Consider the following 55,261-nt stretch of genomic DNA (forward strand, 5'->3'; position numbering starts at 1 on the left):
GGCGGGTGCGCCGGGTGCCGGGCGACGGCGGGTGCGCCGGGTGCCGGGCGACGGCGGGTGCGCCGGGTGCCGGGCGACGGCGGGTGCGCCGGGTGCCGGGCGACGGCGGGTGCGCCGGGTGGCCGGGCGACGGCGGGTGCGCCGGGTGGCCGGGTGGGGCGGGGGCTGAGTGGTCCGGGGGTGCGTCTCGGTGGGCCGGGCGGGGCGGGTGGGCTGAGTGGTCCGGCGGGTGCGGCTGGGTGGGGGCCGGGCGGGGCAGGTGGGCGGGCTGCCCGGCAGGGCGGGTGCGTCTCGGTGGGCCGGGCGGGGCAGGTGGGCGGGCTGCCCGGCAGGGCGAGTGCGGCTCGGTGGGCCCGGCGGCACAGCCCGGCAGGGCGGGTGCGGCTCGGTGGGCCCGGCGGCACAGCCCGGCAGGGCGGGTGCGGCTCGGTGGGCCCGGCGGCGGTGCGTGGTCAGTCGTCGTTGCGGTGGCGCCAGTACCAGCACACGCCGATGACCAGGGCCAGCAGGAAGACGGCGGGCAGGAGCAGGCCCGGGATGCGGGAGCCGATCATCGGCGTGGCCTTCGGTCGTGGTGCGGTCCGACACGCGGCCGACGGCCGCGGGGGCTGCCCATGATGAGGTCCGCCCACCACCCGACCCCGGGCACTTTTGCAAGGCATTGCCCGACGTTCGAATCAGCTCACTCCACGGGGTGGCCCGCGTCGATGGGCAGCGCGTCGGACAGCCGCAGCAGGGGGCCGTCCCGCCCTTCTCCCCACTGGACCGGCTCCAGGACGAAGCCGACGTGATCGCCGCCGTCGGTGCGGTGGAGGATGGTGCCGACGAACCAGGCCGCCGCGTCGCGCAGCACGATCGCACCGCCGTACTCCTCGGACCAGTCCACCCCGACGAACTTGTCCACGTCGTCGCCCGTCTCCCCGCCGAAGAGTTCGGCGAGGTCGCGCCGGTCACGGGTGAGCAGGTGGACGGCGAGGCAGTGGGCGGCCCGGGCGACGCGGTAGGTGTGGTTGACCTTGGACAGCCAGACGGTGAACCGGGGCGGCCGGAGGGAGCACTGCGAGGCGAAGCCGACCAGGCAGCCGGCCCGCTCCCCGTCGGCCACGGCCGTGACCACGCACATGTCGGGGTTCAGCCGCTCGAAGAAGCGGCCGGGCTCCGGCGCGTCACGCGCGCCGGGGTTGCCGCTCGTGCCGGACCCGGCACCGGGGCCTGTCCCTTCGCCCGTGCCGGTCTTGTCGCTCTTGTCGCTCGCGTCCGCCGCGCCGTCCACGTCCGTCACCCCGCTCGCTGCCGTCGCGCCACTCCTGTCCCGTCGACCACCGTTCCCCGCACGCCCTTCATGAATCGTCGCCGAGAGCGGTCCGCGACTCCAGTGCACGGCGCGTGTCGTCGCCGTACACGCCGGTCTCGTCGCCGCTGATGCCGTACCAGAGCTGGAAGCGGGCCACGGCGGCCGTGAGAGTCGCGTCGTAGGTGCCGCCGGCCGATCCGCCACGGTAGACGTCCGGGATCCGCAGCAGGCGTTCCTGCAGTTCGGTGACGGCGGGACCGGTGTCGCCCTGGCGGAGGGTGCCCGGACCGTCGGGGTCGGTGACGGCGGTGGGGGTGGAGACCGGGGTAGGCGTGGTCGGGGCGGGTGTGGCCGAGGCGGCCGGCGGTGCGGTCGTCGCCGGCGGGGTGGGCCGCACGGTCGCGGTCGCCTGCTGGCGACCGGACAGCAGCAGGGCGCAGCCGAAGCCGACGAGCGCGGCCGCCGCGACGGCCACGGCGACGGCGGCCCGGCGCAGCCCGCGGCCGGAGCCGAGGCCGGCGGGGGCCGCCGGTACGGGGGGCAGCTCCTGCGTCTCCTCCTCGGCCGCCGCGCCGCCGGGCCGGTACGTCACCGGGTCGGGCCGTACCTCCCGCATCAGCTCGGCGAGGGCGTCGAAGCGGCGGAGGCGCAGGACCCGGACGGGTTCCAGGACCGGTCCGGGATGCGGTCGTTCCGGGTCGGGCGGTGTCGGCACCTGGGCTCTCCTTCCGTCCCGTGCACAGGGGCCGGGACTTGGGCGGTCCCCGGACTGAGATACGGCGGCCATGACGACCCCGTTCAGGGGCACCCCCACCCGCACGAGCCCGCACGTGAGCCGCATTCGAGCCGCATCGAACGATCGAAATGCTCAATTCGGCAAGAGTCATTGAGTGTTTGAGCAAGCGCGTGCTAGAAAGCGCCGTCAAGGCGACTCCTTGGTCACGCCGTGGCTCTCTGACCCTCTGTACAGGCAGCGCTTTCTGCAGTCGACGCTCGTGGCGAAGAAGTCGTGGTTCTTCCCGGACGACACGGTCGTCTGCCTCGGCGCGGGCCTCACCTGCACGGACGGCACCGCCGTCGAGACGACGGCCGAGAACCGCAACCTCGGGCCCACCGGCGACGTACCCGTGGTCCGGGACGCTCACGGGCACCCGCTGGGCGCACATCGGCGGGCACGGCGGCTACGTCTTCCCGGGCGGGGCGACGGTACGGGCGCTGCGCGACGCCCGCGACGGCAGCTGGAGCACGATCAACAAGGGCGGCTCGACGACCCTGCTGAACCGCAAGTACCTGACGATGTACGTCGCTCACGGCACCGACCCGGTGAACGCCTCGTACGCCTATCTGCTGCTGCCGGGCGCGACCGCCGCCCGGACGAAGGCGCGGGCTGCCGCCACCGGCCGGCTGACCGTTCTCGCCAACACCGACAGCCAGCGGGGCGTTTCGGTGCGCTCGCTCGGTTTCACCGGCGTCAACTTCTGGTTCGGTGGAACGGTCGGAACGCTCACCGCGAGCGATCCGTGCTCCGTGATGATCAGCGAGAGGGACGACGGCACCGCCGTGATCGCCGTGAGCGATCCGATGCGCATGCGGACCGGTCTCACCCTGACCTGGCGGCGCGCGGTCGCCGCGGTCACGTCCGCGCCGGCCACGCTCACCTCGTCTTCCACCGGCTCCGCGCTCACGCTGTCCTTCGGCGACCTGACGGGCACGGCCGGGGCCACGCAGCGGGTCACGGTCGGGCTGGGCTGAGCGCTCCCTGCACGAACCGGCTCAGCGAGGCCGTGAACGCGCCTACGAACGCGTCCGCGTCCTCATCCGGCAGGGCGTCCAGGGACAGGTAGGGGTTGAGGTCCTCCAGTTCGACCAGCAGGAGGCCGCCGTCGCGGGTGCGGCAGGCGTCCACGCGCTGGATGCCGTGGCCGAGGTCGTTCCAGTCGATGAAACGCCGGGCGAACTCGAGGTCGGCGGCGGTCGCCGGGTACGGCCTCAGCTCCCAGCGGCGCTCCGGGTCGGGGGCGTACAGGGCGTACTCGAAGTCGTCGTCTACGAAGTAGAAGGACACCTCGTGGACGAAGTCGACGCAGGGCTGGACCAGGACGTCGCCCGTCGCGCGTACGACGGCCGCGGCGACCTCGCCGGCCGGGACGATCCGCAGGCCGAGGGAGTCCGCGCCGGTCTTCGGCTTGACCACGTACCGCGCGGCGGCCGGCAGCCGGTCCAGGTCTTCCGCGCGGCCGACCGTCGGGATCACCGGGTACCCCTCGGCGCTGAGATCGAGCAGGTACTGCTTGCCGGCCATGTCCGCCTTGCCGGTGAGCGGGTTGTACACCCGGGCGCCGGTGGCCAGCGCCCGCGCGCGGAAGGCGTCGTACTCCTTCTGGTAACCGAGGACGGGCCCGCTGTTGCGGACGACGACGGCGTCGTGGCCGTCCATCAGGGCCGCCGCGTCCAGCGGATGGCACAGGGCCAGGTCGAAGTGCGCGCGGAGCCGGGAGGCGAGGTGGATGTCCTCGTCACAGTAGCGGCGCCCCCGGGCCTGGTACGCCAGGTCGGTGACGTAGAGCAGGCGGGGGCGGGCGGCGGGCATGCGGGATCTCCTCGGGCGGGACCGGTGTCGGGGGCGGCCGGTGCGGTGGGGCCCGAGGGGGGCGGCGCCGGCGCGGTGGAGAAAGGTTACGTCGCTGGGCGCGGGGGGTTCCGGGCGGGGGCCGTACGCCGCGGGGCGCCCCTCGGCTCCGGGTCGTCCCGGAGGCCGGGCCGTCTCATGGACCGGGTGAAGAGCACTTCGGCGTGGGCGAGCGGGCGGTGTCCGCGGGGCTCGCTTCGGTGATCGTCGTGATCGTGTCGAATAATCAAAACGATCGCTTGACGATCGCTTCGTTCGCCGGGACCGTCCGGCCCGTTCAGGAGCCGTCGTCGGGGGCCCGGCCGCCGCAGGAGGCGCGGATCCGCAACTCCGGGAGGAGTTCGATGTGTTGCCGGGGCCCGGGCCGCCGGCCCGCGGTCTGCTCGGCGAGGCGGCGCAGCAGGAGCCCCGCGGCGAGTTCGCCCACGGCACGGGTGGGCGGGGCGACGGCGGTCAGGGGTACGTCGGCGAGGCCGGCCACCTCGTCGCCGTAGGCGATGAGCGCGAGGTCGTCGGGGACCCGTACGCCGTGCGCCCGGAGCCGGGGCACGAGCACGATGGCGTCCTCGTCGCTGTGCACCAGGGCCGCGGTGACGCCGCGTTCGCGGACCGCCCGGACGAGGTAGTCGACGGAGGCGTCGTAGTCGCCGTGTTCGCGGACGCTCGGGGCGCCTTCGTCGACGTCGATGCCGCGCGCGCGGACGGCGGCCTGGAAGCCGGCGCCGATCGGGACGGCGTGCGGGCCCTCCTGCAGCACGGCGACGACCCTGCGATGGCCGAGGGCGGCCAGGTGGCCGACGGCGAGGGCGGCGCCGTGGGCGCGGTCGGTGCGCACCCGGTCGAGGTCGGCGGCGGGGTTGCCGGGCGGTGCGGAGCGCTCGACCAGGACGGCGGGCACCCCGCACTCCGTGAGCCACTTCTCCTGCCCGTGCTCGGGGACGCCGTCCGGTCTTCGATCATCCCCCTCACAGCACTCAGTTCCCCTGTCGTGGCACTTGGACTGCACTGAGTGTCATGTGGTGCGCCCGGGTGCTACGTTCCCGTCCATGAGCTCCAGCAGCGCGGTGCCGGCCGCGAAGCCGCCGATGCGGGACGCCCTCGTCGCGGCGGCCTTCCGGCTCTTCCTGGAACGCGGGTACGAGCAGACCACCGTGGACGACATCGTGGCCCTGGCCGGGGTCGGCCGGCGCTCGTTCTTCCGTTACTTCCCCTCCAAGGAGGACGTGGTCTTCCCCGACCACGAGGGCTGCCTGGCCGACATGCACGCCTTCCTCGCGGCGAGCGGCGAGGAGCACGAGCCGGTGCGCCGGGTGTGCGACGCGGCCCGGACGGTGCTGCGGATGTACGCGGAGAACCCGACCTTCTCGGTGCAGCGCTACCGGCTCACCAGGAAGGTGCCGGGCCTGCGCGCCTACGAGCTGTCGGTGGTGTGGCGCTACGAGCGGGCGCTCGCCGAGTACCTGCGCGGCCGGTTCGCCGGGCGGCCGGACGGGACGCTGCGGGCGGACGTGGTGGCGGCTGCGGTCGTCGCCGCGCACAACAACGCCCTGCGCTCCTGGCTGCGGTCGGACGGCGAGGGCGACGCGGGCGCGGCGGTGGACCACGCGCTGGGGTATGTGCAGCGGACGTTCGGGGAGAGCGTGCGGGCGTCGGCGGCGCACGCGTGGAGCGGCCCGGTGCGGGCGGGCGAGGAGGCGGAGAGTCCCGACGACGTGGTGGTGCTGGTCGCCCGCCGGGACGCGCCGCTGTGGCGGGTGGTGCAGGCGCTGGAGGCGGGGCTCGACCGATCCTGAGGGGGCACCCTGCCGGAAATTCGGGGTACGGAGTGCCTTTACGAGTGACACTGAGTGCCATACTCTACTCGGCGTGCGCGGTGGCACAGCGACCGCGCACACGTGTGCCGGTGCGCCGGGCACGTGGGATTCCGGCCGAGCGCAGGGAGTTGACCAGCGTGTACCACCACTCAGCAAGCGCCTCGCAGCTGGCGGCGGGTTCCGCGGCGGGGGTGCTCGACCCCGTTGCCGCGGACTCCAAGGACGCCATCCACTTCCAGCGCTGCACCTGGTGCGGCACCGCGATGTACCAGCGGCTGCTGTGTCCGGTGTGCCAGGGCAGCGAGCTGCGCACCGAGCGCAGCGAGGGCGTGGGCACGGTTCGGCACTCGACCGTGGTGCACCGCAACACGCCGGCGGCGCGCAACGTGTCGCTGATCGAACTGGCCGAGGGGTTCGTCGTACGGGGCCGGGTCATGGGCCCGCCGGTCGGCATCCACAGCGGTGACCGGGTCCGGCTGTCCACGGCCAAGGACCCGGTGCGGGGCGAGCCGGTCTTCCAACTGATGGACGAGCCCTTCCGGGCCTGGACCTGACGGTCCGCACCGGTGGGCCCGCATGCCGGGGTGTCGGCTGTGCGCGGCCGGGTCCCCGTGGACTCGGCCCGGGTGATCGGCCGGGCGAAGTCCATGAGCTCCTGGACGGCGTGACCGTGTCCCTGGCCGACGAGCTCCTCGGCACGATCGACGAGATCGTGCCGCTCGGCACCGACGTCGGTGCCTCGGCATGGCCTGAACCCCTTCCCTCACCGACACCTCCCTGAGCGGCCATCCGCCGGTCGCACTCCGCGCCGCCCGACAGTGCACCGCCGCCCCCGCGCTTGCGGGCCCTCATACACGGGCAGCCTCGACTTCGAATTCCGCGAAGTGGCGCCGGGGCGGCTCCTGACGGCCCCGCCGAATCCGGCCCCGGCCTCCCCCGGCGGCCCAGTGCATCCGAGCCCGCCCGAACAACACGCGCCCCCGACTTCCCTCGCGGAAGCGGCACTTGACCGCCTCCCCGCCACCTTCACCGGAGCCGGCGGCTGTCGGGTCGCCGGCGCCCGCACAGCCGGCCGCCCGGTGCCCGCGGGCGGTCCGCTGATCGGCGGGCGGGCCGCGAACGGGTCGGCGTAGGTTCGCCGTCGCGCACTCAGCCGTGTGCCCGGCCCCGGTGGCGGGCCGGCTGGTGGCCGCCGAGATCGCCACCGGACGTCCACCCGGTCCCCGAACTCCCCGCCTGTCGGCGGCTGTCGCGCCGGCCCGCGCGGTGTGATCCATCACCTCGCGTTCACAGGCAACCCACAGACTCCACCGTCCGTCCTCCGGGATCGAGGGGCTCCCGGGTACGGCCGGGACGCCCGAGATCGGGCTTCGAGGAGGAACAGTGGTCCGTGCCCGGCGCATATGGGTGACCGCCGCCGCGTTACTCGCGGTGGCGGGAGCATCCCCAGGGGCGGCAGTCGCCCAGTCACAACCCCCGGCACAGGCAAGGACGTCGAGCGCCTCGGACGGCGGGACGCTGCCGCCCGGCTGGCGGCTCGCCGGCGGGCGCAGCACGCCGCAACTGGAGTGGCGGTCGGACCGGCCGCTGCCGATGGGGGACGCCCGGGTCGAATTCCGCTCCGGTGACCAGCTGTTGGGGGTGCCACGGCCGGGTCGGGACGGGCACACGTTCCGGCTGCCGCTCGACGGGCAGCGGGCCGGCGAGCTGCGGGGGCTGCAGGTCTGGTCCGGCGGGCGACGGCTGGACGCCCGCGGCACCGCCGGGGCCGGACCGGCGGTCAAGCCGCCGGCACCGCTGCCCGCGAACGGCGTGGACCCCGGCAGGCCCGGTGCCTATCGCACCCGGACGGGTGAGTACGGCCTGAAGCCGGTCCGGCTGCCGGGCTTCCGGGCACCGGTGGAGATGCGGGCGGTGGTCGTCGCCCCCGTCGGCGCGAAGGGCAAGCGGCCGCTCGCACTGTTCCTGCACGGCCGTCACTTCACCTGCTACAAGGGACACAAGGACGCCACCGGTGACTGGCCCTGCCCGGCCGGCATGAAGCCGGTGCCGAGCCACCGCGGCTATCTGCGCGACCAGAGGCTTCTGGCGTCGCAGGGCTATGTGACCGTGTCGATCTCCGCCAACGGCATCAACGGCCAGGACTTCGCGGCCGAGGACGGCGGCGCGCAGGCGCGCTCCTCGCTGGTGCGGCTGCACCTGGCCCACTGGGCCGACTGGGCCGACCGTCCCGGCACCGCGCCGGCGATCGTACGCCAGGCGCCGCGCGCCGACCTGTCCCGCGTGCTGCTGATCGGGCACTCGCGCGGCGGGGAGGGCGTCAACCGGGCCGCACTGGACAGCCTCTACCCGCCGCCCGCCGACCAGGACGGCTACCACGGCCCGGTCCGCTGGACCGTCCGCGGCATGGTGCTGATCGGCCCCACCGTCTTCGGCCAGAACCCGGTGCCCGACGTGCCGTCGGTGACCGTCCTGCCCGGTTGCGACGGTGACGTCTCCGACCTGCAGGGCGAGGTGTACGTCGACGGCACGCGCACGGTCGGCGACGGCGCCGCCCTGCACAGTGCCGTGTACGTCATCGGCGCCGACCACAACTTCTTCAACTCCGAGTGGACGCCGGGCCAGGCCGCGGCGCCCGCCGAGGACGACTTCTACGACGACCCGCAGCACCCGGACCCGGTGTGCGGCAAGCACGCCGCGACGCGCCTGACCGCCGACCAGCAGCACCGGGCAGGTTCGACGTACATCGCCGCCGCCGCACGGCTGTTCCTGGCCGGTGACGACCGCGTACGGCCGCTGCTGGACGGCTCCGGGAAGCGGGCGCCGTCGGCGGACCCGGCGCGGGTGCTCAGCCACGCGGTGGGCGGGCGCCGGGGCGCCGGGTTCCTGCCGGACGGCGGGGTGTCGGTGACCGGCGGCCGGCTGTGCGACGCCGTGGACCCCAGCCCGGCCAAGGCCTGCCTGGGGCAGGGCGCGAAGGGCGCGTCGCCGCACTTCGCGCAGTGGGAGACCGACCGGGAGTCGGGCCGGCACGCGATCGCGCTGCACTGGACGCACGCCGGCGCCCCCGCGCGGGTGACCGCCGAGCGGCCGCTGTCGCTGGCCGGTGCCAAGGCGCTGGCGCTGCGGCTGTTCGTGCCGCCGAACACGAAGGGCACCCAGCTGGACGTGTCCCTGACGGACGCCTCCGGCCACCGGGCGAAGCTGGGCCGGGTCGGCGTCGACGGGCTGCCCGGCAGTGAGCGGACCACGTCCTACTGGGCGCGCGAGATCCGGGTGCCGCTGACGGCGGCCGGCCGCGCCGGACTCGACCTGCGCAAGGTCAAAACCCTGGAGCTGACACCGCGTTCGCGGTCCGGGCGGGCCTGGCTGATGGACGCCTGGGGCTGGCGTCCGGGGACGCCCGCGGTGCGGGCGGCGGCGCTGCCGCGCGTGGACGTCGGACGGGCGACCGTGGACGAGGGCGACTCGGGCGTGCGCACCTACCACGTGCCGGTGCGGGTCAGCGGCCACGGCAGCGGCCAGGTCCGGGTGTACGTCCTCGACCCGGAGACCGGGCGGGCGACGGACCGGCTGGTGACGGTGCGTCCGGGCGGCCACGACATCGACGTGCCGGTCGAGGTGCGGGGCAACACTCGGTACGGCACCGACGTGTCGCACGACATCCTCGTCAAGGCGGTGCACCGAGCCGTGGTCGGCTCCTACCGGGGCGGGATCACCGTCCACGACGACGATCCGGCGCCCACCATGACCGTCACGCCGGTCGCCGGCCGGGTCACCGAGGGGCAGCCGCTGACGTGGCGGGTGTCCCTGTCCCAGGCCGTCGATGTGGACATGACCGCGACGTTCGCGGTCACGCCGGTGACCGGGCCGGAGCTGTCCACCAAGGACGTCCCGGCGTCCTGGCTGCGGGACACCGCCGGGGCGAAGGCCGACCCGGAGCGCCCGCTGTCGAAGGTGGACAACCTCTGGCTGTGGGCGGACGTCCCGGCGGGCCGCGCGAGTGCCGACGTCACCGTGCCCACGGCGAAGGACCGGGTCCTGGAACCCGAGGAGTCGGTGCGGTTCCAGCAGATCGACATGGACACCGGCAAGCCGCGGGCCGGCGGGCTGGTGCTGTCCGGCTCGGTGCTGAACGCGTCGTAGGACGCCGTTCCGGGTGGCCCTCAGTCGGTGAGGGTCACCCGGATCCCGACCGTGCCGTCCAGGCCGCGGCGCAGCCGGCTGCCCAGCAGGGTGAGGCGGCCCAGGATGCCGTACTTGCGGGCGATGAGGTCGCGGTAGCGGGCGGTGGTGGCCGGGTCGGCGATCTCGGCGGTGGCCGGGAGCTGATCGCCGGTGGGGGTGCCGCGTACGTCGCAGGGGCCCACCAGGATGTCGGAGCTGCGCCGGATCCGTTTGACCTTGCCGCTGTCGGCGGCCGTCCACACGCCGAGGGTGTCGCCGTCGCGGACCACCCACACCGGGGTTGCGACGGAGGTGCCGTTCCTGCGGTGGCTGGTCACCAGCAGGTACTTTCCGGAGCCGAGCAGGTCGAGCCGCGTGCCGTCCATGCCCGGCAGTCTAGGAGCCCCCGCCGTCCGGGCGGCGCCGGCCACGGCGGACGCACCGCGCCCCCGGCACGGTCGCCCGGTCGGTCAGTTCAGGGCCGCCGTCATCCGCCGTACCCCTTCGGTGAGGATCTCGGGGGAGGTCGCCAGATTCAGGCGCGCGTGGCCCGCGCCGCCGGTGCCGAAGGGGACACCGGAGCTGAGGGCGATGCGTCCACGGTCGAGGAAGACCTCGGCGGGGTCGTCGCCGAGGCCGAGGGCGCGGCAGTCGAGCCAGGCCAGGTAGGTGGCCTCGGCGGGGCAGGGGCGGATCGCGGGCAGGTGCTCGGCGAGCAGGGCGGTGAGCAGGCGCCGGTTGTTGCGCAGCCCGGCCAGCAGGGCGTCGAGCCAGCCGGTGGCGTCCCGCAGGGCGGCGGTGTGCGCGATGACGCCGAGGTGGCTGGGTCCGTGGCCGACCTCTTCGGGCAGACGCGCGAGGTCGGCTGCGGCTGCGGGTCCGGCGAGGGCGAGGGCGGCCTTGAGGCCGGCCAGGTTCCAGCCCTTGGAGGCGGACATCAGGGACAGGCCGCGTTCGGCGCCGGGCACGGCCAGGTACGGCACGTAGGTGACGCCGGGGGCGACGAGCGGGGCGTGGATCTCGTCCGCGACGACCCGGACGCCGTGGCGCTCGGCGAGCTCGGCGACGGCCGCCAGCTCGGTGGCGGTGTGCACCGTGCCGGTGGGGTTGTGCGGGCTGCACAGCAGGAACGCGGCACGGCCGGAACCCGCCGCGTTCGCGTCCCGGAACGTCTCCTCCAGGCAGGCCAGGTCGATGCGCAGATCGGTGCCGAGGGGGGCTTCCACCACGCGGCGGCCCATGTGCTCGATGAACTGGAAGAACGGCGGGTACACCGGTGAGTTGACGACGACCGGATCGCCGGGTCCGGTGACCAGCTTGAGCATCTCGACCACTCCCAGCATCACGTCCGGGACGACCGCGGTGCGCTCGACGGCGATCCCGTCCCAGTTCCACCGCTTGGCGGCGAAGGCGGCGAGAGCCTCGGCGTAGGCGGTGCCGGCCGGGTATCCGGTGTCGCCGAGGGTGAGGGCGTCGGTGACGGCGCGGACGACGGGCTCGGCGAGCGGGACGTCCATCTCGGCCACCCACAGCGGCAGCACGTCCTCGGGGTAGGTGCGCCATTTCATGCTCGTACGACATCGCAGCTGCTCCAGGCCGAGCGCGCGCAGCGGATCCGGTTCGCCGGGGGTGACGTGCGGGATGCTGGTCATGGGGCTCAAGATAGGCGGTCGCGGCGCGGGCGGGGAACGGCGTCGCCGGGAGTCGCGGACGGCGCGGGACGGTGGCAGCGGGCCGCTTCCGTCGGCCGCCCTGCCGACCGGACAGGCCGGGCGGCAGGGTTCGGCGGTGCCCCGGCCGGCCGGCTCGGGACGGCATGCGGGGGGCCGGACCGCCGACGCACGGGTGCAGACCGGCGCCGCACAGGTGCAGACCGGCGCCGCACGGGTGCAGACCGGCGCCGCGCGGGTGCAGACCGCGAGGCCGGGCAGCGGCCGGTCGCGGACGGCGCGGGACGGTGGCAGCGGGCCGCTTCCGTCGGCCGCCCTGCCGCCCGGACGGGCCGGGCCGGGTTCGGCGGTGCCCCGGCCGGCCTGCTCGGGACGACGTGCGGGGCCGGACCGCCGACACGCGGGCGCGGACCGGCGCCGCACGGGTGCAGACGGCGCCGCACGGGTGCAGACCGCGAGGCCGGGCAGCGGCCGGTCGCGGACGGCGCGGGGCGGTGGCAGCGGGCCGCTTCCGTCGGCCGCCCTGCCGCCCGGACGGGCCGGACGGCAGGGTTCGGCGGTGCCCCGGCCGGCCGGCTCGGAACGGCATGCGAGGCCGGACCGGCGCCGCACGGGCGCGGACCGGCGCCGCACGGGTGCAGACCGCGAGGCCGGGCAGCGGACGGTCGCGGACGGCGCGGGCGGAAAACCCCGGACGCGCGGCTGAGATCAACTCGGGCGTCTAGATTGCCTCTTGGACCCGGTATCTCTCTCATCAGGCATCCAGGGGAGCTGACCCACGTGACCGAAAACCCGGCAGCCACCGACGACGTGGCCGTGTCGCTGCGCGCCCGTATCAACACCAGTCAGCCGCACACCGCCCGCATCTGGAACTACTGGCTCGGCGGCAAGGACAACTACGAGGTCGACCGTGCGGCCGGTGACCAGATACGCCGACTGCACCCGGGCATCGGGGAGTACGCCCGCGCCGACCGGCTCTTCCTCGGCCGGGCCGTACGGCACCTGGTCGGCGAGGTGGGCATCCGGCAGTTCCTGGACATCGGCACCGGGCTGCCGACCGCCGACAACACGCACGAGGTCGCCCAGCGTCTGGCGCCGGAGTCCCGGATCGTGTACGTCGACAACGACCCGCTCGTCCTGGCGCACGCGCGTGCGCTGCTGACGAGCACGCCCGAGGGCCGTACCGACTACCTGGACGAGGACCTGCGCAACGTCGACGCGATCCTCGAACACGCGGCGAAGACGCTGGACTTCAGCGAGCCGGTGGCGCTGATGCTGCTGGGCGTGGTCATCTTCGTCGGCGACGACGAGGACCCGTACGGTCTGGTACGGCAGTTGACGGACCGGCTGCCGTCGGGCAGTCACCTGGTGCTGTCGCACACCGTCACCAGCCCGTCGATGCCGGACGTGGACGAGGCGGTCAGGTTCTGGAACGAGCACGGCACCCCGCGGCTGACCCAGCGCACCCCCGAGGACGTGACCCGGTTCTTCGACGGTCTGGAGCTGCTGGAGCCGGGCGTGGTGTCCTGCTCGCGCTGGCGCCCGGAGCACGACCACGGTGCCGAGCCGGAGGAGGTCGCCATGTTCGGCGGGGTGGCCCGCAAGAGCTGAGCGCGCCTGTCGGTGAACACGGCCGCCCCGGGCGCCGTATGGAGGAGCGGGCCCTCGATCACGCGAGGGTCCCGCGCTGCCGGCAAGGGGCATCGCGCGGTTCGGGTTCGGCTTCGGGAGCCATGCATGCGGCACGCACGACGACGGGTCGTCCGGCGAGTGACACGGCTGGCGGCGGTCGGCGGACTCCTCCTGGGCGGCGCGATGGTCGCCCAGGCGGCCATGGCGAGCGAGACACCGCCGGCCGCCGCCAGACCGCTCAGCACCGCCGGGGGCGCCGGGGGCACGGGTGCCGCGCTGGTGGAGCGGCTCGGCACGGCGCGGACGGCGGGCAACTGGATCGGGGCCGACGGGCGGCCGGTGGTGGCGGTGACCGACGACGCGGCGGCGCGGGAGGTGCGGCGCGCGGGGGCCGAGGCGAAGGTCGTCGGGCACAGCATGAACGACCTGAAGGCGGCCACCGCGACGCTGCGTTCGGCACCCCGGGTGGCGGGCACGGCGTGGCTGGTGGACTACCGGACCAACCGGGTGGTGGTGGAGGCGGACAGCACGGTGTCCGCCGGCGACTGGTCCCGGATGAGTCGTGTCGCCACGCGGATCGGTGGTTTCGTGCACATGGAGCGCACGAAGGGCGCGTTCACGACGCGGCTGAACGGCGCCCAGCCGATCCTGTCGACGGGGGGCCGTTGCTCGGCGGGCTTCAATGTGTCGAACGGGCAGAGCGACTTCATCCTCACGGCCGGCCACTGCGGCCCGGCCGGATCCACCTGGTTCGCCGGTACCCAGGGCGACCAGCAGCTGGGCAGGACGGTGAGCAGCACCTTCCCCGGCAACGACTTCTCGCTGGTGCAGTACGCCTCCGGCAAGGCCGGTGACGGCGCCGACGTCGTCGCGATCGGCGGCGGGAAGGGGGTGCGGATCACGGGGGCGGCCGATGCGGCGGTGGGTCAGCGGGTGTTCCGCAGCGGCAGCACGAGCGGTCTGCACGACGGGCAGGTCACGGGGCTGAACGCGACCGTCAACTATCCGGAGGGCACGGTCACCGGGCTCATCCAGACCACGGTGTGCGCGGAGCCGGGCGACAGCGGCGGCCCGTTGTTCTCGGAGGGGATCGCGCTCGGTGTCACCTCGGGCGGCAGCGGCGACTGCACGACGGGCGGGACGACGTTCTTCCAGCCGGTGACCAAGGCGATGGCGGCGCTCGGTGTGCGGCTGATCGTGTCCGCGCAGAACGGGGGTGCCGCGCCGGGCGGTTCGCCCTCGGCGGCGCCGTCGGCGCCGGCCCGGGGAGGGGTCGCTCCCAGCGCGGCCTCACCGGGCTCCTCGGCGCCGGTCACGGGCACCTCGCAGGGCAGGACGCTGCTGGCGCAGCTGACGGACACCCGGAACGTCGGTCCCGGGCTGCTGGTGATCGCGGGCAGTCTGATCGCGCTGGTCGCGACCCGGTACATCCGAGCCGAGCAGGACCGCAAGGCGTACCGGCGGTACTACTCGGCCACGTGGGGATGACGGTCGGCGGACGTCACGGCTGACGGTCCGGGAGGTGCTACGAGAGGGGCACCCGTGCGCTCACGGGTGCCCGGGACGGTGCGGCGGCGGTGCGCGCCGATCGGTCAGGCAGCCCGGGACGGCTGCGGGGCCGCGGCGGCCCACTCCAACACGAGGCGCTGGTACTCCGCGCGCTGCTCGGTGGTCAGTGTCCCGCCCGACCGGAGCCACAGGGCCCGGATCTCCTCGTTGACCTCCGCGGCCGATCGCTCGGAGGCGGCTTCAACAGTGGTGGACATGCTGTGAAGCATATGCCGATCGAAGTGAAGGCGCTGTGAGTAAGTACACGTGATACGGACATATCGGACCGTGTTGCTCATCACGTCAATGGGTCGAGCGGCGGCGGGAGTTCAGCCTCCGGTCCCGCCCAGCACGAGCACCTGGATGGCCAGGACGGCGGCGCCGCGGGCCCAGTCGTGGAAGTCGGAGACCTTCGTCTCCAGGCCGACGGGAGCTGCCAGCGGATGCCGGCGGGCGCGGATCGTCTCCCGGACCGTGTTCCCGGCCACATCCATCAGACCGACGCCCTCGCCGGCGAGCAGGATCTTCTGCGGCATCGCGAGGTTGGCGATCTGGGCGACCAGGGTGCCGAGCGCCCGGGCCGCCTCACCGATCACCCGGGACGCCATGGACTCCCCCGCGGCGGCGCGGGCGAGGATCTCCTCGTAGGGGACGTCACGTCCGGTGGCGGCGTGGATCTGGTAGCGGATGCTGGGGATGGTGAGCAGCGACACGGCGCTGCCGCGCTCACCGTCCGGGGTGAGCGGCCCGTACGGGTCGATGATCCAGTGCCGGCCGAAGCCGTGGTCCTCGCCGTCGCAGGGGACCCGCCGGCCGCCGAGCACCAGCCCGTAGCCGATGCCGGCGCCGATGGTCAGGACGACGAAGCGGTCCATTCCCCGGCCCGCGCCGAACCAGCTCTCGGCCTCGACCAGGGCGGCCACGTCGTTCTCCACGACGACCGGCAGTGCGGTGCGCTCCTCGACGAGGGCGGCGAGCGGCACGTCCCGCCACCCCAGGAAGGCGGACTCGACGACCACCGCCCGCTCGCGCACCGGGCCGCCCACACCGATGCCGATGCCCGTCGGCGTGGGGCGCCCGACCCCGAGTTCGGCGGCCATCCGCGCGATCAGGCCGGCCACGGCGACCGGGTCGTGCGTGGTGAGGGGCCGGTCGAGGCGGCCGGTGACGTCGCTGCGCAGGGTGGTCACGACGCCGTGGACCGCGTCTGCGGTGATCTTGAAACCGAGGAAGGAGCGGGAGTCGGCGACGACGTCGAGCGGCCGGGACGGACGGCCCTGCCGTGTCTGCGGCGCGACGCCCGACTCGGGGGCCTCGGCCAGCAGCCCGGACTCCACTGGAGTCGCCCGCGGTCGACGCAGTCGCGATCTTCACCCAGCGCTGGACGCACGGTCCGCTCGTGGTGCAGGGACTGAGCGCGGGCAAGCACGTGTACTCCGCCGTCCCCATGGCGATCACCGTCGACGAGATATCCGCGATCATCGACGCGGTCCGGGCGACCGGGCTGACGTACATGATGGGCGAGACCAGCCACTACCACCCGGCGACCGTGCACGCCCGCGACCGGATCGCCCGGGGCGCGTTCGGCCGGCTGTTCTACGCCGAGGGCGACTACGTCCACGACATGGACCTGGGTTTCTACGACGCCTACCGGTACAGCGGCGGCGAGCAGTGGAAGGCCACCGCCAGCTATCCCCCGCTGCTGTACCCGACGCACTCGGTGGGCGGGGTGCTCGGCGCCTGGCGGACGCACGCGGTGAGTGTGTCGGCGATCGGTGTGCGTGACGATCGCGGCGACGGCGTGTTCGACCGTTCGGTCAGCCGGTTCGACAACGACATCTCCAACGCGACCGCTCTGTTCGAGGTGGCGGGCGGCGGATCGTTCCGTACGAACGAGTTCCGGCGGGTCGGCTACCCCTCGCACATCCGCGAGTCCCGGTTCCGGTTCTTCGGCACGGAGGCCAGCATGGAGCAGCTGGCGACGGTGGCGCTGTGGCAGGACAAGAAGGGGGTGGAGGACATCAGTGAACTGCTGGAGCCCAAGCCGACCCTCTCCCCCGGCGACCCCTCGCTCCGGCATGTCGCGCCGGACCTGCGGGCGGCGTTCACCTCCGGTTCGGCGCCGGTGCACGACCGGGCGCGGCTGCCGCGGGAGTTCGACGGTCTGCACAACGGGCACGAGGGCAGCCACCACTTCCTGGCGGACGACTTCGTCACCGCGGTCGACACGCGCACGCTGCCGCCGGTCGACGCGTGGGTGGCCGCCCGCTACACCCTGCCGGGCATCGTCGCGCACGAGTCCGCGCGGCAGGGCGGGGTCCGGCTGGAGATCCCCGACTTCGGGGACGCGCCCGGGACGTGAGAACTCAGGTGCCGGGCTTGCGGCCGTAGACGAAGACGTCGTCGCCGTTCTTCAGCAGCGACCAGTACTTCTTGGCGTCCGTCTTGGTCATGTTGACGCAGCCGTGCGAGCCGGGCGGGTTCCACATGCTCAGGCCCACCGAGTGGAAGGCCTGGCCGCCGTCGAAGAACTGGCTGTAGGGCATCGGCACGTCGTAGATGTTCGAGACGTGGTCGATGTCCCGCCAGTAGATCTTCTTCAGGCCGGTGCGGGTGGTGTAGCCCTTGCGGCCGGTGCGCACGGGGACCGGCCCGTACACGAGCTTCTTGCCGTCCTGGACCCAGCTGAGCTGGAGCGTGAGGTTCACGCAGGCGATCCGGCCCTTGTTCACCGGGCACCTGCCGTCCTCGTTCGGGTTCTTCCCGACGGCCTTCTGCTTGTTCATCAGGTCCATCACGCCCCAGGTGACGGGTCCGGCGTAGCCGATGTCGGGCGTGATGCCGTGCTTGTCCTGGAAGGCCTTGACGGCCTTGCAGTCGGCGGCGGACTGCTTGCCGTCGACCGGCCGGCCGAGGAACTTCTCCACCTGCTTCTGGTACGGACCCGCCTGCGTGGTGCAGCTCGCGGCCTGCGCCGGTGCCGCGGTGAAGGCGAGTGTGAGCGGCGCCACCAGTCCCGTGACCCCCAGTACGACGGCGCCTCGTCTGCGTATGTCCCCCATGCGGACTCTTCCCCTCTCCCCTGGCGTCCGGGGCCTGCCCGGGCGTCTTCCTGCGCGATTCCCACGAACTCGGACTACTAGACCTGTCCGGGGGTGAGAGGGTTGTGGTTCCGGCCGCCCTGTGACGAAACGGTGAACTTGCGCCGACCGCACGGTCCACATTCCGGGAATTGGACCGGGATCGCGCCGGTGCCGTCGCTCTAGGCTGCGAGGCATGCACCCCGCACTCGCCGGCGATCTCTCCCGGCTCCCAGAACTGCTGCAGTCCGCCCGTGACTTCGCCGCGCGTGCGACGGCCGAACTGGCCGAGCGGCCGGTCGCGGCGCCCGGCCGGGCGCCCGCGCGGGCGCCCCTGCCGGACGAGGGGGCGGGCGGCGAGGCCGCTCTCGCGCGGTTCGCCGAGCGGTGGGCGGGGGGCTTCTCCGGCTCGGCCGGGCCACGGTACCTGGGCTTCGTCACCGGTGGCGCGACTCCGGCGTCGGTCGCCGGGGACTGGCTGACGTCCGCGTTCGACCAGAACCTGTCGGGGGCGGGCGGCTCGTGGGCGCAGGCGCTGGAGCGGGAGACGGTGGGCTGGCTGCGCGAGCTGTTCGGGCTGAGCGCGGCGCACAGCGGGGCGTTCGTGACGGGCGCGACCGCGTCCAACACGGTCGGCCTGGCGATCGGCCGGGAGTGGATCGGCGAGCGGCTGGGCGTGGACGTGTCCCGGCAGGGGGCCGCCGCGCTGGGCCCGGTCGACGTCCTCTCGGGCAGCCCGCACTCCAGCATCACCAAGGCGATGTCGGTGCTGGGCATGGGCCGGGACCGGCTGCGGCAGGTGCCGCTGCTGCCGGGGAACCGCGAGGCGGTCGACGTCACCGCCCTGGAGGCGGCGCTCGCCGAGCGGGCGGGACGGCCGGCGATCGTGGTCGCGAACGCGGGCACCGTGAACACCGTCGACTTCGACGATCTGCGGGCGATCGCCGCCCTGAAGGAGCGGTACGGCTTCTGGCTGCACGTCGACGCCGCGTTCGGCGGCTTCGCCGCGCTCAGTCCCGCGTACGCCGCTCTGGTCGACGGTCTCGACACGGCCGACTCGGTCTGTGTGGACCTGCACAAGTGGCTCAACGTCCCCTACGACGCGGCCGTGCAGTTCACCCGCCGGCGCGATCTGCAGGTGGCGGTGTTCCACAACGCCTCCCCCTATCTGGGTCTTCCGGCCGCCGAGCCCGACTTCCTGCATCTGACCCCGGAGAACTCCCGGCGGCTGCGCGCGCTGCCCGCGTGGTTCTCGCTGGTGGCCTACGGGCGCGCCGGGCACCGGGAGATCGTGGAGCGGAACGTGGCGCTGGCCCGCCGGCTCGGCGCGGGTGTCGACGCGCTGCCGGGGCTGCGGCTGCTGGCGCCGGTCCGGCTGAACGTCGTCTGCTTCACCCTCGCCGAGGATCCGACGCCGGAGCGGGTGGAGGCGCTGGCACGGGCGGTGGCCGAGTCCGGGGAGGCGTATGTGACGCCGACGGTGTACGGCGGGGTGCCGGGGCTGCGGGCCGCGTTCAGCAACTGGCGCACCACCGGAGCCGACACCGAGCGGGTGCTGGACGCGCTGGCGGCGGCCTCGGGCGGACGCCGTCAGGGGTGATGCACGGCCGTGTGGAAACCGGTGTTCACGGCGGTGAGGCCGCCGTCGACCACGAGGGTGGTGCCGGTGATCCACGCGGCGTCGCGGGAGGCGAGGAAGGCGACCGCGGCGGCGATGTCCTCGGGCTCCCCGACCCGGCCGAGCGGATACAGCGGGCGCAGCGCGTCGAGGTCGTCGTCGCGCCCCTGCCAGGCGGAGGTGCGGACCGTGCCCGGTGCCACGAGGTTCACCCGGACGCCCCGGGCCGCCGCGTGCCCGGCGAGGGTGCGGCTCAGCGAGCCGAGGCCGGCCTTCGCCGCGCTGTAGGCGTGGTTGCCGAAGTCCTGCAGGCCGTTGACTGAGCCGATGCTCACGATCGCCCCGCGTCCGCAGGCGGCGAGGTGCGGCAGGGCGGCGCGGCAGCAGCGGTGGACGCCGGTGAGGGTGATGTCGAGGTCGAGCGCCCATGCCTCGTCGGTGCCGTCCTCGAAGCGGGGGGTGTCCGGGGTGCAGTGGGCGGCGCAGTTGACCAGCACGTCGAGCGAGCCGAACGCGGCGACGGCCCGCTCGACGGCCGCCTCGACCGAGGCGCGGTCGGCGACGTCGCACGCCGCCGCCTCGGCGGCGAGGCCCTCGTCGCGTAGTGCGGCGGCGGTCCGCTCGGCCTCGGGCAGGTCCCGGTCGGTGACCAGGACCTGCCCGCCCTCCTCGGCGAGCCGCCGGGCGACGGCGGCGCCGATGCCGCGGGCCGCGCCGGTGACGAGAACTCCGTGTCCTGCGAAGCGGGTGTGATCGGTCATGGGGTGACCGTACGGCCCCGCGGGCGCCGTTTCACCGGTATCCGGTGACGTCCGCCGGCCTGCCCGCGTCCTGCACCTCGACCAGGTAGCGCCAGGCGTCGGGCCGGCTGCCGTCGAGGTCGGTGAAGCCGTAGACCTGGGCGAGCCCGCCGCTGGAGAGCGACCGTCCGTTGAACCGGGCCACGTCGGGGTCGGCGGCCAGCGCGGCCACGGCTCGGCCGGCGAAGCGCGGGGTCTCGGAGATGGCGAAGTGCGGTTCCTTCCCGCAGGCCTCGCGCCAGTTGTCCTCGCGGACGCCGTACGCGTCGAGCATCAGTTCCGAGCGCAGCCATCCCGGGGTGAGGGCGACGGCGGTGGCGCCGCGCGGGCCGAGTTCGTGGCCGAGCGCGAAGGCCATGCGCAGCACGGAGGCCTTGGCGAGGTCGTAGAAGAAGTTCACGCGGTAGGTGTCGCGGTTGTAGTCGGCGGTGCCGTCGGTGATCTCCACGACCAGGCCGCCGGGTCGGCGCAGCAGCAGCGGCAGCGCGTGGTGGCTGGTGACGGCGTGCGTCTCCACGGCGAGCCGGAGCATCCTGAGTCCGTTGTCGAGGTCGTGCTCCCACACCGGGGTGTCCCACTCGAAGAGCTTCTCCGCGCCCCAGATGTCGTTGACCAGGACGTCCAGCCGGCCCTGCTCGTCCGCGACGCGGTCCACCAGGGCGCGGACCGCGGCCCGGTCCAGGTGGTCGACCGGTACCGCGATGCCGTGTCCGCCGGCCGCGGTGACCAGGTCGGCGGTGTCCTCGATGGTCTCGGGCCGGTCGTACTCGGAACGGTGGGCGCGGGTGCTGCGGCCGGTGACGTAGACGGTGGCGCCGGCCGCGCCGAGTTCGACGGCGATGCCGCGCCCGGCGCCCCGGGTCGCCCCGGCGACCAGCGCCACCTTGCCCCTGAGCGGTTCCGACATGTCCGGCCTCCCGTGCGGTTCGACTGCTGTGGTCCTCCACTGTCACGGGAAAGCCGGACATCCTCTGTCGGTGTTGCACGCGGGTTTCAGTGTCCGCGCGCGATCCATTCCTCCAGGTGGGGCGCTTCGGCGCCGATGGTGGTGGGGTCGCCGTGGCCGGTGAGGACCTTGGTCTCCGGGGGGAGGGTGAGCAGACGGTCGCGGATGGAGTCGATGATCGTCGGGAAGTGGGAGAAGGAGCGTCCGGTGGCGCCGGGGCCGCCCTGGAAGAGGGTGTCGCCGGTGAAGACGGTGCCGAGTGCGGGGTCGTACAGGCAGACGGCGCCGGGCGCGTGTCCGGGGGTGTGCAGGACGGTGAGGTCGGCGCCGGCGGCCTCGATGACCTGACCGTCGAGGAGGTGGCGGTCGGGGTCGCGGTGGGGGTGGGTCTGCTTCCACAGCGGCAGGTCGTCGGGGTGCAGCCAGATGGTGGCGCCGGTGCGGTCGGCCAGTTCCGTCGCCGCGTTGATGTGGTCGTTGTGCGCGTGGGTGCAGACGATGGCGATCAGGCGCCGGTCGTCGACGGCCCGGGCGATGGCCTCGGCGTCGTGGGCGGCGTCGATGACGATCACCTCCCGCTCGTCGCCGACGATCCACACGTTGTTGTCCACGTCCCAGGTGCCGCCGTCCAGCGTGAACTGTCCGGAGGTGACGAGGCGTTCGATGCGCGTGGTCATCACAGCATCACCACCGAGCGCAGCACGTCGCCGTGGTGCATCCGCTCGAACGCCTGCTCCACCTCGTCGAGCCGGACCGTCTCGGTGACGAACGCGTCCAGCGGCAGGCGGCCCTGCAGGTGCAGGTCGATCAGCATGGGGAAGTCGCGGGAGGGCAGGCAGTCGCCGTACCAGGAGGACTTCAGGGCGCCGCCGCGGCCGAAGACGTCCAGCAGGGGCAGTTCCAGTTTCATCTCGGGGGTGGGGACGCCGACGAGGACGACGGTGCCGGCGAGGTCGCGGGCGTAGAAGGCCTGCTGGTACGTCTCGGGGCGGCCGACCGCCTCGATCACGACGTCGGCGCCGAAGCCGCCGGTCAGCTCACGGATGGCCTCGACCGGGTCGGTCTCCTTGGAGTTGACGGTGTGGGTGGCGCCGAGCGTGCGGGCCTTGTCGAGCTTGCGGGCGTCGATGTCCACGGCGATGATCTTCGCCGCGCCGGCGAGGTTGGCCCCGGCGACGGCCGCGTCGCCGACGCCGCCGCAGCCGATGACGGCGACGGAGTCGCCCCGGCCGACCCCTCCGGTGTTGATCGCGGCGCCGATGCCGGCCATCACCCCGCAGCCCAGCAGTCCGGCGACCGCCGGGGAGACGGCCGGGTCGACCTTGGTGCACTGTCCGGCCGCGACGAGCGTCTTCTCGGCGAACGCGCCGATGCCGAGCGCCGGGGAGAGTTCCTGGCCGGTGGCGGCGAGGGTCATCTTCTGCCGGGCATTGTGGGTGTTGAAGCAGTACCAGGGCCGGCCGCGCAAACAGGCACGGCAATTACCGCACACGGCACGCCAGTTGAGGATGACGAAGTCGCCGGGTGCCACGTCGGTGACGCCGTCGCCGACCGACTCGACGACGCCGGCGGCCTCATGGCCGAGGAGGAAGGGGAAGTCGTCGGAGATGCCGCCCTGCTTGTAGTGCAGATCGGTGTGACAGACCCCGCAGGCCTGGACGCGTACGACGGCTTCGCCGGGGCCCGGGTCCGGCACCACGATCGTCTCGACCCGTACGGGCTCGTCCTTCCCCGGTGCGATCACGCCGCGTACTTCCTGCGCCATGGCCTGGCCCCTTCCATCGAATGCCTACGCCGCCGACCCTACGCGCGACCGGCCGGTATCGGGACGGACCACGGCGGAGTCGGTGGATCTTTCCGGCCGTCGGAGACGCCGGCACCGGTTGTCCCGCAGCAACCGACCGAGCGAAGGGACCGAAAGAATCACGTAAGAATTTGACCGAATAATGTCATTCCATGATGGTAATTTTTTTGCAGGGTGCGGAACTTGGCCTGGTTTCCGTATCACGTCCGATCGTGCCTCCATAGGAGCATGCCTTCTGACGGCCGCAAGGGACGTACCGCATTCCTGTTCTCGGCCGGCGCCTCGTCACGGCCCGGGACGGGGCACGAGCTCCGGTCGGAATTCCCGGTGTTCGCCCAGACGCTGGACGACATCTGCGCGCGCCTCGATCCGTATCTCGAACTACCGCTGAAATGCGTGATGTTCGCGGCCGACGGCAGCCGCACGGCCGCACTGCTGGACCGGGCGCCGTTCGCCGGGCCGGCGGTGTTCGCGCTCCACGTGGCGCAGTACCGGCTGCTGCGCAGCTGGGGGTTGCGGCCGGACGTGGTGTTCGGCCACGCGGCCGGGCGGATGGCCGCCGCGTACGCCGCGGGTGTCTTCTCCCTCGCGGACGCCTGCCACGCGGTGGGCACCCTGGCCCGGCTGCTGGACGGCCTCGCCGGCACGACGGCGCGCTCCCCCCGTCCGGACGGGATCCTCGCCGCCTACGGCCGCACGCTCGCCACTCTCCACCCGCGTGCGCCGCGCCTCCCGCTCGTCTGCGACGTGACCGCCCGTCCGGTGGGCGCCGAGACCGCCGAGCCGGAGTTCTGGGTGCGGCACGCACCGCTGCGGCTCGCGGACGCCGTCGGCCCGCTGCATCACGACGGAGTCCGCACCTGGCTGGAGCTGGGTCCGTCGGACGTGCTCACCCGGCTGCTCCCGGACGTTCTCCCCGGCGGCACGGCCTCGGCCTTCGCGTTGTCGCGCGACTGGCCGGTGCTGCGCTCGGGAACGAACGCCGGCTGAGGGGCCGGGCAGCGGTGAGGGCCGCCCCGGCGGACGGCCCTCGTACGTGCCCCTGCCCAGGCCCCCGAACCCCCGGGCGGTTCAGGCCTGGACGGCCGGCAGCAGTCCCGTCACGGGTGCCGCGAGGTCGGTGACCTGGTGCAGCTCGTTCAGCCGGTTCAGCTCACCGAGCTGGTTCAGCCCGCGCAGCTGCTCGGAGACCCGCGGCATCCGGGCCTGCTGATCGGCGGGGATGTCACCGGCGGTGAGCGAGTCGAGCACGGTCATGGGGTTGATCTGGCCGGTGTGCGCCGTGCTCGCGTCGGCCGCGTTCGCCAGCGGGGCGGCAAGGCCCGTGACCCCGGCGGCCAGGCCGAGGGCGGCGACGATACGTCGTGTTGAGATCATGCCCTCAGCAACGGCGGCCGGCCCCGCGCGGACACGGCCGACGAGCGGCGCTCACCCGTGAGGCGGAGCACGGGGCCTGCGCTTGCCGAGGCCGCCGGGCCGGAGGAGCCTCGAAGGGTGGAGGCCCGTGCGGCTCGCTCCTCGTCGGGCCGCGGGCGTCCGAAGGAGGTCACCATGGGCACCGCGACAGGTTCCGCCTTCGACACCGAGACACTGCGCCGGGGCATAGAAGGGACCACCGGGAACACCCTTCTGTCGCTCTACGCCGACGACGCGGAGATCCGTATCGTCGACCGCAACAGCCAGCCCAGCCATCCCACCGTCCTGCGCGGCCGGGGTCAGATCGCCGAGATGCTGGACGACGTCTACCGGCGCGACATGACGCACAAGCTCGACCTGTGTGTCGTGCAGGGCGATCACGCCGCGTTCAGCGAGACCTGTCAGTACGGGGACGGCACCCGTGTCCTCGCCGAGTCGATGATCACCCTGCGCGACGGCAAGATCGCCAACCAGTTGATCATCCAGGCCTGGGACGAGTAGGCCCACCCCGGCATGACGGGCGGCGCCGGAAGGAGATACGCACGGGTCCAGGTCACCTCCCGGCTGACCTGGACCTTCTCGGCCCGGGCGGCCCTGGGACGGCTCCCTGTGGCACGCCCGCGGCGGCAGGCGCCGACTTCCCCGGCACATCTGCTCGTGCCCGCCGTTCTGCTCCGCTCGGCCCTGCGAGCAGCCCGCCGGCGCCCGCGTCCCGCGCTGCCGCGCGTACGCCGGACGCGGCACGGCCGGCTCCGGTGAGCCGGACATCCGTTGCAGCAGGGGAATCGAGCGCCGATGCGCCACGTCCGGCGGCACCGGACCCGGCCGTCCGCCGGACTCCGTGGTGCCCGTCCCGGCGGACGCGCCCCCAGGGGTGGCCGCCTGCTCCGTTACGCTGTACCCGGGCCGTGACTGGCGCTGAGGTGGAGTACCACCGGGGAGCGGCCCGTCGGGGATGCCGCGCGCCTGGGCGAGGAGAATCGATCCAGCTCAGGAGTGTGACGCATGACCCAGGCCCGCCTCATGGACGGCACCGCGCTCGCCCGGCGCATCGTCGAGGTCACCGCGGAGAAGGCCGCCGACCTCACCGCGCGCACCGGCACCGCCCCGTGCCTGGCCACCGTGCTGGTGGGCGAGGACCCGGCGTCCGTGACGTACGTCCGGATGAAGCAGAACCGCTGCCGCAAGGCCGGCATCGAGTCCCGGCGCGTAGCCCTGCCCGCCGCCACGACGACCGCCGAACTCGTCGGCACCCTGCGTGAGTTGTCCGCCGACCCGGGCGTGCACGGGATCCTGCTGCAGCACCCCGTGGGCGAGCACGTCGACGAGCGGGCCGCGTTCGAGGCGATCGCGCCGCAGAAGGACGTCGACGGGGTCACGTTCACCTCGTTCGCCGCGATGAGCTTCGGCCTGCCGGGCTTCGTCTCCTGCACGCCCGGCGGCATCCTGCGGCTGCTGGACGAGTTCGGCGTCGACCCGGCCGGGAAGCGGGCCGTGGTGGTGGGCCGCAGCGCGATCCTCGGCAAGCCCGTGGGCATGCTGCTCCTGGCCCGGGACGCCACCGTGACGTACTGCCACTCGCGGACCGCGGACCTGTCGGCGGCGGTCCGCGAGGCGGACATCGTCGTCGCCGCCGTCGGCCGGCCGCGGTTGATCCGCGGGCAGGACATCAAGCCCGGCGCGGTCGTGATCGACGCCGGCTACAACGCGGGCAACGTCGGTGACGTCGACTTCGACTCGGCCGTGGAGCGTGCCTCGCTGATCACGCCGGTGCCGGGCGGTGTCGGCCCGATGACGATCGCCACGCTGCTGGAGCAGACCGTCGAGGCCGCCGCCCGGCAGCTCGGGGCATAGCGGTCAACGCATCCAGGCGCTGTATCCCATCACGTCCCCGGCCTTCACGCCGTACTCCGGGTCGTCCTTGGTGAAGGTGTTCTCCATGCCGAGGACGGCACCGGTACGCGGTTCCAGGATCAGCATGTGCCGGATGCCGTCGGTGTCGTACAGGTACGCCTGGCCGGGGCGGCCGAGGCGGTCGGTCACCTCACCGGCCGCCCGCATCCCCCCGGCCTGGGCGAACAGCCGGACGACGGCCGCCGATTCACGGGCCCCGAGGGTCCAGTGGTCGAGGAGTTCCGCGACGGCGTCGAGGAGTTCGGCGGTGCTCAGCGCGGCCGTGCCGCGGTCGGTCGAGGGGCGGGCGATCTCGGTGAGGTAGGCGCGCAGCGCCCCCGCGGTGTGCGGCGGGGTCGCCTCGGGCGGGGCGTCGCTCCACATCGGCGGGTACGTGGTCCGGCTGACCACATGGCCGTCCGCCACCTCGTGCGGGGTGTCGCCCTCGTCGGTGAGAACCGGCCGGCCGGGCGTGCGCGGGTCGGTCGCCACGACCAGCTCGGTGTGGGTGTGGTCCGCACGCCAGCGCACGACACGCTCCTCGGGCAGGGTGACGGGCGGTTTCCCGTCGCTCATGCCGAGGCTCCACGACTGCACGTGGGTGCCCTTGCGCAGGGCGGGCGAGCCGCCCGACGCGGCCGCGTCGGCGAGGGCTGCCATCTCCTTCAGGGGTACGGGCCTGGAGTGGGCGTGGACGGTCAGCGGGCGGGGCGCGGCGACGGCCCGGGGTGTGCCCGGACCGCCGAGCACGGCGTCGGTGGCGATCACCAGGACGACGGCGGTGGCGGCGAGGCCCCAGAGCAGCCGGCCGCGCGGGGTACGGCCGGGCAGCGGCGCAAGCGGCCGGAAACGGCGCCGCGGGCGGGCTTCGTGCAGCAGTCGTTCCAGCTGCCGTTCGGCGCGGTGGTCCAGCGGGCCGTCGCCGAAGTGGGGGCCGTCGACGGGCACGGGGTTGGCGCGGCGGAGGAGGTCGAGTTCGTCAGCCATGGCGGTGGTCCTCACAGACTGTCGCGTCGGTGCTGGGCGCGGGATGCGGGACAAGGGCGCGCATCCGGTCGATCTCGGCTCGCAGGCGGCCCCGTGCCCGGTGCAGGCGCATCGCCGCGGCCCGGCTGCCGCAGCCCAGGGCCACCGCGATCTCGTCGGCGCCGAGCTCCTCCCAGGCCGCGAGGCGCAGCACCTCCCGGTCCGCCGGGGAGAGCCGGTCCAACGCCTCGTGCACCCAGGCGCCCGGGGCCTCAGCCTCCGGGCTCGCCACGATGTGCCGGCCGTGCGCGGTGTCGTCGTTGCCGATGCGGTCCACCAGCCGGCGCCGGCGCCCGTAGCCGCGTACCGCGTTCGCCAGGCAGTTGCGGGCGACCCCGTACAGCCAGGGCAGCGGGGTGGCCGGCAGGTCGGCCCGGCGGCGCCAGGCGACCGTGAACACCTCCGCCACCACTTCCTCCACCTCGTCGGGCCGCCCCTGCAGTCGCCTCGCCACATAGCGGCTGACCGCCCAGTAGTGCTCGCGATAGGCAGCGGCGAAGATCTCGTCGTTGCTCATGTTCGGTTCGTGTCCGGCACCCCCCGGATCGTCACACCCTTTCTCCGTGATGCTCCTCGCGTCGTCCGAGTGTGACCGGTGGGCCGGGCGCGGACACAGGCGGGGCGTGAAGAGGATCAGAGACATCAGGGGCATCAGGGCCGTGCGGTGGCTGACGAGCACCGACCACAAGACGATCGGGACGCTCTATTTGGTCACCGCGTTCGCGTTCTTCCTGATCGGTGGCGTGATGGCGCTGCTCATGCGCGCCGAGCTGGCCCGTCCGGGCCTGCAGTTCATGTCGAACGAGCAGTTCAACCAGGCGTTCACGATGCACGGCACGATCATGCTGCTGATGTTCGCGACGCCGCTGTTCGCCGGCTTCACCAACTGGATCATGCCGCTGCAGATCGGCGCGCCCGACGTGGCGTTCCCGCGGCTGAACATGTTCGCCTACTGGCTCTACCTGTTCGGCTCGACCATCGCGGTGGGCGGCTTCCTCACCCCGCAGGGTGCGGCCGACTTCGGCTGGTTCGCCTACTCCCCGCTGTCGGACGCGGTCCGCAGCCCGGGCATCGGCGCCGACATGTGGATCATGGGTCTGGCCTTCTCCGGCTTCGGCACCATCCTCGGCGCGGTCAACTTCATCACCACGATCATCTGCATGCGCGCCCCGGGCATGACGATGTTCCGCATGCCGATCTTCGTGTGGAACGTGCTGCTGACCGCCGTGCTGGTCCTGCTCGCCTTCCCCGTCCTGGCCGCCGCGCTGTTCGCCCTGGAGGCGGACCGTAAGTTCGGAGCGCACGTCTTCGACGCCGCCAACGGCGGAGCACTGCTGTGGCAACACCTCTTCTGGTTCTTCGGCCATCCGGAGGTGTACATCATCGCGCTGCCGTTCTTCGGCATCATCTCCGAGGTCATCCCGGTCTTCTCGCGCAAGCCGATGTTCGGCTACATGGGCCTGATCGCCGCGACCATCGCCATCGCCGGCCTGTCCGTGACGGTGTGGGCCCACCACATGTACGTCACCGGCGGTGTGCTGCTGCCGTTCTTCTCCTTCATGACGTTCCTGATCGCGGTGCCGACCGGTGTGAAGTTCTTCAACTGGATCGGCACCATGTGGAAGGGCTCGCTGTCCTTCGAGACGCCGATGCTCTGGGTGATGGGATTCCTCATCACGTTCGTGTTCGGCGGGCTGACGGGCGTGATGCTCGCCTCGCCGCCGATCGACTTCCACATCTCGGACTCGTACTTCGTGGTGGCGCACTTCCACTACGTGGTGTTCGGCACCGTCGTCTTCGCGATGTTCTCCGGCTTCCACTACTGGTGGCCGAAGTTCACGGGCAAGATGCTGGACGAGCGCCTCGGCAAGATCACGTTCTGGACGCTGTTCGTCGGCTTCCACGGCACCTTCCTGGTCCAGCACTGGCTGGGCGCCGAGGGCATGCAGCGCCGTATCCCGGATTATCTGGCGGCCGAAGGGTTCACCACGCTCAACACGGTCTCCTCCATCTTCTCGTTCCTGCTCGGTTCGTCCCTCCTCCCCTTCTTCTACAACGTGTGGAAGACGGCCAGGTACGGCAAGCCGGTCGGCGTGGACGACCCGTGGGGCTACGGCCGTTCGCTGGAGTGGGCGACCTCGTGCCCGCCGCCGCGGCACAACTTCGTCGCCCTGCCCCGCATCCGCAGCGAGTCCCCGGCGTTCGACCTGCACCACCCCGAGGTGACGGAGCGGGAGCGGGAGTTGACCGCGCCGTGACGGCCGGGGAACCGTGCGAGCAGGAGGCAAGGGCTCTCGTCCAGGAGATCGAGGGCCATCTGCTGCTCGCCGCCGTACGACAGGAGGGCCGTGACGCCGCGGCACGGCTCGCGTCCCGGCTGGGCCGGCTCACCGACAGCCAACAGGCGGAGGTCGAGCGGTGCTTCGAGACCGAGTACCTGGCGCTGGCCCGCTCCTCGTGGCGCCGTACCGCCGAACGCGCCGAGGAACTGCGGCAGGCGTACGAATCGCGCTACCGCACGCTGCGGCAGCGGCTGCTGGCCTGCTGTGTACTCGGGTGTGCCCTGCTGGCGACGGCCGTCCTGGTGATCGTCTCCGCCGCTCCCGGCTGACCCGGCCGGGGAAGCACGCGCATCTCATGCGTCCGCACGAGAAGCAATCCCCGCTCCCTCCTGCTTCGTACCCAGGGACATGACGGTCGCCGAGGAGTGATCGATCGATGGCAGGGATGGTGGGAGCAACAGCATGCTTACGCGGCGCATTCTGTACCGTTCCGCACATGCCGAGGACGCACGGGGCCCCCGGACCGCCGTGCCGGAGTCCTACGCCGCGGATGCGGGCATTCTGCTTCTCAGACTCACCTTCGGACTGCTGATGGCCGCGCACGGCGCTCAGAAGCTGTTCGGGATCTTCGGTGGCCACGGTCTGACGGCGACCGGAAAAGGATTCGCGGCCCTCGGTTACCACCCGGGAAAGGTCTTCGCCGCGATCTGCGGCGGATCCGAATTCCTCGGGGGCCTCGGGCTGGCTGCCGGGCTGCTCACCCCGCTGGCGGCCGCCGCCGTGATCGGGGTGATGATCAATGCGATGGTGACGGTGACCGCTGCCCATGGTCTGTGGGAGACGAACGGCGGGGTCGAGTACAGCGTGTGCATCAGCGTGGTCGCCCTGGTCATCGCCGCTCTGGGCCCGGGGCGGCTGGCCCTGGACCGGTTCTTCCTGTGGGGCCGGGGCGGCTGGGGCGAGGCCGCCTTCGCTCTCGGCCTGGGAGGTGCGTCGGCGGCGATCGCGCTCGGTCTGTGACCCGAATCGGCCGTACTGACCGCGTCGTCGATCCCGCGTGGGTCGCGGTGCGGCCGCACTGGCCGTCGTGCGCGTTGCGATCATGACGGCGGGTTCCCGGGGCGACGTCGCCCCCTGCACCGGACCGGGCCACCGGCTCGCGCCGGCGGGACACGAGGTCCGGGACACGAGGTCACCGTGGTGACGCACGAGCGTTTCGCGCCGCTCGTGGCTGGCTCGGTCGTCCGCTCGTGGCGGGCTCGGTCGTACGGTTCCACGCGCTGCCGGTGGATCCTCCGGCCGAGCCGGAGTCACCGCGGGGGCGGGGGCTGCACCGCGGCGCCGACGGCGCCGGGAAGCAGCTGCGGGTGGTGGATCTGGCCCGGCGGCTGGTCGGGCGGATGACCGAGGACCTGCTCCGGGCGGCCCATGACCGTCGACGGTCCGGCCGGCGCCCCGGTGCGGGCCACCCGGGACACCGCCCACCGGGAGCGGGCGCGCACTCTGGGCGTCCGCATCCACGGCGAGGACGGCGCCGCACCGGCGCTGGAGGCGGTGCGGCGGCCGGCCCGACCCGGGTCAACCGGTGGTGAGCACCATCCGGAAGCGGGCCTTGCCGGCGAGCATCTTCTGGTACGCCGCGTCCGCGTCGTCCAACGGCACCGTCTCGGTCATCGGGCGGATGCCGTGCAGGGCGCTGAAGGCCATCGTGTCCTCCACGTCCTGCGAGGTGCCGGACGGGTGGCCGCGCACGACACGGCCTGCCATGAGCAGCTGGGCCGGGTTCATGCCGAGCGGTGCCGTGTCCGCGCCGATGACGACCAGCTCGCCGCGGTGGGCGAGGCCGTCCACGGTGGCCGTGATGGCCTCGGAGTTCCCGGCGGTGGCCAGGACGGCCTTGGCGCCACCCAGGGACTGCAGCGCCTCGGCCACCGGGGTGCCGGAGGTGCTGTCGATGTAGTGGTGGGCGCCGAGCTGCTTGGCGAAGTCGGCCTTCTCCGCCCCCCGGGCGATGCCCACCGTCTCGAAGCCCATGGCCACCGCGTACTGCACCCCGAGGTGCCCCAGGCCGCCGAGGCCGAGCACCGCGACCAGATCTCCGGGCCGGGCGGAGCTGCGTCGCAACCCGTTGAACGTGGTCACGCCGGCGCAGGCCATCGGTCCGGCATCACCGGCCGCCACACCCTCGGGGATACGGGCCAGGGCGTCGGCGGGTGCGATCACCTTCTCGCCGAAGCCCCCGTCGTAGGCCCATCCCGGCACCTTCAGGTTCTCGCACACGATGAAGTCGCCCTCACGGCAGGGCCTGCAGCGCCCGCAGCTGCCGCCGAACCAGCCGACGGCCACCCGGTCGCCGGCCTGCCACCCACGCTCCCGCACACCCTCGCCCAGCTCCTCGATGCGTCCGGCGATCTCGTGCCCGGGCACCTCCGGGAACGTCACGCCCGGCAGTCCACCGCTGACGAAGAGCGCGTCGCTGTGGCAGATGCCGCACGCCTCCACCGCGATCCTGACGTGGCCTGGCCCCGGCTGCGGCACCTCGCGCTCGACCAGCTCGAAGGTGCCGTTCGCGGCGGTCACCTGTGCGACTCGATAGGTACTCATGGGTCTCTCCCGAGTGCGGGTGGGACGGCTTCCCTCCCAGCAGACCAGCTCCGGGCCCATCACGCGCGCCGAACGGCCGGACCCTCGCGGTCCCGGTCCGACCCGGCCCCGCCCCCGCGGCCGCCCGTGTCACCCGCCCGGGACGGGTGCGCATCACCCGGCCCCGGGACGCCAGCCCTCGGGCCGGAGCATCCCCAGCAGGAGCCGGACCAGTTCGTCCACCACCTCGTCCAGCGTGGCGTCCACCCAGCCCGCGCTCCAGTCGTGCAGCAGGCCGTTGACGCTGCCGATGAAGGCAGCCGCCGCGAGCCGGTAGTCGCGGCGTGCCGCCTCCCCGCGCGCCACCGCCGCGTCCGCCTCGGCGCGGATGAGGTCGATCCAGCGGGCCCGGCGGGCGAGCCGCTGCTCCTCCAGGCGGGCGCTGACGCCGATGATCTCCACGAAGGCGATCCGGATGCGGCGCGGGTCGACGGTGACGTCGCGGGCGTAGGCGTGGAAGAGCACGGCGACCCGCTCGGCCAGGGGCAGCCCCTGCGCCGAGGCGAGCGCGTCCAGGACCGCCTGCTCGGCCCAGTCGTTGACCTGGAGATGGAGGGCGGCGAGCACGTCCTCCAGGGTGCGGAACTCCTCGTAGAACTGCCGGGTGGACAGTCCCGCGGCCCGGCTGAGCGCGGCGACGGTCGTGCCCCGGTAGCCCGGGTCGTCGCCGAACAGCCGCAGCGCCGCGTCCAGGAAGCGGCGGCGCCGCTCGGCCTGGCGTTCCTCGGCGGATCTGCCGCCGTAGCGGCCCGTCGGCGCCCTGAGCCTCCCCGTCACGCGTCCCCCTCCGTCGTACCACCGGCCCCAATCTTGTCGTGCACACATCTTGTCGAGAAGCCCGACCTCTCCTTACTTTTCAGTAAGTACACAGTGAATGCGCGCGTGTTCAGACTTCCCCCCGCAGACCTCCTTGAGGAAAGAGAGCAGTCATGCCTGCCACCAGAACCAGGCACCTGTGCTCCGTGGCCGCCGCCCTCGTCCTGACCGCCGCCGCACCGGCGACCGCCGCCTCCGCCGCCACGGCCGCGTCCGACGGCCTGCGCGAGGTGCTGTTCGTCGGCGACAACTGGGACGGCACCGCCGATGTCGTCGCGTCCTCCGGCGACTTCGCGAAGGTCGGCCGGATCGATGTCGTCCCCGACAAGCAGCAGCGGCTGGCGGAGATCAACGCCGACCCGATCAAGTGGATCTACTACACGTCCATCCGTAACGAGGTCGGCGAGGGGCACGACCAGTACGTGGACGACATGTACTCCACCCCGGACGGGAAGTCCGTGGTCGTCTCGCGCCCGAGCTTCGCCGACGTGGTCTCCATCGACCTGGTGACCGGCAAGGTCAACTGGCGTTTTCCCGTGGCCGGTTACCGCGCCGACCACATGGCCGTCTCCCCCGACGGCACCCGTGTCGCGGTCTCGGCCTCCACCGCGAACAAGGTGCAGGTCCTGGACATCGGCACGGGCAAGGAACTCGGCGAGTTCGGCACCGGCGACAAGCCGCACGAGAACTTCTTCACAGACGGCGGGAAGTACATCTGGAACATGTCGATCGGCGAGGTCACCACCTCCCTCGACACTCCGGGGTGGGACTGGACCAAGGGCGACCGTCACCTCACGATCGTCGACGCGACCACGTTCAAGCAGGTCAGGACCATCGACATGCGACAGCGACTGGACGCGGCCGGACTGAGGGACTTCTCCGACGCGGTCCGGCCCGCCGCCTTCACGCCCGACTGGTCCAAGCTGTACTTCCAGGTGTCGTTCTTCAACGGCTTCCTCGAGTACGACGTGGCCACGGACAAGATCACCCGGGTGAAGACGCTCCCGGAGAACCCGGCGACGAACCCTGACCGCACCACCTGGCTGCTGGACTCCCGCCACCACGGCATCTCCATGAACCCCGAGGGCACCAAGCTGTGCGTGGCCGGGACGATGGACAACTACGCGACCGTCGTGGACCGGGCGTCCTTCGACGTGGGCCCGCTCGTCACTGCATCGACGCCGTACTGGGCGACCGTCAGCGGCGACGGCAAGGACTGCGTCGTCTCCGAGGCCGGCGCAGACCGGATCACGGCCATCGACTTCGCCACCGGGCGGAAAGTGCTGTCCGTGCCGGTCGGCGACCATCCGCAGCGCGTCCGGCTCGGACACGTGCCGGCCGGCTGGACGGGTGCGAGCGGGGGCTGAGCGTCGAGTCGAGCAGGGGTCGAACGGGGGGTTGAGCCCGTACGGCCTCCGGGACGCCCCACTCGCCCGGAGGCCGTACGGCCACGCGTCAGAAGTGCGCCGTCGCCCAGGTGGCCAGCTCGGACCTCGCCGCGTTCAGCAGATCCGCCGAGGGTGCCGTCGCACCGTCGGTCACCAGCGCGTAGTGCAGCACTCCGGAGTCGGTGTCGCCGAGCAGCAGCCGGCGGCTGCCCGTGCCGCCCGGCTCCGGGGCCACCCCGACCGGAGTGGCGGCGGTGTACGCGGGCGGGGCGTACACGGTGCCCAGGTCGGAGACGACCGTGGTGGACGCGGTGGGGAAGGACGCCGGCAGGTGCAGTTCGGTGGGCGCGGAGCCGCTGCCGGAGCGCCACACCAGCAGCCCGTACCGACCGGAGCCGACCAGCCGGGCCACGTGCGGCAGGGTGCCCGGGACCGGGTTCCAGGTGAGGGTGTCGGAGCCGTCGCGCGAGCGGTCCTCGTAGGTGAAGGCGAGGGTCGTACCGGCCGTGGCGCTCGGGTAGAGGCGGTCCAGCAGGCGGGCGTCCTGGCGCAGGGCGACCTGCCCGGAGTCGTCCAGCCGCACGGCGGAGAGGTCCTCGTCGTTCCAGGCGTCACCGGAGGTGCGTACCTTGCCGGGGTTGCCGTTCATCAACTCGTGGTGGCGGCCGTCGTAGAGGTCCCACTGCCACTGGGTGCCGGACAGCACCGGCCCGGAGGCGGCGGGGTCGGACCACCAACGGGCGCCGGGAAGACGGGAGTCCAAGGCCTGGTACATGGCCTTCAGGACGGTCGGCGCCTTGTCGGACACAGTGCCGGACAGGGGGTGCCCGAACTCGCCGACCACGGCCGCGGTGCCGGCCGCGGCGGCACGGTCCCGGACGGCGCCGAAGTCGGTGGCGTACCGGCCGTCTGCCGCCTTGCCCCACATCAGGATGCCGGAGATGGCCTTCTGGTCGTAGAAGTGGGTGTTGAAGACGTAGCGCGGGCCCAGTGTGCCCGCGTCGAGCAGGCCGCCCTCCTGCTTCTGGGCGGCGATGTCGGCGTTCCAGAAGAGGTTGGGCTCCACGAAGGCGGGCTTGTCCTGCCAGCCGGCCGCGTCCATGCGCGCGCGGAACCTCTCGTAGAACGGCCAGAGCAGGTCGCGTTCCCAGGTGCGGGAGGTCTGCCCGGGGTCGTAGCCGCCCGCGTACGGCTCGTTGTACGGGTCGAAGCCGGCGATGCCCGCGAACTCGGCTGCGGACAGGTGCTGTCGCAAGTAGGCCATGGTCGTCCGGGCGGTGGCGAGGAAGGCGTCCTGCAGGCCGTGGTCGTTGTGCCAGAAGTCGTACTGCGCCTGCCGCACTGCGGCGTTCTGGGTGATGTTCTGGCCCCAGAAGAGGCAGATGCCGCAGGACTCGGCGGGGTACCTCCCGGCGTCCACGGCCCACTCGGGGGCGCCGTCGCCGGTGTACCAGCTGCCGGCGGTGAACAGGTGGCGGGAGTACAGGTCCTGATGGAAGTCGGGGTAGACCCGGACGCCCGCGTCGAGGAAGGCCCGCACCTGTGCGGTGACGGCGGCCAGATAGGCGGTGTCGACCTGGCCGCGCACCGGTTCGGCGTGCGCCCAGGAGAGCAGGAAGCGGACCGCGTTGCCGCCGCCGAGTGCGCGCAGGGCGGTCGCGGACTTCTCGGCATCGGCGACCGAGGCGAAGGGCAGGCCGGCGTTCTCCTCCAGTTTGGCCTCGCCGGAGACGTTGTAGCCGCGCAGTACGATCTCGCGGCCCTGGCCGTCGGCGAGACGGCCGCCCTGCACGGTCAGGGGGGCGCCGTCGAACCACAGGGAGTCGGCGGGGGAAGGGGTGGGGTCGGCGGCGGTGGCGGACGGGGGACCCGTCACCGCCAGGAAGCCGCAGGGGAGGGCCAGAACGGCCATCAGACGCACCCGGATAGTCGGCATGTCCACCACAGTCCGGCGGCGCCCCGGCACCGTCAATACCTTCTGACCGACCGGTAAGTTGACTGTCGGTCAGTTCATGTGGTGCGCTCCCCCACCCGGCGCATCACGTTCAACAGGTACTCCTTCCTGTTCAGCGGGTTGTGGTCGGTGCGCGGCCGGGCCGGGATCGTGCCGCGGGTGACCGGCGCGTAGTGGTCGAAGGCCGTCTCCAGCTCGCCCTCGCCCCGGGTCAGCCCCGGCAGCCACTGCTCCAGCTCGTGGACGCGGGCGACGGGGACCGTGCCCTCCAGCGCGGAGTGTGTCGCGTGGGTGCCGGTGGTCTCCGGGACGGCGCCCAGCCGGGCCAGCACCGGCAGCAGTGCGCCGAGCGTGTCCGCCGGCGCCTGGAGCCGGAACCGGTGCATCGGCTCGTGCACCAGCGTGCCGGCGCGGCGCAGCGCCTCGACCAGGACCAGCGGGGTCAGGCCCCGGAAGTCGTAGCCGGTGCTCGACATGCTCTTGTCGAAGCCCTGGTGGGCGTGGCTCTGCCGGGGCGAGTAGCCGGAGTGCGTCATGGTGACCGTGCAGTCGGTGACCTGCCAGCCGTGCAGCCCCTGGCCGAGCGTGTCGCGGACGGTGTCCTCGACGGCCTTGAAGAAGGCGTACGGCATCGAGCCGAGCTCCACCTCCCGCCGGAACGCCACGCCCGAGCCGGGCGGTGCGGGGTCGACGCGCAGTCCGACCGTGGCGAGGAACGGGTTAGGGTCCTTCTTGTTGAACTCCACGGCGTGGCCGGTGCCGAGCGGCCGCTCGATGCACAGCGTCGTCGTCTCGCGGAAGGTGACGGTGAGGCCGTATTCGTCGGCGAGGGTCGCCTGGACGACCTCCTTCTGCACCTCGCCGTAGAGGGAGACGGAGGTCTCGCCGCGCAGTTCGTCGTGGCGGACGCCGATGAGCGGGTCCTGTTCGGCGAGCTGGGTGAGCGCGAGGTGCAGGGACCGCCGGTCGGTCCCCGGGCCGGGGACGACGACGGTCTCCAGGGTGGGCGGCGCGAAGTGGTGCTCCTGCGCCCGCCCGGGCAGACCGAGCGCGTCCCCGATGCGGACGTCCCCGAGCCCCCACACCTTGACGATCAGCCCGGCGCCGGCACGCTCCCGCCGGACGTCCGCGCCCCGCTCGAACACACTGAGCGCGGTGACCCGCCCCTCAGCCCGAGGCCGGGCCCCACGCCCGCCCTCCACCCGACCCTCGCGGGCGTGATCCACGGGCCCGCGGTCACGGGTCCGCCCTTCCGGCCGACCGTGGGCGCCCCGGTCGCCGCCGCGGGCACCGAAGGGCTGCCCCGCCGCCCGACCGGTACCGGCCCGATCCACCGACCGGCGGTCACCGACTCGCCCCTCGGGCCGACGGTCCCCGGCACGGTCCTCGGACCGGCCGTGAACGCCCCGAGCCTCCTCGCCGCGGACGGGCGCCTGCCCCTGCGCCCGGCCGTCGCGGGCCCCGTCCGCCGGCCGGCGTCCGGTGGCCCGGCCGTCAGCGTGGCCGGCCGGCGCCCCGCTGTCCGCACGGTCGTCGGGTGTACGGCCCGCGGGGCGGCCGTCGCCGTCCCGGCCACCCGCCCGGCCGGCCATGGCCCCTCCACCCACCCGCGTATCGATGACCTGACTCTCCGGGCTGCCGCCGACCCGACCCGGCGCCTGCCCGCCGGCGGCTCGCCCCGGCACACGGCCGTCGGCGCCCCCTCCCGGCGCGCGACCGTCGACTGCCCCACCGCCCGCGCGGCCGTCGGCCCCCCGGCCCGCCGCACGACCGTCGGCCGCCCACCCGCCCGGTGCGCCCTCCGCCCCGCCGTCCCCGAACGGGACCCTCTGCCGGACCCGCAGCGTGCCGGAGAAGAGGCGGGCGTAGGCCACCTTCTCGCCCGCCGGGCCCCGTTCGACCTTGAAGACCGTGGCCGACAACGGGCCGTCCGGGTCGCCCGTGGCCGGGGGCAGGAGGTGTTCGAGGCCGGTGATCAGCTCGGGTACGCCCGCGCCGGTCACGGCGGAGCCGAAGTACACCGGATGGACCAGGGCCCGCCGGCTCTGCACGGCGAGGGCGGCACGCAGCCGGTCCGTGCCGACGTCGCCGTCCAGGTAGGCGGCGAGCAGGGCGTCGTCGTGGTCGGCGAGCGTGTCCAGCGCGGCGGGGCCGAGGCCGGGCACGAAGCGGGCGGCGCGGGTGCCGAGCGCGGCGGCCGTCCCCATCGGGACCAGCGGTACCGCCAGCCTGCGCGCCATCTGGTGGAGCACGGCCGTTCCCCGGGCGCCGCGCCGGTCGATCTTGTTGACGAAGACCAGGGTGGGGATGCGCAGCCGGCGCAGGGTCCGCATCAGGATCCGCGTCTGCGCCTGGACGCCCTCCGCGGCCGAGACGACCAGGACCGCGCCGTCGAGCACACCGAGCACCCGCTCGACCTCGGCGATGAAGTCGGGGTGACCGGGGGTGTCGATGAGGTTGACGGTGACGCCGTCGAGCGGGAACGACACCACGGCGGACTTGATGGTGATGCCGCGCCGCCGCTCCAGCGCGAGGGTGTCGGTGGTGGTGCTGCCGGCGTCGACGCTGCCGAGCTCGTCGATCACTCCGGCCGTGTGCAGCAGCCGTTCCGTCAGGCTGGTCTTACCGGCGTCGACATGCGCGAGAATTCCGAGATTGAGCAGGTGCACTGAGCGTGATGTCCTTCGGCACGGGATGGGTTCCTTCCTGGGTGGACATGCACGCAGCGCGCATCTGAGGGCCTCTTTCGTGTGACGTCGGGTCCCGAGCAGTGCAGCAGGGCCGCTCCCCCGACGGCAATGGATTAATGCTCAACAAATCCGGGGCCGCAGCGCTCGCCGCCTCCAAGGGGTGGTCATAGAGTGACCTACATCACGCCGGACCGGCTGATCCCCTCACTCCTGCCCGCACGGTCTGGAGGGCGCATGACCCACATCACGGTGAACGTGGACGGCACGACGTACGAGGACGACGTGGAACCCCGTCTCCTCCTGGCCCACTACCTGCGCGACCGTCTCGGTCTGACCGGCACCCCGATCGGCTGCGACACCTCGAACTGCGGGGCGTGCACCGTCGACCTGGACGGGGCGACCGTCAAGAGCTGCTCGGTGCTGGCCGTGCAGGCGGACGGCGGCGACGTGACGACGATCCAGGGACTGGCGAAGGACGGCGAGTGGACGGCCTTGCAGCACGCCTTCCACGAGCGGCACGGACTGCAGTGCGGCTACTGCACCCCCGGGATGATCATGGCGGCACGGGATCTCCTGCGCGAGAACCCGCACCCCACCTCCGAGGAGGTCCGGCAGGCCCTGGAGGGCAATCTGTGCCGGTGCACCGGCTACCAGAACATCGTCCGCGCGGTGCTCGCCGCCGCCGAAGGGGACGTCGCCGCCGGGCAGCAGGTCACCGAGGAGGCCACGGCATGACCGATCAGGCAGTGGAACACGAGGTCGGCCGCTCCCGGCTGCGCAAGGAGGACGCCCGGCTGATCACCGGCCAGACCAACTGGACCGACAACATCCAGGTGGCCGGACTGCTGCACCTGGCCGTCCTGCGCAGCCCGATGGCCCACGCCCGCATCACCCGCATCGACGTCGCCCCCGCCCGCGAACGCCCCGGCGTCATCGCCGCGTTCAGCGGCGCCGACCTCACCGAGGGGCTGGGCTCGCTGCCCTGCGCCTGGCCGGTGACCGAGGACATCGTGCTGCCCGACCACCCGCCGATCGCCGTGGACGAGGTCCGCCACGCCGGGGACCCGGTGGCGGTCGTGGTGGCCCGCGACCGGTACGCGGCGGCCGACGCGCTGGAGGCGATCGAGGTCGACTACGACCCGCTGCCCCCGGTCCTCGACCTGGAGGCCGCGCTCGCCGACGACGCCCCGCTGGTCCACGCCGACAAGGGCACCAACCGCTGCTACACCTGGCCGCTCGCCACCGGCGAGAGCTTCGAGAGCGTGCGGGAGCGCGCCGAGGTCGTCCTCAGGCGCCGCTACCACCAGCAGCGGCTGATCCCCAACGCCATGGAACCGCGCGCGGTGGTCGTCACCCCGATCGCCGCCTCCGGCGAGTACACGGTCTACTCGGCGACCCAGATCCCGCACATCCTGCGGATCATGCTGGCCACCGTCACCGGCGTCCCCGAGCACAAGCTGCGGGTGATCGCCCCGGACGTGGGCGGCGGCTTCGGCTCCAAGCTCCAGGTGTACGGCGAGGAGGCCCTCGCCCTCGCGGTGGCCCGCAGACTGGGCCGCCCGGTGAAGTGGACCGAGTCCCGCTCCGAGGGCTACCTCGCCACCCACCACGGCCGCGGCATGATCCAGGACGTCGAGGTCGCCGCCACCCGCGACGGCAGGCTGCTCGGCCTGAAGGTGGACCTGCTCGCCGACATGGGCGCGTACCTGATGCTCGTCACCCCGGGCATCCCGATCCTCGGCGCCTTCATGTACCCGGGCATCTACAAGATGGACGCCTACGACTTCACCTGCACCGGCGTCTTCACCACCCGCACCCCCACCGACGCCTACCGCGGCGCCGGACGCCCCGAGGCGACGTTCGCCATCGAGCGGACCATGGACGAGCTCGCGCACGAACTGGGCCTGGACCCGATCGAGGTGCGGCGCCGGAACTGGATCCGGCACGAGGAGTTCCCGTACACCACGATCGCCGGGCTCACCTACGACAGCGGCAACTACGAGGCGGCGACCGAGAAGGCGCTCGCCCTGTTCCGCTACGACGAGCTGCGGGCCGAGCAGCGCGAGCGCAACGAGCGCGGCGACACGGTACGCCTGGGCATCGGCGTGTCGACCTTCACCGAGATGTGCGGTCTGGCGCCGAGCCGGGTGCTGCGCGACCTGCGGTACGGGGCCGGCGGCTGGGAGGCGGCGAGCATCCGCATGCTGCCCACCGGCAAGGTGGAGGTGGTCACCGGCACCAGCCCGCACGGGCAGAGCCACGAGACCTGCTGGAGCCAGATCGCGGCCGACGTGCTCGGCGTGCCCTTCGAGGACATCGAGGTGGTGCACGGCGACACCAAGGCGGCCCCGCAGGGCATGGACACCTACGGCTCCCGGTCGCTGGCCGTCGGCGGCGAGGCCGTCCACCGGGCGGCGGTGCAGGTGGTGGAGAAGGCCCGGAAGGTCGCCGCGCACCTGCTGGAGGCGAGCGAGCAGGACCTGGAGTTCAGTGACGGCGTGTTCTCCGTCAAGGGCTCCCCGGAGGCCCGCAGGAGCATCCAGGAGATCGCCTTCGAGACGTTCACCAACCACGACCTGCCCGACGGCGTCGAGCCGTCCATCAACGCCGAGACGGTGCTCGATCCGGAGAACTTCTCCTACCCGCACGGCACCCACCTGTGCGCGGTCGAGGTCGACACGGAGACCGGGAAGACGACGATCCGACGTTACGTCTCCGTGGACGACGTCGGCACGGTCGTCAACCCGATGATCGTCGAGGGCCAGGTGCACGGCGGACTCGCCCAGGGCATCGCCCAGGCGCTGTTCGAGGAGGCCGTCTACGACGACGAGGGCAACCTGGTCTCCGGCACCATGGCCGACTACCTGGTGCCGTCGGCGGCGGACCTGCCGGACTTCGTCACCGACCGGACGGAGACACCGGCGGTCTCGAACGCCATGGGAGTCAAGGGGGTCGGCGAGGCCGGGACGATCGCGTCGACACCCGCCGTCGTCAACGCCGTGGTGGACGCGCTGCGCCCGCTGGGGGTGCGGGACGTACGGATGCCGTGTTCGCCGCACCGGGTGTGGCAGGCGATCCGGGCGGCACGCACCGGCGCCGGCGAGCAGGTCGGCGGCACGGGGCCCGCCCAGTCCGGGCAGTCGGGGCAGGCGGCGCAGTCCGGCGATGTCGGTCAGTACGGCGAGCCCGGTCAGCCGGCTCAGCCGGGGACGGAGACTTCCGCATGATTCCCCCTGCATTCGACTACGCCCGTCCGTCCAGCGTGGACGAGGCGGTACGCGCGCTCGCCGACGCCGGCGAGGAGGCCAAGGTGCTGGCCGGCGGGCAGAGCCTGCTGCCGCTGCTGCGGCTGCGGCTGGCCTTCCCCGAACTCGTCGTCGACGTCGGCCGGATCCCGGAGCTGCGCGGGGTCCGAGAGGACGGCGACGCGCTCGTGGTCGGCGCGATGACCACGCACCACGAGGTGGTCCACGACCCGCTGGTGCGCCGCTACGCCGGTCTGCTGGCCGAGGCGACGGCCACGGTGGCCGATCCGGCCGTACGGCACCGGGGCACCCTCGGCGGTTCCCTGGCGCACGCCGACCCGGCCGGTGACCTGCCCGCCCTCGCGCTGGCGCTGGACGCCGAACTGGTCGTGGCCGGTCCCGGCGGACGGCGCACGGTCCCGGCGCGCGAGTTCTTCGTCGACTACCTGCAGTCGGCGCTGGCACCCGACGAGCTGCTGGTGGAGGTGCGGGTCCCCAAGCGGGAAGGCTGGGGCTTCCACTACGAGAAGTTCCATCCCGTCGCCCAGTCCTGGGCCATCGTCGGCGTGGCGGCGCTGGTGCGGCGCGACGACGGGCGGATCGCCGAGGCGCGCGTCGGCCTGACCAACATGGGCTCCACCCCGCTGCGGGCCACGGCGGCCGAGGAGGCACTGTCCGGGGCGGACGGCGCCGAGGCCGTCGCCCGGGCCGCCGAGGCGGCGGCCGAGGGCGCCCGGCCCTCCCAGGACCTCTCCGCGTCGCCCGAGTACCGGCAGCACCTCGCGCGCGTGCTGACCCGGCGGGCGGTGCTGGCCGCCACGGGATGGGGGTGAGCGCCGATCACCCGGATGGCCGACCCGGAGCAGGTGCGGGCCCAGCTGGAGGAGACGGGGTACCTCGTCGACGACGGGCTGGCCGTCACCTGCTTCCTGGCGCTGCGACTGCACCGGCCGCTGTTCTGCGAGGGCGACGCCGGCGTGGGCAAGACGGCGCTCGCGGGCGCCCTCGCCGAGGCGCTCGACGCGCCGCTGATCCGGCTGCAGTGCCACGAGGGCATCGACGCCTCGCAGGCCCTGTACGACTGGGACTTCCCGCGCCAGTTGCTGCACCTGCGGGCCGCCGAGGCGGCCGGGGTGAAGGACGCCGAACGGCTGGAGAGCGAGCTGTACGACCGGCGGTTCCTCATCGCCCGGCCGCTGCTGCACGCCCTGCAGACCCAGCCGTCGGTGCTGCTGGTCGACGAGATCGACCGGGCCGACGACGAGTTCGAGGCGTTCCTGCTGGAGCTGCTGTCCGAGTACGCGGTGACCATTCCGGAGCTGGGCACGCTGCGCGCGGAGGAGCCGCCGGTGGTCGTGCTGACCTCGAACCGGACCCGGGAGGTGCACGACGCGCTGAAGCGGCGGTGCCTGTACCACTGGTTCGACCATCCCTCGTTCGGCCGCGAACTGGCCATCGTGCGGCGCAGGCTCCCCCAGGTGTCGGCGCGGCTGGCCGAGCAGGTCACCGCGCTGGTGCAGGCGCTGCGCGGCGCGGACCTGCTCAAGCCGCCCGGTGTGGCCGAGACGATCGACTGGGCCCAGGCATTGGACGTGCTGGGCGCAGGAGAGGTGGACGCGGAGCTGGCCGTGACGACGCTGGGTTCGGTGCTGAAGTACCGGGAGGACGTGGACCGGGCACGGGGGCTCGATCTCGCGGCGGTCCTGGCGGCCCGGGGAGCATGACGACGATGCCCGACCCCGCGCCGACCACCACGGATCGTGTCCCGCCCAGCCGCGGGCCGCTCGGCGCGGACGCCGTGCTGCTCGGGTTCGTGCGGGCATTGCGGGCCGCCGGGGTCGACGCCGGCACCGAGCGGCTGTACGCCTTCCTGCGCGCGGTCGACGTGCTGCGGCCCGGGATGCGGACCGACGTCTACTGGGCGGGACGGGCGACGCTGTGCGGCGGCCACGACGACCTGGAGCGGTACGAACGGGTGTTCGCCGCTTACTTCGAGGCACCCGGCGAGTCCGCGCCGCGCGCGGTGCGTGCCGCTCCGCCGCCCCGGCTGCGGCTCGCCGCCCGGGAGGTGTCCGCCGCCCCCCGTACGCCCGGTGAGCCCGCGCCCCCGGGGCCGCCCACCGCCGCGCTCGCCAGCTCCGCCGAGGTGCTGCGCCACCGTGACGTCGCCGAGCTCGACGCCGCCGAACGCGCCCAGCTGCGGCGCCTGCTCGCCGCGTTCGCGCTGCACGGGCAGACCCGGCGGTCGGCCCGGCGGCGGCCCGCCCGGCGCGGCGAGGTCGATCCGCGGCGCACGGTTCGGGAGTTGCTGCGGCGCGGCGGGGAACCGGCCCGGCTGCGGCGGCACGCGCGCGTGGCCAAGCCGCGCCGGGTCGTGCTGCTCGTCGACGTCAGTGGTTCGATGGCGCCGTACGCCGACGCCCTGCTGCGGTTCGCGCACGCGGCGGTGCGCGGGGGCCGCACCGAGGTGTTCACCATCGGCACCCGGCTGACCCGGGCGACCCGCGAACTGTCCCACCGTGACCCGGACCTGGCGATGGCGGCCCTCGCGGCGGCCGTGCCGGACTGGCGCGGCGGCACCCGGCTGGGTGAGCTGGTACGGGAGTTCCTGAACCGCTGGGGGCAGCGCGGGATGGCGCGCGGCGCGGTCGTCGTCCTGCTCTCGGACGGCTGGGAACGCGGTGATCCGGAGCTGCTCGGCGCGCAGATGCGCCGCCTGCACGCGCTGGCCCACCAGGTGATCTGGGCCAACCCGCGCAAGGCCCGGCCCGGTTACGCCCCACTGGCCGCCGGGATGGCCGCGGCCCTGCCGAGTGTGGACGCCTTCGTCGAGGGGCACAGCCTCGCGGCACTGGAGCGGCTGGCGGCGGTGGTGCGCGGGGCCGCGGGCGGTGAGGCAGTCGTGAAAGGAGTGCAAGGTGCGTGAGATCCTCCCGGAGCTGGAGCGCTGGTACGCGGCCCGGGTCCCGTTCGGGCTGGCCACGGTCGTCTCGGTGAGCCGCAGCGCGCCGCGCGGGCCCGGCGCCTCGATGGCCGTGGGGCCGGACGACGAGGTCCTGGGGAGCGTGTCCGGGGGCTGTGTCGAGGGGGCGGTGTTCGAGCTCGCGCAGGAGGTGGTGGAGAGCGGCGAGGCGCGCCTGGCGACCTTCGGGTACAGCGACGAGGACGCGTTCGCGGTCGGGCTCACCTGCGGCGGTGAGGTCACCCTGCTGGTGCGGCCCGTCACGCCCGCCTCGGACCCGGCGTTCGGCGCGGTCGCCGCGTCCGTCGCCGACGGCCGGCCCGTGACCGTGGCGAGCGTCGTCGACGGACCCGCCCGGCGCGGGGCCACCCTCGCGGTCTGGCCGGACACGGTGGTCGGCACCCTCGGCACGAGCGGGCTCGACATCGCCGTCACCGCCGACGCGCGCGGCGAACTCGCCCTCGGCGCCACCGTCCTGAGGCACTACGGGCGGCACGGTGAGCGCCGCGAGGACGACGTCACGGTGTTCGTGCAGTCGTTCGCGCCGCCGCCGCGCATGCTGGTGTTCGGCGCGATCGACTACGCGGCCGCGGTGGCCCGCATCGGCGACTTCCTCGGCTACCGGATCACCGTGTGCGACGCCCGCCCGGTCTTCGCCACGCCCAAGCGGTTCCCGGCGGGCGTGGAGGTGGTCGTGGACTGGCCGCACCGCTACCTCCAGGGCACGCACACCGACGAGCGCACGGTGATCTGCGTCCTCACCCACGACCCCAAGTTCGACGTGCCGCTGCTGGAGGAGGCGCTGCGCAGGCCGGCCGCCTACATCGGGGCGATGGGCAGCCGCCGTACCCATGACGAGCGGCGCGAGAGGCTGACCGAGGCGGGCCTGACCGACACCGAGCTGTCCCGGCTGCGCTCGCCCCTCGGGCTCGACCTCGGGGCCCGTACGCCCGAGGAGGTGGCGGTGTCCGTCGCCGCCGAGATCGTCGCCCTGCGCTGGGGTGGCAGCGGTGCGCCGCTCACCGCGACCGCCGGGGCCATCCATCCGCACGCGGCCGTGTGAGTGCGAGGAGGAAGACATGGAGCTGCAGCACGAGTTCACCGTCCCCGTCCCGGTCGACGACGCCTGGCACGCGCTCCTCGACATCGAGCGGGTCGCGCCGTGCCTGCCGGGCGCGGCGGTGGAGGACTACGACGGCAGGACCGTGACCGGGTCGGTGAAGGTCAAGGTCGGCCCGGTCACCGTGACGTACCGGGGGACCGCGGTCTTCGAGGAGCAGGACGAGTCGGCGCACCGGATGGTGCTGGTGGCCAGCGGCCGGGAGACCCGCGGGCAGGGGACCGCCCGGGCGACGGTCACGGCCGCGCTGAGCGAGCGCGACGGCGGGACGGCGGTTTCGGTGCGGACCGACCTGACGGTCACCGGGCGCCCGGCGCAGTTCGGGCGCGGGGTGCTGGCGGAGGTGGGCGACCGGCTGGTGGGGCAGTTCGCGGACTGCCTGGCCGAGCGGCTGACCGAGCGGGCTCCGGCCGCCGGGGAGGAGCCTGAACGGGCCGACGCCACGGAGCCGCCGGCCCGCGAGGAGCCCGAGCCGCTCGACCTGCTGCGCACGGCGGGGCTTCCGGTGGCGAAGCGGGCGGCGGCGGTGGCGGCGGTGGTCGCCGTGCTGGCGGGGGTGGCCGTGTGCCTGCGGCGGAAACGGCGGAGCCGTTCACGCCAGTGACGGCGACACTCCGTGCGCGGGTGGCGTTTCGGCCTGCGGCGCCGCTGCGGGGGCCCATGGCGACCACCCGGCCGCCATGTGCCGGGCCTCGGTCTACTCGGGGTCTCCGGCCACGCGCGCGTGCAGGTGCTGGTCGTGCCAGCCGTCGGCATGCAGCAGCGCGCTGCGCTGGGTGCCCTCGACCGTGTAGCCGGCCTTCTCGGCGACCCGGCAGGAGGCGGGGTTGGCGGTGGAGTGGCACAGCGTCAGCCGGTGCAGGCCCAGCTCGTCCAGGGCCCACCCGCTGATCCGCCGGGCCGCCTCGACGGCGAGTCCGGCGCCGCGCGCCTCGGGCAGCACCCAGTAGAGGACCTCGGCGGTGCCGCCCGCGAGGTCGACGTCGTTCAGCCCGGCGAGTCCGACGGCCGGTCCGCCGTGCGGGGCGATGGCCCAGATCACCCCGGTCTCGGCCTGCCGGCGGGCGTGCAGGCGCTCGATCCGGGTGCGGGCCTCGGCACGGCTGCCGACCGAGAAGAGGTTCCAGTGGCTGATCGCCGGATCCTGGCCGGCGGTGAACAGGGCGTCGGCGTCGCCGTCGTCGAGGCGCCACGGCCGCAGTTCCCGGCCGCCGGGCAGCGGCAGCACGGGCTGGGCGCCCTCGGCGAGACGGCCTGCGGGGACGACGGCGGGTATCCCGGAGCTGTTGATCACCGGTGGATGATCGCACAGACCGCCGCAGCCACCACCACCGCTACCGCTGCGGCAGGCGGTGCAGGGTGACGTCGGTGAGCGCCCCGTCGGCGACGGTCGCGGTGAGGTAGGTGCAGTGCGGCTGGCGCCGCCGGTCGGTCGGGGAGCCGGGGTTGAGCAGGCGCAGGCCGGTCGCGGCGGTGGTGTCCCAGGGGATGTGGCTGTGCCCGAAGACCAGGACGTCGAGGTCGGGGAAGCGGGCGGCGCAGCGGGCCTCCCGGCCCTGGGCGGGCCCGGTCTCGTGCACCGTGCCGAAGCGCAGGCCGCCCAGTTCGGCGTACGCCACCTCGGGCAGCCGGGCGCGCAGCTCGGGGCCGTCGTTGTTGCCGTACACCCCGACCAGCCGGCGGCTGCGGCTCTCCAGCAGGTCCAGGGTGGCGGTGTCGACCCAGTCGCCGGCGTGGAACACGACGTCGGCCCGCGGGAGTTCTGCGAGCAGCATCTCCGGGAGCCACTTGGCCCGCTTCGGCAGGTGGGTGTCGGACATCAGCAGGAGGCGCACGCCGTCAGCCTAGGCGGTCCGGGAGGTGAGGCGGCGGATGCCGCGGACGGTGCCGAGCACGACGGCGCCCGCGCCGACGGCCGTGGCGGCGGGGTGCCGGACCAGGGTCTCCTGCCAGGAGCGGGAGTGGGCGCTGTCGTCGAAGGCGCCGTGGGCGCCCTGGTCCTCGGCGGGACCGGTGTCGACCGGTTCGAAGAGGTTGTCCAGTCCGGTGGGCGGGACGCTGTCGGTCTGCTGGGAGTCGAAGCCGGTGCGGGCCAGGTAGCGGTCGAGCAGGGCCGGCGCGAGACGGTTGGCCCAGACCGTGGCCAGGGTGGTGGCGCCGACGTAGTACTGCTTGCGGCCCGGGTGGTCGGCTGCGTACACCACACCCCGGGCGGCGACCTCCGGCTGGTAGATGGGCGGGACCGGCATGGGGTGCTTCGACAGCCGGGAGCGGACCCACTGGAACTGGGGGGTGTTGACCGCGGGCATCTGGGCGACGGTGACGCGCACGCCGCTGCCGCGGTGCAGCAGTTCGGTGCGCAGGGAGGAGGTGAAGCCGTTGATGGCGTGTTTGGCGCCGCAGTACGCGGACTGCAGCGGGATCGACCGTTCGCCGAGCGCCGAGCCGACCTGCACGACGGTGCCCCGGTCGCGGGGCAGCATGCGCCCGAGGGCCGTGCGGGTGCCGTTGACGAAGCCGAGGTAGGTCACCTCGGTGACCCGCCTGAACTCCTCGGCGGTGATCTCCTCGAACGGCGCGAACACGGTGGAGAACGCGCAGTTGATCCATACGTCGATCGGCCCGAACTCCTTCTCGGCGGCGTCGGCGACGGCCTCGACCTGGGCGGCGTCGGCCACGTCGGCCGTCTGCACGAGGGGGCGTCCGCCGAGTGCCGCGACCTCGTCGGCCGCCGCCTCCAGGCCGCCTTCGCCGCGGGCGACCAGCACGACCTGGGCGCCGCGGCGGGCGTACAGCCGGGCGGTGGCGCGACCGATGCCGGCGCTGGCACCGGTGATGACGACGGTGGGGGGCATGTTCCTGTCTCCTCCTGCTCCGTTCGGCACTTCTCCGTCTTTTCCGTCCGGGCGCTTCTCCGCCTACTCCGTCCGGTACTTCTCTGCCCGCTCCTCGACGAGGGTCAGGCCCAGTCCGGGTGCTCCGTCGGCGCCGGGGGCGATGCTGCCGCCGCGGGGGTCGAGGACGCCGTCGAACAGGAGCTGTTCGATGCGGACGTGGTCGTGGAACCACTCCAGGTGGCGCAGGTTGGGCACGGCGGCGGCCGCGTGTGCGTGGGCGTGGGGCGCGCAGTGCCCGGAGATGTCGAGCCCGCGCGCGTGGGCGAGCGCGGCGGCGCGCAGCCAGACCGTGATGCCGGCGCAGCGGGTGACGTCCGCCTGGAGGCAGTCGACGGCTTCGGCGGCCAGCATGTGCTCAAAGTACGGCAGCGTGTAGCCGTACTCGCCGGCGGTGACGTCCAGCGGGAGCCTGCCGCGGAGGCCGGCGAGCAGGGCGAGGTGGTCGGAGGAGACCGGCTCCTCGAACCAGGTCACGCCCTCGGCCGCGAGGGCGGCGCCGACGCGCGCGGCCTGCCCGCCGGTGTAGCCGCCGTTGGCGTCCACGTACAGCTCGGTCCGGTCACCGACGCTCGCCCGGGCCCGGGCGACGCGTTCCAGGTCGCGGTCCTCGCGGGAGCCCCAGGACTCACCGATCTTGATCTTGACGCGGGGGATGCCCTCCTCCTCGGCCCAGCCCCGCAGTTGGCGGTCCTGGCGCTCGGCGTCGTAGGTGGTGAAGCCGCCGCTGCCGTAGACGGGCACGTCGTCGCGGGCGGCGCCCAGGAGCCGGACGAGGGGCAGGCCGAGCAGGCGGGCCTTGGTGTCCCACAGGGCGATGTCGACGGCGGCGATCGCCTGGGCGGCCACGCCGGGGAGTCCGGCGTTGCGCACCGCCCGGCACATCCGCTCGTTGGCGCGTGGCACGTCGAGCGCGGGGAGGCCGGTGACGGTGCCGGCGAGCAGCTCGCGGACGACCCGGGCGGTGGCGGCGGGCGCGTAGGTGTAGCCGAGTCCGGTGGTGGTCCCGGAGCGGACGGTGACCAGGACGAGGGTGGTCCTGTCCCAGGCGAGGGTGCCGTCCGCCTCGGGAGCGTCGGTGGGCACGGTGTAGACGGCGGTGTCCACCGCGTCGACGGCCGGCAGGTCGGTCATCGTCACCTCCTCAGGAGCGGCGGCGCACGCCGAGGACGGCACCGGCGGCGAGGGCGGCGGCGGTCGCGGTCGTCGCGGCCGTCGCGGCCGTCGCCCAGCGGGCCGTGCGGGAGGGTTCGGCCGGGCGGTCCGCCAGGCGCTCCGGGTGGTCGCTGGGCAGGTTGCCGTGGAGTCCGAGGGCGAGGGCCTCGGCGAGGTGCAGGGCGCGGCGTCCGGTGCCGCCCTCCTCGATCTGGGTCCGGCAGCTGAAGCCGTCGGCGAGGACCAGGCTGTCCGGGGCGGCGCCCCGGACGGCGGGCAGGACGCCTTGTTCGGCGACGGCCAGGGAGACCTCGTGGTGGCCGCGTTCGAAGCCGAAGTTGCCGGCCAGGCCGCAGCAGCCCTCGTCGAGGACCTCGGCGTCGAGGTGGGCGCGGCGCATCAGTTCGCGGTCGGCGTCGAACTTCATGACGGCGTGCTGGTGGCAGTGGGTCTGCACGGTCGCCTGCCGGGTCAGGTGCGGCGGCTGCCAGCCGTCGGGGGCGTGGTGGACGAGCTGTTCGGCGAAGGTGCGGACCTGTCCGGCCAGCCGCTGCACGTCCTGGTCGGCGGGCATGAGTTCGGGCGCGTCGGAGCGGAAGACGGCGGTGCAGGAGGGTTCGAGGCCGATGACCGGGGTGCCTGCCTCCAGGTAGGGGCGCAGCACGCCGAGGGTGCGGGTCAGCACCTTCCGGGCGACGGTGAGCTGGCCCGTGGAGATCCAGGTCAGGCCGCAGCACACCGGTTCGGTGGGGACGGCCACACGGAATCCGGCGTCCTCGAGGACGTGGACGGCCGAGATGGCGATCGACGGGTGGAAGTAAGTGCTGAAGGTGTCGGGCCACAGCACCACGGTCCGGGGGTCGGCGGGGTCCGGTTCCTCCTGGCCCCGGGCCTTCCACCACTGCACGAACGACCGGCGGGCGAACAGGGGTGCCGAGCGGGCGCCGTCGATGCCGGCCAGCCGTTTGCCCGCTCCGGCGAGCCCGGGTGCGTGCAGCGCGGAGTTGACCAGCCGGGGGGCGACGCGGGAGAGCCGGGCCCACACCGGCAGCCAGCCCATCGAGTAGTGCGCCATGGGCCGCATCCGGCCCTCGTAGTGGTGGGACATGAACTCGGCCTTGAGCGTGGCCATGTCGACGCCGGTCGGGCAGTCCGACTTGCAGCCCTTGCAGGCCAGGCACAGGTCGAGCGCGTCTCGTACCTCGGTGGAGCGCCAGCCGTCCTTGATCGCGGAGTCGGCGTGTCCGTCGAGCATCTCGAACAGCAGCCGGGCACGTCCGCGCGTGGAGTGCTCCTCCTCCATGGTGGCCCGGTAGGAGGGGCACATGACGCCGCCGGAGTGGCTGCGGCAGTTGCCGATGCCTACGCAGCGCATCACCGCGCGGTTGAAGGAGTGGTCGTCCTCGGGGAAGCCGAAGTGGGTCGAGGGCGTGTCCGGCCGCCAGGAGGGGCCGAGGCGCAGCTGGCCGTCGACGGGGTTGGGGTGGACGATCTTGCCCGGGTTCATCCGGTTCCCGGGGTCGAAGAGGGCCTTGAGCTCGCCGAAGGCGGTCACGAGCCGTTCGCCGAACATGCGGGTGAGCAGTTCGCCGCGGGACTGGCCGTCGCCGTGCTCGCCGGACAGCGAGCCGCCGTAGGAGGCGACGAGGTCGGCGGCGCGCTCCACGAAGCGCCGGAAGTCGGCGACGCCCTCGGCTGTCTTCAGACCGAACGGGATGCGGGTGTGCACGCACCCCTGGCCGAAGTGCCCGTACAGGGACGGGTGGTCGTAGTCGAACTCCTCGAAGAGCTTCTTCAGGTCGCGCAGGTAGTCGCCGAGCCGTTCGGGCGGTACGGCGGAGTCCTCCCAGCCCTCCCAGGTCTCCCGGTCGTCCGGCGGGCGGGCGGTGACGCCGAGGCCGGCCTCGCGGGCCTTGAGCATCTTCTGCTCGCGTTCGGGGTCGTCGGAGAAGGCGACGTTCGCGTCCTTCTCTCCGCGGCCGATGGCCCGCAGCAGCGCGTGGGCCTGCTCGTCGACGTCCTCCTGGCTGTCGCCGCTGTACTGCACCATCAGCCAGCTGTCGCCCTCGGGCAGGACGGCGAGGGAGTCAAGGTAGGCGCCCTCCTCGCGCATCAGCTGGGCCATGCGCCCGTCCAGGGCCTCCAGTTGGCTGGGCGAGCAGTGTTCCAGCAGGCGGGACACGTCGTCGCCGGCGGCGCAGATGTCGTCGTAGCCGAGGACCAGCAGCGACTGGTACGGCGGCACCGGGACCAGCTCGAGCTCGGCGCGCAGGACGGTCACCAGGGTGCCCTCGCTGCCGACGAGCGCCTTGGCCACGTCGAAGCCGTTCTCGGGCAGCAGGGAGTCGAGGTTGTACCCGGAGACGCGGCGCGGGATCTTGGGGTAGCCGCGCCGGATGTCGGCGAGGTACTCGGTGGCGATGCGGTCGAGGCCGGCGTAGAGCTCGGCGAGCCGTCCGCCGCCCTCGGCGATCCGGGCGCGTTCGTCGGGCGGGGTGGGGCCGACCCAGGCGCGCTGCCCGTCGTAGGTGAGGATCTCCAGGCGCCGTACGTTGTCGACGGTCTTGCCGTAGGCCTGCGCGGAGGCGCCGCAGGAGTTGTTGCCGATCATGCCGCCGATCGCGCAGTGGCTGTGGGTGGAGGGTTTCGGCCCGAACTGCAGGCAGTGGCGGGCCAGGTGCCGGTTGAGCTGGTCCAGGACGATGCCGGGCTCCACCACACAGGTGCGCTGTTCCGGGTCGACGGACAGCACCCTGGTGCAGTACTTGCTCCAGTCGATCACCACGGCGGTGTTGGTCGACTGTCCGGCGAGGCTGGTGCCGCCGCCCCGGGAGAGGACGGGGGCGTCGAAGCGTGCGCACACCGCCAGCGCGCGGGCGCCCGCCTCGACCGAGCGGGGCACGACGACGCCCAGCGGGGGCTGGCGGTAGTTCGAACCGTCCGTGGCGTAGGCGCCGCGGCTGCCCGCGTCGAAGCGGACTTCACCGTCCACCTCGGCAGCGAGCGCCGCCTCCAGGCCGGACATGTCCGGAGGGGTCATCTGTGCTCCCTGGTCTTCACCGATGGGCTGCCTGGTCCGAGGACCGGCGAGTACCCGACAATTAGCCAGGCAAAACTGAACAGTCTCAGCTGGACAGTTTCGACTGCCGGGTCTAGCCTGGGCGCCATGGCCGACATCTCCGACTCCGCCGCCCGCACCGCGCGCGATCTGCGCGTGGTGTTCAGCCGGCTGCGGCGCCGTATCCGCGAGGTCGCGCAGGACACCGACCTCAGCCCGTCCCAGGAGTCCGCGCTCTCCCTCGTGGGCAAGCACGGCGCCGCCACGGCCAGCGCGCTCGCCGCCGCCGAGGGGGTGCGCCCGCAGTCGATGGCGACCACACTGGCCGCCCTGGAGCAGCACGGTCTGATCCGCCGTGCCCCCGACCCCGCCGACGGCCGCCGCCAGCTGGTCACCCTGACCGACGCCGGCCGGGCGCGCATCGAGGGCAACCGGCAGGTGCGCGACGAGTGGCTGGCCCGCGCCTTCCAGGAGCGGTACACCGAGGAGGAGCGGCAGACGGTCCTGCGGGCGCTGGAGCTGATGGAACGGCTGTCGCAGCAGTGATACCGAGGCTCACCGGACGCACCGGGGAGACCACCCGCCCCTCCCCCGCCGGATTCGACCGGCGGCTGATCCCGCCGATGCTCGTCGGCTCGGTCCTCAACCCGGTCAACTCCTCGATGATCGCCGTGGCCCTGGTGCCGATCGGCGTCGCCTTCGGAGCCCCGCCCGCCGAGACCGCCTGGCTGGTCTCGGCGCTCTATCTGGCCACGGCCGTCGGGCAGCCCGTCATGGGCCGCCTGGTGGACATGTACGGCCCGCGCCGGCTCTACCTCACCGGTACGGCCCTGGTCGGCGTCGCCGGTCTGCTCGGCGCCCTCGCGCCCTCACTGGGCGCGCTGATCGCGGCGCGGGTGCTGCTGGGCTTCGGCACGTCCGCGGCGTACCCGGCGGCCATGCGGCTCATGAGGAGCGAGGCCGAGCGCACCGGGCGGGACAGCCCGGCAGGCGTGCTGACCGCGCTCGCCGTCGCCAACCAGACGGTGGCCGTCGTCGGGCCCGCGCTCGGCGGTCTGCTGATCGGGCTCGGCGGCTGGCGTGCCGTCTTCACCGTCAACGTGCCGCTGTCGGCGGCCTGCCTGGTGCTGGGCACCCTGCGGCTGCCACGGTCCGAGACCCGGCGGCGCGCCGTCGACCTGCCCGGGATGGCGCTGTTCGCGCTGCTGCTGGTCGCGCTGATGCTGTTCCTGATGCACCCGGACGCCGGCCGCTGGTACCTGCCGGCGCTGTCCGCCGCGGCCGCCACCGCGTTCGCTGCGCGGGAGCTGCGCGTGCCGGACCCGTTCGTCGACCTGCGCGTCCTCGCCGGCAACGGCCCGCTGCTCGCCACCTATCTGCGCCAACTGCTCGCCTACACCACCTCCTACGCCTTCATGTACGGCTACACGCAGTGGCTGGAGCAGGGGCGCGGGCTGGGTGCCTCCACCGCCGGGCTCACCCTGCTGCCGCTGTCGCTGGCCGCGCTCACCGTTTCCGCCCTCACCGGGCGCCGCGAGGCCGTGCGCACCAAGCTGATCACCGGGTCCGTGCTGCAACTCACCTGTTGTGCCGCGCTGTTGCTGGTCGGCGCGGACAGCCCGCTCTGGCTGCTGCTCGCGGTCGGCGCGCTGCTCGGCATCCCGCAGGGACTGATCGGCCTGGCCACGCAGAACGCCCTGTACCGGCAGGCCGACCC

Annotated in this window: 47 protein-coding genes, 3 pseudogenes and 1 riboswitch (1 of these 51 cut by a window edge); of the genes and pseudogenes, 25 read left to right on the forward strand and 25 right to left on the reverse strand. The window is 73.4% G+C overall.

The window, feature by feature from the left end; translation table 11 throughout:
• Window positions 1–682: 682 nt before the first annotated feature.
• Both ACIHEJ_RS00005 and ACIHEJ_RS00010 read right to left on the reverse strand, forming a co-directional pair.
• On the reverse strand, window positions 683–1,123 hold the full coding sequence (locus tag ACIHEJ_RS00005) for a flavin reductase family protein (RefSeq protein WP_400131743.1): 441 nt from the start codon (window positions 1,121–1,123) through the stop codon (window positions 683–685).
• Between the two features lie 217 nt (window positions 1,124–1,340).
• Window positions 1,341–2,009, reverse strand: a complete 669-nt coding sequence (locus ACIHEJ_RS00010) for a peptidoglycan-binding protein (protein ID WP_400130787.1) — start codon at window positions 2,007–2,009, stop codon at window positions 1,341–1,343.
• Between the two features lie 265 nt (window positions 2,010–2,274).
• Between ACIHEJ_RS00010 and ACIHEJ_RS00015 the strand changes: the two are divergent.
• A pseudogene (locus ACIHEJ_RS00015) lies at window positions 2,275–3,046 on the forward strand (polysaccharide lyase family 8 super-sandwich domain-containing protein); the annotation flags it as partial.
• Here ACIHEJ_RS00015 and ACIHEJ_RS00020 read toward each other — a convergent pair.
• Both ACIHEJ_RS00020 and ACIHEJ_RS00025 read right to left on the reverse strand, forming a co-directional pair.
• Window positions 3,027–3,884, reverse strand: coding sequence for a hypothetical protein (locus tag ACIHEJ_RS00020; protein WP_400130789.1), 858 nt, complete (start codon window positions 3,882–3,884; stop codon window positions 3,027–3,029). The pseudogene ACIHEJ_RS00015 and the gene ACIHEJ_RS00020 overlap by 20 nt on opposite strands.
• A 316-nt stretch (window positions 3,885–4,200) precedes the next feature.
• Complete coding sequence (locus ACIHEJ_RS00025) at window positions 4,201–4,821, reverse strand: substrate-binding domain-containing protein (protein ID WP_400130791.1); 621 nt, start codon at window positions 4,819–4,821, stop codon at window positions 4,201–4,203.
• A 148-nt stretch (window positions 4,822–4,969) separates the two neighbouring features.
• On the opposite strand from ACIHEJ_RS00025, the gene ACIHEJ_RS00030 reads away from it, so the two are divergent.
• The 3 genes from ACIHEJ_RS00030 (at window position 4,970) to ACIHEJ_RS00040 (ending at window position 9,883) form a co-directional block, all read left to right on the forward strand.
• Entirely contained in the window at window positions 4,970–5,716 is a 747-nt protein-coding gene (locus ACIHEJ_RS00030; protein WP_400130793.1) for a TetR family transcriptional regulator, read from the forward strand.
• Window positions 5,717–5,874: 158 nt separating this feature from the next.
• The gene (locus ACIHEJ_RS00035; protein WP_400130795.1) at window positions 5,875–6,291 is read left to right on the forward strand and encodes a Zn-ribbon domain-containing OB-fold protein; all 417 of its coding nucleotides are present in this window, start codon (window positions 5,875–5,877) and stop codon (window positions 6,289–6,291) included.
• Window positions 6,292–7,120: 829 nt separating this feature from the next.
• On the forward strand, window positions 7,121–9,883 hold the full coding sequence (locus ACIHEJ_RS00040) for an alpha/beta hydrolase family protein (protein WP_400130796.1): 2,763 nt from the start codon (window positions 7,121–7,123) through the stop codon (window positions 9,881–9,883).
• 20 nt (window positions 9,884–9,903) lie between these two features.
• On the opposite strand, the gene ACIHEJ_RS00045 is transcribed toward ACIHEJ_RS00040, so the two are convergent.
• Window positions 9,904–10,290, reverse strand: a complete 387-nt coding sequence (locus ACIHEJ_RS00045; RefSeq protein WP_400130798.1) for a PPOX class F420-dependent oxidoreductase — start codon at window positions 10,288–10,290, stop codon at window positions 9,904–9,906.
• A gap of 84 nt (window positions 10,291–10,374) precedes the next feature.
• Window positions 10,375–11,556 (reverse strand): MalY/PatB family protein, encoded by a 1,182-nt coding sequence (locus ACIHEJ_RS00050; protein ID WP_400130800.1) that lies wholly within the window; start codon window positions 11,554–11,556, stop codon window positions 10,375–10,377.
• 798 nt (window positions 11,557–12,354) lie between these two features.
• Between ACIHEJ_RS00050 and ACIHEJ_RS00055 the strand changes: the two genes are divergently transcribed.
• Together ACIHEJ_RS00055 and ACIHEJ_RS00060 are read left to right on the forward strand one after the other, a co-directional pair.
• A complete protein-coding gene (locus tag ACIHEJ_RS00055; protein ID WP_400130802.1) occupies window positions 12,355–13,185 on the forward strand; it encodes an SAM-dependent methyltransferase in 831 nt (276 codons plus the stop codon).
• Window positions 13,186–13,311: 126 nt separating this feature from the next.
• Window positions 13,312–14,694: a S1 family peptidase gene (locus ACIHEJ_RS00060; protein WP_400130804.1), complete on the forward strand. Its 1,383-nt coding sequence runs from the start codon at window positions 13,312–13,314 to the stop codon at window positions 14,692–14,694.
• 104 nt (window positions 14,695–14,798) lie between these two features.
• On the opposite strand, the gene ACIHEJ_RS00065 is transcribed toward ACIHEJ_RS00060, so the two are convergent.
• Both ACIHEJ_RS00065 and ACIHEJ_RS00070 read right to left on the reverse strand, forming a co-directional pair.
• Window positions 14,799–14,984 (reverse strand): hypothetical protein, encoded by a 186-nt coding sequence (locus ACIHEJ_RS00065; RefSeq protein ID WP_400130806.1) that lies wholly within the window; start codon window positions 14,982–14,984, stop codon window positions 14,799–14,801.
• A gap of 99 nt (window positions 14,985–15,083) precedes the next feature.
• Window positions 15,084–16,091 carry an ROK family protein gene (locus ACIHEJ_RS00070; protein ID WP_400130807.1) on the reverse strand — a complete coding sequence of 336 codons (1,008 nt, stop codon included), beginning with the start codon at window positions 16,089–16,091 and terminating at the stop codon, window positions 15,084–15,086.
• Here ACIHEJ_RS00070 and ACIHEJ_RS00075 point away from each other — a divergent pair.
• Window positions 16,088–17,116, forward strand: a pseudogene (locus ACIHEJ_RS00075) (Gfo/Idh/MocA family protein); the annotation flags it as partial. The gene ACIHEJ_RS00070 and the pseudogene ACIHEJ_RS00075 overlap by 4 nt on opposite strands.
• Window positions 17,117–17,120: 4 nt before the next feature.
• Here the strand turns inward: ACIHEJ_RS00075 and ACIHEJ_RS00080 are convergent.
• The gene (locus tag ACIHEJ_RS00080) at window positions 17,121–17,816 is read right to left on the reverse strand and encodes a L,D-transpeptidase family protein (RefSeq protein ID WP_400130809.1); all 696 of its coding nucleotides are present in this window, start codon (window positions 17,814–17,816) and stop codon (window positions 17,121–17,123) included.
• Window positions 17,817–18,030: 214 nt separating this feature from the next.
• Between ACIHEJ_RS00080 and ACIHEJ_RS00085 the strand changes: the two genes are divergently transcribed.
• A complete protein-coding gene (locus ACIHEJ_RS00085; RefSeq protein WP_400130811.1) occupies window positions 18,031–19,434 on the forward strand; it encodes a pyridoxal phosphate-dependent decarboxylase family protein in 1,404 nt (467 codons plus the stop codon).
• Here ACIHEJ_RS00085 and ACIHEJ_RS00090 read toward each other — a convergent pair.
• The 4 genes from ACIHEJ_RS00090 to ACIHEJ_RS00105 form a co-directional block, all read right to left on the reverse strand.
• Window positions 19,425–20,213, reverse strand: coding sequence for an SDR family NAD(P)-dependent oxidoreductase (locus ACIHEJ_RS00090; RefSeq protein ID WP_400130813.1), 789 nt, complete (start codon window positions 20,211–20,213; stop codon window positions 19,425–19,427). The two genes, ACIHEJ_RS00085 and ACIHEJ_RS00090, sit on opposite strands and share 10 nt — an antisense overlap.
• 31 nt (window positions 20,214–20,244) lie before the next feature.
• Entirely contained in the window at window positions 20,245–21,159 is a 915-nt protein-coding gene (locus ACIHEJ_RS00095; protein WP_400130815.1) for an SDR family oxidoreductase, read from the reverse strand.
• 86 nt (window positions 21,160–21,245) lie between these two features.
• The gene (locus ACIHEJ_RS00100) at window positions 21,246–21,875 is read right to left on the reverse strand and encodes an MBL fold metallo-hydrolase (protein WP_400130817.1); all 630 of its coding nucleotides are present in this window, start codon (window positions 21,873–21,875) and stop codon (window positions 21,246–21,248) included.
• Window positions 21,875–22,963, reverse strand: a complete 1,089-nt coding sequence (locus ACIHEJ_RS00105) for an S-(hydroxymethyl)mycothiol dehydrogenase (protein ID WP_400130819.1) — start codon at window positions 22,961–22,963, stop codon at window positions 21,875–21,877. Before ACIHEJ_RS00105 ends, ACIHEJ_RS00100 begins: the two co-directional genes overlap by 1 nt.
• Before the next feature lie 267 nt (window positions 22,964–23,230).
• Here ACIHEJ_RS00105 and ACIHEJ_RS00110 point away from each other — a divergent pair, with 267 nt between their 5' ends.
• Window positions 23,231–23,992, forward strand: a complete 762-nt coding sequence (locus tag ACIHEJ_RS00110) for an acyltransferase domain-containing protein (RefSeq protein WP_400130821.1) — start codon at window positions 23,231–23,233, stop codon at window positions 23,990–23,992.
• Between the two features lie 81 nt (window positions 23,993–24,073).
• Here the strand turns inward: ACIHEJ_RS00110 and ACIHEJ_RS00115 are convergent, their stop codons facing one another.
• A complete protein-coding gene (locus ACIHEJ_RS00115) occupies window positions 24,074–24,379 on the reverse strand; it encodes a hypothetical protein (RefSeq protein ID WP_400130823.1) in 306 nt (101 codons plus the stop codon).
• 174 nt (window positions 24,380–24,553) lie between these two features.
• On the opposite strand from ACIHEJ_RS00115, the gene ACIHEJ_RS00120 reads away from it, so the two are divergent.
• Window positions 24,554–24,919, forward strand: coding sequence for a nuclear transport factor 2 family protein (locus ACIHEJ_RS00120; RefSeq protein ID WP_400130825.1), 366 nt, complete (start codon window positions 24,554–24,556; stop codon window positions 24,917–24,919).
• A gap of 397 nt (window positions 24,920–25,316) precedes the next feature.
• Window positions 25,317–25,397: riboswitch (ZMP/ZTP riboswitch) on the forward strand.
• Between the two features lie 26 nt (window positions 25,398–25,423).
• The gene (locus ACIHEJ_RS00125; protein ID WP_400130827.1) at window positions 25,424–26,272 is read left to right on the forward strand and encodes a bifunctional 5,10-methylenetetrahydrofolate dehydrogenase/5,10-methenyltetrahydrofolate cyclohydrolase; all 849 of its coding nucleotides are present in this window, start codon (window positions 25,424–25,426) and stop codon (window positions 26,270–26,272) included.
• A gap of 3 nt (window positions 26,273–26,275) precedes the next feature.
• Here ACIHEJ_RS00125 and ACIHEJ_RS00130 read toward each other — a convergent pair whose 3' ends face one another.
• Both ACIHEJ_RS00130 and ACIHEJ_RS00135 read right to left on the reverse strand, forming a co-directional pair.
• A complete protein-coding gene (locus ACIHEJ_RS00130; RefSeq protein ID WP_400130829.1) occupies window positions 26,276–27,298 on the reverse strand; it encodes a CU044_5270 family protein in 1,023 nt (340 codons plus the stop codon).
• Window positions 27,291–27,854, reverse strand: coding sequence for an RNA polymerase sigma factor (locus ACIHEJ_RS00135; protein WP_400130830.1), 564 nt, complete (start codon window positions 27,852–27,854; stop codon window positions 27,291–27,293). Before ACIHEJ_RS00135 ends, ACIHEJ_RS00130 begins: the two co-directional genes overlap by 8 nt.
• Window positions 27,855–27,960: 106 nt before the next feature.
• Here ACIHEJ_RS00135 and ctaD point away from each other — a divergent pair, with 106 nt between their 5' ends.
• The 4 genes and pseudogenes from ctaD to ACIHEJ_RS00155 all read left to right on the forward strand — a co-directional run.
• Window positions 27,961–29,595, forward strand: coding sequence for a cytochrome c oxidase subunit I (gene ctaD, locus ACIHEJ_RS00140; protein WP_400130832.1), 1,635 nt, complete (start codon window positions 27,961–27,963; stop codon window positions 29,593–29,595).
• Window positions 29,592–29,948, forward strand: a complete 357-nt coding sequence (locus tag ACIHEJ_RS00145) for a hypothetical protein (protein ID WP_400130834.1) — start codon at window positions 29,592–29,594, stop codon at window positions 29,946–29,948. Before ctaD ends, ACIHEJ_RS00145 begins: the two co-directional genes overlap by 4 nt.
• 133 nt (window positions 29,949–30,081) lie before the next feature.
• Window positions 30,082–30,639 carry a DoxX family protein gene (locus ACIHEJ_RS00150; protein WP_400130836.1) on the forward strand — a complete coding sequence of 186 codons (558 nt, stop codon included), beginning with the start codon at window positions 30,082–30,084 and terminating at the stop codon, window positions 30,637–30,639.
• An 82-nt stretch (window positions 30,640–30,721) separates the two neighbouring features.
• Window positions 30,722–31,049, forward strand: a pseudogene (locus tag ACIHEJ_RS00155) (hypothetical protein); the annotation flags it as partial.
• A 148-nt stretch (window positions 31,050–31,197) separates the two neighbouring features.
• Here the strand turns inward: ACIHEJ_RS00155 and ACIHEJ_RS00160 are convergent.
• The gene (locus ACIHEJ_RS00160; protein WP_400130837.1) at window positions 31,198–32,223 is read right to left on the reverse strand and encodes an alcohol dehydrogenase; all 1,026 of its coding nucleotides are present in this window, start codon (window positions 32,221–32,223) and stop codon (window positions 31,198–31,200) included.
• A gap of 153 nt (window positions 32,224–32,376) precedes the next feature.
• Window positions 32,377–33,039, reverse strand: coding sequence for a TetR/AcrR family transcriptional regulator (locus ACIHEJ_RS00165; RefSeq protein WP_400130839.1), 663 nt, complete (start codon window positions 33,037–33,039; stop codon window positions 32,377–32,379).
• A gap of 152 nt (window positions 33,040–33,191) precedes the next feature.
• Here ACIHEJ_RS00165 and ACIHEJ_RS00170 point away from each other — a divergent pair, with 152 nt between their 5' ends.
• Window positions 33,192–34,445, forward strand: coding sequence for a YncE family protein (locus ACIHEJ_RS00170; RefSeq protein WP_400130841.1), 1,254 nt, complete (start codon window positions 33,192–33,194; stop codon window positions 34,443–34,445).
• Between the two features lie 88 nt (window positions 34,446–34,533).
• Here the strand turns inward: ACIHEJ_RS00170 and ACIHEJ_RS00175 are convergent, their stop codons facing one another.
• Both ACIHEJ_RS00175 and ACIHEJ_RS00180 read right to left on the reverse strand, forming a co-directional pair.
• Window positions 34,534–36,402 (reverse strand): cellulase family glycosylhydrolase, encoded by a 1,869-nt coding sequence (locus ACIHEJ_RS00175; protein WP_400130843.1) that lies wholly within the window; start codon window positions 36,400–36,402, stop codon window positions 34,534–34,536.
• Window positions 36,403–36,476: 74 nt separating this feature from the next.
• Window positions 36,477–39,089 (reverse strand): GTP-binding protein, encoded by a 2,613-nt coding sequence (locus tag ACIHEJ_RS00180; protein WP_400130845.1) that lies wholly within the window; start codon window positions 39,087–39,089, stop codon window positions 36,477–36,479.
• A gap of 255 nt (window positions 39,090–39,344) precedes the next feature.
• On the opposite strand from ACIHEJ_RS00180, the gene ACIHEJ_RS00185 reads away from it, so the two are divergent.
• Genes ACIHEJ_RS00185 through ACIHEJ_RS00215 form a run of 7 tightly spaced genes read left to right on the forward strand, consistent with a single transcriptional unit; the run spans window position 39,345 to window position 47,041 of the window.
• The gene (locus tag ACIHEJ_RS00185) at window positions 39,345–39,845 is read left to right on the forward strand and encodes a (2Fe-2S)-binding protein (protein ID WP_400130847.1); all 501 of its coding nucleotides are present in this window, start codon (window positions 39,345–39,347) and stop codon (window positions 39,843–39,845) included.
• Window positions 39,842–42,337 (forward strand): xanthine dehydrogenase family protein molybdopterin-binding subunit, encoded by a 2,496-nt coding sequence (locus ACIHEJ_RS00190; protein ID WP_400130849.1) that lies wholly within the window; start codon window positions 39,842–39,844, stop codon window positions 42,335–42,337. Before ACIHEJ_RS00185 ends, ACIHEJ_RS00190 begins: the two co-directional genes overlap by 4 nt.
• Entirely contained in the window at window positions 42,334–43,188 is an 855-nt protein-coding gene (locus tag ACIHEJ_RS00195) for an FAD binding domain-containing protein (protein ID WP_400130851.1), read from the forward strand. Before ACIHEJ_RS00190 ends, ACIHEJ_RS00195 begins: the two co-directional genes overlap by 4 nt.
• 15 nt (window positions 43,189–43,203) lie before the next feature.
• On the forward strand, window positions 43,204–44,079 hold the full coding sequence (locus tag ACIHEJ_RS00200) for an AAA family ATPase (RefSeq protein WP_400130852.1): 876 nt from the start codon (window positions 43,204–43,206) through the stop codon (window positions 44,077–44,079).
• 5 nt (window positions 44,080–44,084) lie between these two features.
• Complete coding sequence (locus ACIHEJ_RS00205; RefSeq protein WP_400131745.1) at window positions 44,085–45,281, forward strand: VWA domain-containing protein; 1,197 nt, start codon at window positions 44,085–44,087, stop codon at window positions 45,279–45,281.
• Window positions 45,274–46,380 (forward strand): XdhC family protein, encoded by a 1,107-nt coding sequence (locus ACIHEJ_RS00210; protein WP_400130854.1) that lies wholly within the window; start codon window positions 45,274–45,276, stop codon window positions 46,378–46,380. The genes ACIHEJ_RS00205 and ACIHEJ_RS00210 overlap by 8 nt, the downstream gene beginning before the upstream one ends.
• 16 nt (window positions 46,381–46,396) lie before the next feature.
• Complete coding sequence (locus tag ACIHEJ_RS00215) at window positions 46,397–47,041, forward strand: SRPBCC family protein (RefSeq protein ID WP_400130856.1); 645 nt, start codon at window positions 46,397–46,399, stop codon at window positions 47,039–47,041.
• 93 nt (window positions 47,042–47,134) lie between these two features.
• On the opposite strand, the gene ACIHEJ_RS00220 is transcribed toward ACIHEJ_RS00215, so the two are convergent.
• The 5 genes from ACIHEJ_RS00220 to ACIHEJ_RS00240 all read right to left on the reverse strand — a co-directional run bounded on the left by ACIHEJ_RS00220 (window position 47,135) and on the right by ACIHEJ_RS00240 (window position 53,526).
• On the reverse strand, window positions 47,135–47,731 hold the full coding sequence (locus tag ACIHEJ_RS00220) for a GNAT family N-acetyltransferase (RefSeq protein WP_400130857.1): 597 nt from the start codon (window positions 47,729–47,731) through the stop codon (window positions 47,135–47,137).
• 40 nt (window positions 47,732–47,771) lie between these two features.
• Window positions 47,772–48,272: a metallophosphoesterase family protein gene (locus ACIHEJ_RS00225; RefSeq protein WP_400130859.1), complete on the reverse strand. Its 501-nt coding sequence runs from the start codon at window positions 48,270–48,272 to the stop codon at window positions 47,772–47,774.
• Between the two features lie 9 nt (window positions 48,273–48,281).
• Window positions 48,282–49,292: an SDR family oxidoreductase gene (locus ACIHEJ_RS00230; protein WP_400130861.1), complete on the reverse strand. Its 1,011-nt coding sequence runs from the start codon at window positions 49,290–49,292 to the stop codon at window positions 48,282–48,284.
• A 63-nt stretch (window positions 49,293–49,355) separates the two neighbouring features.
• A complete protein-coding gene (locus ACIHEJ_RS00235) occupies window positions 49,356–50,465 on the reverse strand; it encodes an enolase C-terminal domain-like protein (protein ID WP_400130863.1) in 1,110 nt (369 codons plus the stop codon).
• Window positions 50,466–50,475: 10 nt separating this feature from the next.
• A complete protein-coding gene (locus ACIHEJ_RS00240) occupies window positions 50,476–53,526 on the reverse strand; it encodes an FAD-binding and (Fe-S)-binding domain-containing protein (protein ID WP_400130864.1) in 3,051 nt (1,016 codons plus the stop codon).
• A 126-nt stretch (window positions 53,527–53,652) separates the two neighbouring features.
• Here ACIHEJ_RS00240 and ACIHEJ_RS00245 point away from each other — a divergent pair, with 126 nt between their 5' ends.
• Both ACIHEJ_RS00245 and ACIHEJ_RS00250 read left to right on the forward strand, forming a co-directional pair.
• Window positions 53,653–54,090 carry a MarR family winged helix-turn-helix transcriptional regulator gene (locus tag ACIHEJ_RS00245; protein ID WP_400130865.1) on the forward strand — a complete coding sequence of 146 codons (438 nt, stop codon included), beginning with the start codon at window positions 53,653–53,655 and terminating at the stop codon, window positions 54,088–54,090.
• Window positions 54,087–55,261, forward strand: partial view of an MFS transporter gene (locus ACIHEJ_RS00250; RefSeq protein WP_400130866.1) — the 5' portion only. The gene runs 223 nt beyond the window's last position; 1,175 of the gene's 1,398 nt are visible here — the first part of the coding sequence; its start codon is at window positions 54,087–54,089; its stop codon lies off the right edge, out of view. The genes ACIHEJ_RS00245 and ACIHEJ_RS00250 overlap by 4 nt, the downstream gene beginning before the upstream one ends.

The sequence above is a fragment of the Streptomyces sp. NPDC052301 genome (assembly GCF_044593395.1).
GTDB lineage: Bacteria > Actinomycetota > Actinomycetes > Streptomycetales > Streptomycetaceae > Streptomyces.

Bases quoted from the DNA above. Each gene is read 5' to 3' on its own strand.
- ACIHEJ_RS00005 (WP_400131743.1), bottom strand. From the start codon at position 1,123: ATGTGCGTGGTCACGGCCGTGGCCGACGGGGAGCGGGCCGGCTGCCTG.
- ACIHEJ_RS00020 (WP_400130789.1), bottom strand. From the start codon at position 3,884: ATGCCCGCCGCCCGCCCCCGCCTGCTCTACGTCACCGACCTGGCGTAC.
- ACIHEJ_RS00030 (WP_400130793.1), top strand. From the start codon at position 4,970: ATGAGCTCCAGCAGCGCGGTGCCGGCCGCGAAGCCGCCGATGCGGGAC.
- ACIHEJ_RS00045 (WP_400130798.1), bottom strand. From the start codon at position 10,290: ATGGACGGCACGCGGCTCGACCTGCTCGGCTCCGGAAAGTACCTGCTG.
- ACIHEJ_RS00050 (WP_400130800.1), bottom strand. From the start codon at position 11,556: ATGACCAGCATCCCGCACGTCACCCCCGGCGAACCGGATCCGCTGCGC.
- ACIHEJ_RS00060 (WP_400130804.1), top strand. From the start codon at position 13,312: ATGCGGCACGCACGACGACGGGTCGTCCGGCGAGTGACACGGCTGGCG.
- ACIHEJ_RS00065 (WP_400130806.1), bottom strand. From the start codon at position 14,984: ATGCTTCACAGCATGTCCACCACTGTTGAAGCCGCCTCCGAGCGATCG.
- ACIHEJ_RS00080 (WP_400130809.1), bottom strand. From the start codon at position 17,816: ATGGGGGACATACGCAGACGAGGCGCCGTCGTACTGGGGGTCACGGGA.
- ACIHEJ_RS00085 (WP_400130811.1), top strand. From the start codon at position 18,031: ATGCACCCCGCACTCGCCGGCGATCTCTCCCGGCTCCCAGAACTGCTG.
- ACIHEJ_RS00090 (WP_400130813.1), bottom strand. From the start codon at position 20,213: ATGACCGATCACACCCGCTTCGCAGGACACGGAGTTCTCGTCACCGGC.
- ACIHEJ_RS00095 (WP_400130815.1), bottom strand. From the start codon at position 21,159: ATGTCGGAACCGCTCAGGGGCAAGGTGGCGCTGGTCGCCGGGGCGACC.
- ACIHEJ_RS00100 (WP_400130817.1), bottom strand. From the start codon at position 21,875: ATGACCACGCGCATCGAACGCCTCGTCACCTCCGGACAGTTCACGCTG.
- ACIHEJ_RS00105 (WP_400130819.1), bottom strand. From the start codon at position 22,963: ATGGCGCAGGAAGTACGCGGCGTGATCGCACCGGGGAAGGACGAGCCC.
- ACIHEJ_RS00110 (WP_400130821.1), top strand. From the start codon at position 23,231: ATGCCTTCTGACGGCCGCAAGGGACGTACCGCATTCCTGTTCTCGGCC.
- ACIHEJ_RS00115 (WP_400130823.1), bottom strand. From the start codon at position 24,379: ATGATCTCAACACGACGTATCGTCGCCGCCCTCGGCCTGGCCGCCGGG.
- ACIHEJ_RS00120 (WP_400130825.1), top strand. From the start codon at position 24,554: ATGGGCACCGCGACAGGTTCCGCCTTCGACACCGAGACACTGCGCCGG.
- ACIHEJ_RS00125 (WP_400130827.1), top strand. From the start codon at position 25,424: ATGACCCAGGCCCGCCTCATGGACGGCACCGCGCTCGCCCGGCGCATC.
- ACIHEJ_RS00130 (WP_400130829.1), bottom strand. From the start codon at position 27,298: ATGGCTGACGAACTCGACCTCCTCCGCCGCGCCAACCCCGTGCCCGTC.
- ACIHEJ_RS00135 (WP_400130830.1), bottom strand. From the start codon at position 27,854: ATGAGCAACGACGAGATCTTCGCCGCTGCCTATCGCGAGCACTACTGG.
- ACIHEJ_RS00150 (WP_400130836.1), top strand. From the start codon at position 30,082: ATGCTTACGCGGCGCATTCTGTACCGTTCCGCACATGCCGAGGACGCA.
- ACIHEJ_RS00160 (WP_400130837.1), bottom strand. From the start codon at position 32,223: ATGAGTACCTATCGAGTCGCACAGGTGACCGCCGCGAACGGCACCTTC.
- ACIHEJ_RS00170 (WP_400130841.1), top strand. From the start codon at position 33,192: ATGCCTGCCACCAGAACCAGGCACCTGTGCTCCGTGGCCGCCGCCCTC.
- ACIHEJ_RS00175 (WP_400130843.1), bottom strand. From the start codon at position 36,402: ATGCCGACTATCCGGGTGCGTCTGATGGCCGTTCTGGCCCTCCCCTGC.
- ACIHEJ_RS00185 (WP_400130847.1), top strand. From the start codon at position 39,345: ATGACCCACATCACGGTGAACGTGGACGGCACGACGTACGAGGACGAC.
- ACIHEJ_RS00190 (WP_400130849.1), top strand. From the start codon at position 39,842: ATGACCGATCAGGCAGTGGAACACGAGGTCGGCCGCTCCCGGCTGCGC.
- ACIHEJ_RS00195 (WP_400130851.1), top strand. From the start codon at position 42,334: ATGATTCCCCCTGCATTCGACTACGCCCGTCCGTCCAGCGTGGACGAG.
- ACIHEJ_RS00200 (WP_400130852.1), top strand. From the start codon at position 43,204: ATGGCCGACCCGGAGCAGGTGCGGGCCCAGCTGGAGGAGACGGGGTAC.
- ACIHEJ_RS00205 (WP_400131745.1), top strand. From the start codon at position 44,085: ATGCCCGACCCCGCGCCGACCACCACGGATCGTGTCCCGCCCAGCCGC.
- ACIHEJ_RS00215 (WP_400130856.1), top strand. From the start codon at position 46,397: ATGGAGCTGCAGCACGAGTTCACCGTCCCCGTCCCGGTCGACGACGCC.
- ACIHEJ_RS00230 (WP_400130861.1), bottom strand. From the start codon at position 49,292: ATGCCCCCCACCGTCGTCATCACCGGTGCCAGCGCCGGCATCGGTCGC.
- ACIHEJ_RS00235 (WP_400130863.1), bottom strand. From the start codon at position 50,465: ATGACCGACCTGCCGGCCGTCGACGCGGTGGACACCGCCGTCTACACC.
- ACIHEJ_RS00240 (WP_400130864.1), bottom strand. From the start codon at position 53,526: ATGACCCCTCCGGACATGTCCGGCCTGGAGGCGGCGCTCGCTGCCGAG.
- ACIHEJ_RS00245 (WP_400130865.1), top strand. From the start codon at position 53,653: ATGGCCGACATCTCCGACTCCGCCGCCCGCACCGCGCGCGATCTGCGC.